Origin of the sequence: Micromonospora sp. WMMC250 (assembly GCF_027460215.1) — a bacterium.
Classification (GTDB): Bacteria; Actinomycetota; Actinomycetes; order Mycobacteriales; family Micromonosporaceae; genus Micromonospora; species Micromonospora taraxaci.
The window spans coordinates 3,668,196-3,723,461 of record NZ_JAPZBJ010000002.1 but is presented as its reverse complement, the minus strand read 5'-3'; the positions used below and the strand labels follow the sequence as shown (position 1 = coordinate 3,723,461).

Below are 55,266 nucleotides of genomic sequence, written 5' to 3'. Positions count from 1 at the left end.
CCAGTTCGGCCTGGTAGTCCCCGACGCGGAACTCGGCGTACGCGAGGCGTCCGTCCGGCCCGGGGCGCGTGAAGTACGCCTCGACGCCGAGGAGGTCCGCGTACCAGGCGGTGGCGGCCTCCACGTCGTCCGCCCAGATGTTGAGTGTGGCAAATCCTCGCAGGCTCATCCGCGATCCTCTCGTCGCTGTCGTCGATGGAGACGTTATCGGCGATTGCGGACGGATCCCTTCCGCAATGCCGTCCGGTTCGACGATGTCGAGCCAGGGGACGGGTGTGGGCAGTGTGTCGCGGCCCTTTTCCGGGTAGTCGCCGCCATTGCCACGACGGATGGCGGGGGACAGTGTGGAGAGCTACCCGGCGGTCGAGAGCCATGGCCTGATCGGTGACCTGCAGACGGCGGCGCTGATCAGCAAGGACGGCATTGTCGACTGGTTCTGCGCGCCCCGCTTCGACTCACCGAGCGTCTTCGGAGCGCTGCTGGACCGCCGGAAGGGCGGCCATTTTCAACTCGCTCCCGACGGCGTCGACTACGCGAGCAAGCAGCTCTACCTGCCCGGTACGCCGATTCTCATCACCCGTTTCCACAGCGCGGACGGTGTGGGTGAGTTGTTGGACTTCATGCCCGTCACAGGTGAACGTGCCACCGACCACCACCGGTTGATCCGACTGGTCCGCATGGTCCGGGGAAGCATGCGGTTCCGCTTCGACTGCCACCCACAATTCAACTACGGGCGCGATCCGTACCAGCTCGAGGTGCACCCCGAGGGCGACGTTTTCCGGAGCCCGACGCTGACCTTCACCCTCGCCGCGTTCAAGAACGTGGAACGGGCGTTCGAGGTGAGGGATGTCCGACGCGACGCGGAGGGGGTGTCCGCGTCGTTCACCCTCAACGAGGGCGACATCGGTGGGGTGTCCCTGGAGACGGCCTGCCCGCACGCGCCCCGGGCGCTCAGCACCGAAGAGGCGTGCGAACTGCTCGCCCAGACCCGCGACTACTGGCGGCGGTGGCTGAGTGGTTCCCGCTACACCGGTCGCTGGCGGGAGATGGTCGACCGGTCGGCGATGACGCTCAAGTTGATGACGTACGCACCGACCGGTGCCCTGGTCGCCGCACCCACGGCGGGGCTGCCGGAGCAGGTCGGCGGGCAGCGGAACTGGGACTACCGCTACACCTGGATCCGCGACGCGTCCTTCTCCGTGCACGCGCTGCTCCGACTGGGCTTCACCGAAGAAGCCCAGAAGTACCTGTACTGGTTGGACGCGCGTATCCGTGAGGCCAACGACGGCGACCAGCCCTTGCAGATCGTGTACCGGATCGACGGCTCGTCGGACCTCGGCGAAGAGGTGCTGGGCCACCTGGAGGGGTACCGCGGCTCGGCCCCGGTGCGGATCGGCAACGGTGCCGCGGACCAACTGCAACTCGACATCTACGGCGAGGCGCTCGTCGCGCTGGACCTCGCGGACCGGCACGGGCTGATCGCGCCGTACGAGGGGTGGCGGAAGACGGCCGGGTTGATGGACTGGCTCTGCGAGCACTGGGACCAACCCGAGGACGGCATCTGGGAGACCCGTTCCGGGCGGGAGGACTTCACCTACGGGCGGGTGCTGTCCTGGGTTGCGCTGGACCGGGCCGTCCGCATCGCCCAGCGCCGGGGGCGTCCCGGCGACATCCTCCGCTGGACCGCCGCGCGGGACGCCATCTACGAGCAGGTCATGACCCGTGGATTCGACCAGGGGCGCGGAGCGTTCGTGCAGCACTACCGTTCCGGCATCCTGGACGCCTCACTCCTGGCGATGCCGGGGCTGAACTTCATCGCGCCGACGGACCCGATGTGGGAGTCGACTTTGCGGGCGATGGACGTCGACCTGGTCTCCGACAGCCTGGTCTACCGCTACGACCCGAAGGCCTCGCCGGACGGCCTCGCCGGCACCGAGGGCACCTTCAACATGTGCACCTTCTGGTACGTGCAGGCGCTGGCCCTGGCCGGTCGGCTCGACGACGCCCGGTTGACCTTCGAGAAGATGCTCACCTACAGCACCCCCCTCGGCCTCTACTCCGAGGAGATCGCGCCGACCGGCGAGCAGATCGGCAACTTCCCACAGGCGTTCAGCCACCTCTCACTGATCAGCACCGCGTCCCACCTGGACGAGCTGCTCAACGATCAGGGCTGACCGGGGCGGTCAAAACAGCGTCAGGGGCTCGACCGGGATCGGCTCGGGCAGCGCGTCGAGCGTGGGCACCTGTGCGCGTACCTCACTGTGAAACTGGCGGGCGAGCGCGGGCGCGTCGGCGTTGTCCGGGGTGTGGACGAACATCGTCGGTGAGCGACCCTCCCGGAGCCACGTGGCGGTCAGGTCGACCCAGCGTTGCCACCCCTCGACAGTGCGCGTCGAGTCGTCGCGGCCGAGGTAGCGGACGATCGGCTGATCGGTCAGCGCCGTCGACCGGCGCGGCACGCGCGGTTTCTTGGTCCAGGCGTCGCGCTCCGCGTCGCTGGTCGGCCGGCTCGCGAAGAAGGCGGTCGTGTCGAAGGGGATCCACTCGGCCGACGCGGCGGTGAGGGTCGCCTCCAGCAGCCGGATCGCGCGGTCGTCGGTGAAGAACGCCGGATGGCGGACCTCCACCGCGTACCGGTGGGATCGGGGGAGTCGAGCCAGGAAGCGTTCCAGGGTCGGCACGTCGGCGGGCGCGAACGAGCCGGGCAACTGGATCCAGAGAGCATGGGTACGCGGGCCGAGCGGCTCGATCGCGTCCAGGAAGGCGCGCATTGGTGCGTCGACGTCGGTGAGTCGACGTTCGTGCGTGACCACCTTCGGAAGCTTGGGGACGAACCGGAATGCGGGTTCGGTCTGCGCGGCCCACGACGTCACGGTGTCCCGGGTCGGGGTCGCGTAGAACGTCGTGTTGCCCTCCACGGCGTCGCACCAGCTGGCGTAGTGCGTCAGTCGTTCCGCGGGTGGCAGCCGGTGGCCCGGCCACGACCGGTGACTCCACATCGCGCACCCCACGTGGAGACGCATGACCGCCCCCTCCCACCGCTGACCGTGCTCGACGCTGCCCACCGTATACGGGCCACCGGGCCGGGGAGACGGTGCTGCCGCTAGGGTCCGGCGTCATGCGTGTGCTGTTCGCCAGTCTTGCGTCAGTCGGCCACACCTATCCGCTGATCCCGCTGGCGGTCGCCGCCCGGGATGCCGGTCACGAGGTGCACTTCGCCGCCGGTGAGGCGGTACACCAGCCGCTCGCCGCCAACGGTCTGCGGCCGTTCCGTCCCGCCGACGCGTTCTACGAGGTGTACGCCGAGGATCTCGAACCGGAGTTGGCGCGACTACGCCCGGACCTGGTGGTGCATGGGTGGGGGTTGCCGGGAGCCGGCGTCGCCGCTCGTCGGGCCGGCATCCCGAGCATCTGGCACGGGTTCGGCCGAATGATCCCCGAGGGCATCGGCCTCGAACTCCCCACCAGGAACCCCGAGGTCGTCGGTCGACCGCACGTCGACATCTGGCCGCCCTCCCTACAGGACGAGACGTTCCTCGTCACGGAACATCGGATCGAGCTGCGCCCGGTCGCCTTCTCCACACCGGCCCCGCTACCCGCAGGGGTGAGCCGTCGGACGTCTCGGCCGTTGATCTACCTGACCCTTGGCACCGCGTTCGGCACCGCCGAACTGCTCCGTACGGCCATCGCCGGTCTGGCAACGGTGGACGCGCAGGTGGTGGTCGCGGCAGGTCGCGTGCCCCCGGAGCAGCTCGGTGAGATTCCCGACCACGTCACCGTGCGTCAGTGGGTGTCGCAGGCGGAACTGTTGCCGCTCGTCGACGCGGTGGTGCACCACGGCGGCAGTGGCACCACCCTCGGTGCGCTCGCTGTCGGCGTACCGCAGTTGATGCTGCCGCAGGGTGCTGACCAGTTCGCCAACGCCGAGGTGCTCAGCGCCGCCGGTCTCGCCCTGCGGCTCCTCCCCGGGGAGGTGGACGCGAGCGCTGTCGCCGAGCAGGCCCGCCGCCTGCTGTCGCGGCACGCCGCGCAGCGCGAGGCGGCCCGGGACGTCGCCGAGGAGATCGCTCACATGCCGTCGCCGACGGCCGTCGCCCGACGACTGCCGGAGTTCGTCGAGTGAGCACGCCCATGCGTCAACTTTGGGTTGACGAAGGGGTTGCGTCAACCTATGGTTGACGTATGACAGAACCTAACCGGATGAGCAACACGGTCAAGCTCGATGACCTGATCCAGGCGATCAAGACGGCGCACACCGACGCCCTGGACCAGCTCACCGATGCGGTCATCGCTGCCGACCACCTCGGTGAGGTCGCCGATCACCTGATCGGTCACTTCGTCGACCAGGCCCGCCGCTCGGGTGCCTCCTGGACTGACATCGGCCGCAGCATGGGCGTCTCCAAGCAGGCCGCCCAGAAGCGCTTCGTGCCGAAGGCCTCCACCGACGCCGCCGCACTCGACCCGAACGCCGGCTTCGGCCGTTTCACCCCCCGGGCCCGCAACGTGGTGATGGCCTCCCAGGAGGAGGCCCGAGCCAGCGGGAACGCCGAGATCGGGCCCGAGCACCTGGTGCTGGGTCTGCTGGCGGAGCCGGAGGCGCTCGCCGCCCGGGTGATGGCTGACCTGGGCGTCACACCCGAGGCGGTGCGGGAGACGGTCGCCGCCGCCCTCCCGCCCCGCGTCGAGCAGGTGCCGGACCTCATCCCGTACGACGCGCGTGGCAAGAAGGCGTTGGAGCTGACCTTCCGGGAGGCGCTGCGCCTCGGGCACAACTACATCGGCACCGAGCACATCCTGCTCGCCCTGCTGGAGCAGGAGGACGGCACCGGCGTGCTGACCAGCCTCGGTCTGGAGAAGGCGGCGGTGGAGGCCGACCTCGCCACCGCCCTCGCCGCCGCGGTCAGCGCCGCGTCGAAGAGTGGCGAGGCCGGTTAGGCGACCGCGATCCGTTTCGAGCCGTCCCGCGAGTGGCGATGCCGCTCCGGGACGGCGCGGTCTTCCCAGCCGTCGCCGCGACCGAGGGCGTCGGCAGCGACTGGTCACTGGAGTTGAGTCCGGAAAGTTGCTTATGCCTTCGCGGGTCCTCGCGCCGGATCGCTCTCGCCTAGCCTCGGGTCATTGCACGCTCATCCACACAGATGTCCAGGCGTGCCAGGAGGGCTGCGGTCGTGTCGAGTGGCCGGCGGAACGTTCACCACCGAGCAGATGTCCGAGTGGTGGGTGTCCTCATGACGTCGGCGGCGCTGGCGGGGCTGACCGCCTGCTCCCCGGCCGAGAAGCCGGTGCTCGCCCTACGCGTGGTCGACGGGCAACCGGCTCTGGTCGTGGCGGAGTGCGCCGCGTTCACGGCAGACCGGATCAGCGTCTACACCGTCGACGTCACGCCGGCTCAGAGCTGGACCATCGACCGCAACGGCGGCGGCGAGGTGACGACCGTGACCTTCTTCGAACTGCCGGCAGGTTGGACGCCCGACGAGCAGACGCTCACCGCTCTCGAACCTGGCACTGAATACTCGGTCGCCGCCTACGGGGGCCGGCACAACGCCGTCCCCGTCCACTTCACGCTGGCCGAGGTGACCGGGCCCGGGCCGGATCGCGTCCTCGTGCACGAGGGGCAGACGCAGCGGAAGGCGGTCACCGAGACCGCCTTCCGCGACAAGGCGAAGAAGGCCTGCTGACGCCGTTGGGTCAGGGGACGTCGGGAAAGCCGTAGCGCAGGGCGTGCTCCGGGTCGGCCGGGTCGATCTGGCGCACGCCCGCGTCGGCGAGGCGCTTGTTGACCTCGTCGAGCTGCTCGCGTACCAGTCGGGCCTCCTCCTCGGTGACCCGACCACGGTGCGGCTTGCCGGCGTGCTCGAGCGTGCCGTAGTCGATCTTCTCGGCGCTCTTGCGGGCCTTGGGCGGCCGGACCCGCTCGGCCGTCTTCAGCAGTTGGGCCATCGGCACGTCGGTGGCCATCGCGTCGAACTCGCTGGCGGTCAACACCACCCGGCGGGGCTCGCCGCCGCCGTGCCGGTCGTGGATCTCGACCACCGCCACGTCCAGGGCGGCGTCGTCGATGTTCTCCACCTCGGTCGGCGTGGCGTCCAACTGCACGGGCCCGGCGACCAGGTCCGGGTGCTCCAGCACCACGACGCGGACCACCTCGTCGTCCTGCTGCAGAACCGTGCCGGTGAAGTCGGAGACGTGGATCGTCTTCTTGCCCATGCGCGGAGCTTCTCCTGTCGTAGGCCGGGATGCCGGACCACAAGAAATTACCCGACAGGTGTGCGAAAGCCGCCGCTGGACCTCCCCGGTGTGTCGCCCGCTCGAGAGGCTCAGAGGCTGCCCTTCGGTGCGACCCACTCGGTGGGCTGGCCGGTCACGGCGCTGATCCGGTCGTAGTCGGCGTCGTAGTGCAGCACTGTCGCGCCGTGCTGTTCTGCGGTCGCTGCGATGATCAGATCGGGTAGCCGGAAGTGGCGGTGCTGACTGTCGGCCGCGAGGACGCGGTGGACCTCCAGGGCTCGGTCCATCGCTGCTGTCGACACATCCATCCAGCGGTGCCCCCGCAGTGCCTGCCAGAGGATTTCGTAACCCTTCGGGTGGGGTGCGTTGTTGAGATATTCGAGGCTGGTCATCTGACAGGCGGCCAGCCGTCCCTCGGCCAACAGTGTCTCGAAGCGCCGCCGAACCGACGGGTGGCGACCCTGTAGGACGTAGACCGAAGTGTCCGCGAGGTAGATCTGCCCCGCCATCAGGCTGCCTCGGTGTCGCGCGCCTGTTCGGCGAGTGAGCCCAGGTCGCGGCCGCCGCCGTGGCGCCAGGCGTCGACAGACCCACTGAAGTCCATCTCCACCTGGTCGAACGCGGCGACGATCTCGCGAGCCTGCCGACGGACGGCGAACGCGTGCAGGGCGGCATTGATGGTGGCCACCTTGGTGTCAGTGCCGAGGACCTCCCGGGCGGCGTCCAACCACTCGTCGTTCACGTCCACGGTGATGCGAGTCATGAAGTGAAATCTACACCAGCTGACACCCTCGTGAGGCACCAGAAATAGTCTTGAATTGGTGCGTCAACGGCGGTTCAGGCGATGCCGGCTGGAGCTGCCGGTCGACATCTTGTTCAGCCCGCACCACGACAGGTCCCCAGCGCCCACCGCTCGGGGGTGGCGGTAGCGCGGCTGGGGCGGGATGCCACCGACGGTCTCCGCCGCCTGCCAGAGTCGCTCGGGGTCCTGCTGGTAGTGGTCGTTCGGCTGCATCGGCATGCGTTCACCGTCCCAAACAAAGGTGACCAGGTATGGAAATAGATATGACGGTCGATTTGTCTGCCTGGTTCCGCTCACCCGCTGTCGGGTCCGGCCCGTACGGTTCGTCCGCCCGACCGCGCTCTCCGGCGTACGGTGATCCACGACGGGCCGGGTGACGGGGGAGGTCTGCATGCTCGACCGGCGACTCCAACTGCACCTGGCCACCTGGCTCGGCCAATGGCCGGCCGGGCCGGGGTTGCACGTGGTGGCCTCGCGCCGACGGGCCCAACCGGCCTGGGACGGTCGACTGCGGCCCGCGCTCGCCGTGGACACCGGGCAGAGCGGTGTCCTCTCCGTCGCGCCGGAGCGGGTGGCGGCGATCCGTTCGCTGATCCGGCGTACACCGGACCGGCTGCTCGCCGCGCTGCCGGAGGCCGTCGGGCTGCCGGACTGGTGCGTGCACGACGGCTTCTTCCGGTGGAGCGTGGCTCCCGCCCCGCTTCCCGACGTGGGGGAGTGGACCGATCCGACGGCTCCCGGGTTGCCGCCCTGGTTGCGGCTCTTCGACCAGCCGGTGCTGGTGGTCCGCGACCCGGACGGCGCCTACCTGGCGGGTGCCGGCATCAAGCGGCACGACGCGTACGGGCACGAGTTGGCCGTCGGCACGGTGCCGGCCGCCCAGGGGCGTGGCCTCGCCCGCCGACTCGTGGCCCAGGCGGCGCGACGGGTCCTCGACGAGGGGGCGGTGCCGACCTATCTGCACGAGCGGGACAACCACGCCTCGGCCCGGGTGGCCGAAGCCGCCGGGTTTCCGGATCGGGGCTGGCGCGCGTACGGGGTCTATCCGCGCTGACCGGCCAGCGGGTCGGTAATGGGCGCGGACCGTGGATCCCGGGCCGGATCCACGGTCCGCAACCTCCCCCCAGGTCCCGGTTCCGGTGCGCCGGTCACGCCGTGCGCGAACCGGAACATGTCGATCACGCTACGTATCGAACAGGCGTGGGGCAAGGTTTGAGGTGTCGGTTCGGAGTGTCGAAAAGCGGACTTGACCTGCGGCTGAGCTGTTCACGCCGTCCCTACCAACGGTGACGTAGCGTGTAGTGCCGAGGTGGGTGTTCCGCTGTCGGGTCAAGCTATCGGGTCAAACCGAGCGCCTCGGCCGCCGCTCGCCCGTTGGCGTGGCTCGCGCCGAAGGTGGTGACGAAGGCACGCACGCCGGTTGGCCGCCACTGTGCCGGCCAACCCATCTCGACCACGGTCACGGCATGCTGGGCGGCCAGTCCGTTGATCAGTTCCGGACCTCCGGGCAGCCGGTGCAGGTGTCGCCCGACCAGCACGACGGGTCGGTTACCGGCCAGCTCACGCAGGCTCGACGGGTCGGCCTCGGTGGCGATCACCCGGAGCTCCTGCACCCCGTCGAGGTGTGGGCCGAGGCCCCACGGGACCCGCCCCTCCGCGATCGTCGACTCGGTGTGCAGGTGCACCACAAGCGGCTGGTCCAGGCCGGTGAGTACGCCGTCGACACGGACGGCGCGGCGGGCTGCCGCGTACCCCAGGTCGGTGTCGTCGGTGGTCGGCGACCCGACGGCGGCCCGCGTCCAGGCGGCGAGTTCGGCGGTCCGGCCGGCGGCCTCCTCGACCCGTGCGGTCGCCAAGCGGCCGTCGCTGAGCGCGTCGACGATCTCGGCGGCCACCAGCTCGACCAGCTCGGCGTCGACAGTGGCGCCGATGCAGAGCAGGTCGGCACCGGCGGCCAGGGCCCGAACGGCGGCCGGACCCACCCCACCGGCGGCCACCGCCGCGCCCTTCATCTCCAGGGCGTCGGTGATGACGACGCCGGTGAAGCCGTACTCGGCGCGGAGCAGATCGACCAGGACGGCTCGGCTGAAGGTGGCCGGGTCGCTGCCGGTCAGTGCCGGAACCCGGATGTGCGCGGTCATCACGGCCCGTGCCCCGGCGGCGACGACCGCGGCGAACGGCGGCAGGTCCCGCTGGCGCAGCAGGCTCAGTGGGGCGTCCACTGTGGGCAGCTCGTGGTGGGAGTCGGTCACTGTGGCGCCGTGCCCGGGGAAGTGTTTGGCGCAGGCGGCCACGCCGGCAGCCTGGAGGCCGGTCACGGCGGCCGCCGAGTGGGCGGCGACCCGCACCGGATCCGCGCCGAAGGACCGCGTGCCGATCACCGGGTTGTCGTCGGCGGTGTTGACGTCCACCGTCGGGGCGAGGTTGACGGTGATGCCGAGCGCGGCCAACTCGGTGCCGATCGACTGGTAGACCCGGCGGGTGAGCGCCACGTCACCGATCGCGCCGAGGGCGGCGTTGCCGGGGTACGGGCTGCCGGTGGCGTGTGCCAGCCGGGTCACGTCGCCGCCCTCCTCGTCGATGGCGATCAGCACGTCCGGCCGTCCCGCGCGCAGCGCGGCGGTGCTCGCCGCCAGCTGTGCGGGGTCGTGCACGTTGGTGCCGAACAGGGTGTGCCCGGCCAGCCCGTCGGCCAGCAGGTCGACCGCCCAGTCCGGCGGTACGGGTCCCGGGTACGCGGCCAGCAACGTGCCCAGCGCCAGCCGGCGCAGTCCTGGATCCAGCCCCACGTGATCTCCCCCTTCGGTGCCCAGCGCGTACGAAACCTCGTACCGGTGGTGGTCTTGGCCCTGCCGGGTCGGCCGAGCGTCCCACCGTCGGGTGACCGTTACGCTACGGCTACCCGTTCGCAGGTCGGTTTACAGTTAGCAAAGTTTACTAAAACTAGAGGACGTGTCATGAGTGCGACCCGGCTACCCGGCACCCCCCGCCTGTTGCGGGCGCTCAACGACCGTGCCGCGCTGGAACTGCTCCTCGAACGCGGTCCGTTGACCAGGGCCCGACTCGGCGAGCTGACCGGGCTGTCGAAGGTCACCGCCTCGCAACTCGTCGAGCGGCTGGAGGAGCGCGGCCTCGTCACGCGGGTCGGCGAGCAGGCCGGCGGGCGGGGGCCGAACGCCCAGCTCTACGCGGTTCGTCCGAGCAGCGCGCACGTGGTCGGGGTCGACGTCGGGCCGGACCGGGTGGTGGCCGCCTGCGCCGACATCACCGGTGCGGTCATCGGTCGGGTGGAGCAGTCGACCCGGGACACCGACGACCCGGTGGGCGTGGTGCACAACGCCGTGGTGCAGGCAGCGAGCAGCGCCCAGGCGCAGCTGAGCAGCGTACGGCGGATCGTGCTCGGCACTCCGGGTCTGGTCGACCCGGGCACCGGCGACATCACCTTCGCCTTCAACCTGCCGCGCTGGCACAGCGGCCTGCTGGCCGCGTTGCGGGAGGACCTGCACACCCCGGTCGTCTTCGAGAACGACGTCAACCTGGCCGCGGTGGCCGAGGCGCAGTCCGGTGCCGCACAGGGTCTGGCGGATTTCGTGCTGGTCTGGGTGGGCGCCGGTGTCGGGCTGGCGATCATGCTGGGCGGGCGGCTGCACCACGGCAGCAGCGGAGCGGCCGGCGAGATCGGCTACCTGCCGGTGCCCGGCGCGCCCATCCCGCGTGATGTCTCCCGGCGTGCCAAGCCGGCCTTCCAGCAGCTCGTCGGCGCGGACTCGGTGCGGGCGGTGGCCGGTGAGCACGGCTACCCGGACGCCGACGCCGCCGAGGCGGTCCTCGCGGCCGTCGCTGCCGGCGCCGAGGGCGGCCCGATGCTCGACGAGTTGGCCCGCCGGCTCGCGATCGGCGTGGCCAGCACCTGTGTGGTGCTCGACCCGCCGCTGGTGGTGCTCGCCGGCGAGGTGGGTCGGGCCGGTGGCACGGCGCTCGCCGACCGGGTGCAGCAGGAGGTGGCGGCGATCACCCTGGTCCGACCTCGGGTGGTGCCGACCGGGCTGACCGAGGAGCCGATCCTGCACGGCGCGCTGCGCACCGCGCTGGACGCTGTGCGCGACGAGGTGTTCGGCTCCACCGTCGGCTGAGCCCGCTGCGGCGGTCATGTGAAGGAATATTTCACCGCGAGCCCGCGGGTTGCAAGCCCTTGCCGGCCCGTCGGGCCGACCCCTGAGGGCCGGCCCGACCGGCCCCGGCTCAGATCAGGTCGCGGCGACGGAACACGGCGAACGCCGCTGCGGTCAGTCCGCCGGTGAGCAGGAGCAGCACCACCAGAGCCGGCCCCCAGGTCAGGACATAGGAGCCGTCGCAGTAGGCCGCGCCCGAGCTACCCGGACAGGTGTCCCAGAAATCCGCCTTGGCGGTGAGCCAGGCCTGGATGTGGCTGGAGAGCATGAACCGGTCCGGCCGTCGAGCGTCGATGATCTCCAGGACCAGGCGGCCGCCCAACTCCCACACCACCAGGTACGCCGCCGCCGCCCCCAACGCCGCCGACGTGTGCCGACCCAGTGTCGCGATGGCGAAGCCCATCGCGGAGGCCAGCAGCACCAGCACCACACCACGGAGGTGCACCGCGCCGAGCGAACGCCAGAACTCACCGCTCAGCCGGCCGGGTAGTCCGGCGGTCTGCCCGATCACCCAGAACGTGGCGAGGTAGGCCACCGACGCGATCAGGGCCAGAACCAGCACCATGCCGAGCAGGGTGCCCAACTTGGTCGCCAGCACCGTCAACCGGCGTGGTCGCCACAGCAGCAGGTTCACCACGCCACCGGAGTTCAGATCGGCGCCGATGTAGGAGGCGCCGACCAGGAACCCGAACAGCACCAGGAACGCGATGAGGAAGTAGAGCAGCGGCAGCGCCTGGTTGGCGAAGCTGAACACCCCCGGCAGGAAGTCCGCGGCGATCGGCAGCCGATCCTGCCGGATCGGGTCGATCTCCGAGCAGTCCTTGGGGAAGTACTGGTCCATGTCGCTCTGCGGAAGCGTGCCGTTCTGTCGCGCCAGGCACTGCTGGTGAGCCAGCTCCAGTCCCTGCCGCGCCTCGGCGGCCTGAGCCCGCGCCGAGGTCATCTCGTCCGCGCTCGGCTTGTGGGAACCCGCCAGGGTGGTCGCCGCCGTGACAGCGAAGGCAAACACCAGCAGGACGACCATGAGCTGCACGAAGCGACGGGCCGACAGCCGCTCCACCTCGGCACGGACCAGGTTCACGCGTCCACTCCCCGATCGATATTGATCACAGCATCGCCCTGATCGGCGTACGACAGCGCCGCGTCGTCGACCTGCCGGGGCACCGACGGATGCTCGTACGCGCCCGTCAACTCCAGGAAGACGCTCTCCAGATCCGGCCGGAGCGGGGTCAGCTCGCCCACCCACAGACCCTGCTCGCCGAGCGTCCGGCTGACCACCGTCGGGTCACTCACCCCGCTCACCACCAGCGCCTCGCCGTCGACGGCCGCCGTCAGCCCGGCCGCGTGCAGCAGCTCGACAGCGCGCTCGGTCTCGGCCACCCGCACCAGGAACTCGTGCCTGTCGTAACCGGCCAGCACCTCGTCCACCCGACCGGCCGCCACCCGACGCCCGTGCGAAATGATCGTGACGTGGTCGCAGATCAGTTGGATCTCGCCAAGGATGTGACTGGACACCAGCACTGTCACCCCGGCCGCCGCCAGTGACCGCATCAGGTCCCGCATCTCCCGGATGCCCGCCGGGTCCAGCCCGTTCGCCGGCTCGTCCAGGATGAGCAACCGTGGGTCCTTCAGCAGCGCGGACGCCACCGCCAGGCGCTGCTTCATGCCCAGCGAGTAGCCCTTCACCCGCTCGTCGCCGCGGTCGCGTAGGCCCACCAGGTCCAGCGCCTCGTCCACCCGCGAGACCGGCACCCCGCCGGCACGCGCCAACAACCGCAGGGTGCGGTAGCCGGTGAAGTTGCCGAAGAACTGCGGACTCTCCACGATGGCGCCGACCTGCCCCGCCACCCGGGGCAGCGACTCCGGCGACGGCGCACCCAGCACCGTCATCCGTCCGCTGTCGGCGCGTACCAGCCCGAGCAGGGCGCGCAGGGTGGTGGTCTTGCCGGATCCGTTCGGGCCCAGGAAGCCGTGGATCTGGCCCTCCTCGACCAGCAGGTCGAACCCGTCCACCGCCACCCGTCGGCCGTTGCGCATGGTGTGGAAGGTCTTGCGCAGACCCTCGATCTCGATGACCGCGCTCATCCGCGCGGCTCCGTACCTCGACGGGGCATGGACGGTCCTTCAGGTTTGGTGATCAATGACACGGCGCTTCACCCTATGGCCGGGGCGCCGCCCGTGGGGGGCGCCGCGTCGCTGCGTGGTTGGATGGAGCGGTGACTGGTGACCTGATCCCCGGCGCCGCCGGCGCCGCGCCTGCCGCCGCCCCCGTCGACCCGGATCTGGTGGTCAGCCTCGACGGCGTGGGCGTACGCCGCTCCGGCACCGCCCTCCTGCAGGACCTGACCTGGCGGGTCGAGCTGGACGAGCGGTGGGTGGTGCTCGGCTCCAACGGGGCCGGCAAGACGACACTTCTCAACCTGGCCGCCGGCCGACTGCACCCCACCACGGGTGTAGCGCACGTGCTCGGCGAACGGATCGGCCGCACCGACGTCAACGAGCTGCGTACCCGCATCGGGCTCACCACCGCCGCGGTCGCCGAGCGACTGCCCGCCGACGAGCGGGTCAGCGACGTGGTGGTGACCGCCGCCTGGTCGGTGGTCGGCCGCTGGCGGGAGAACTACGACCGTGGCGACGAGGCGCGGGCCCGGGCGCTGCTCAGCCAGCTCGGTGTGGGCGGGCTCGCCGAACGCCGCTACGGCACCCTCTCCGAGGGGGAGCGCAAGCGGGTGCAGATCGCCCGTGCCCTGATGACCGACCCGGAGCTGCTACTGCTCGACGAGCCCGCCGCCGGGCTCGACCTGGGTGGCCGGGAGGACCTGGTCGCCCGACTGGCCGAGCTGGCGTACGACCCGGACGCCCCGGCGATGGTGCTGGTCACCCACCACGTCGAGGAGATCCCGCCGGGGTTCACCCACGCGCTGCTGCTGCGCGAGGGTGGCGTGGTCGCCCAGGGCCTGCTCGCCGACACCCTCACCGGGGACAACCTCTCCAAGACCTTCGGCCTGCCGCTGGTGGTGGAGCGCTCCGGCGACCGCTACACCGCTCGGGCGGCCTGAGCGACGGGTCAGGGCGGAGACGACAGTGCCGCAGACCCGGGTCGCCGTGGTGGGCAGCGCCAACATGGACCTGGTCGCGATGGCGCCCGCGTTGCCGAGACTGGGTGAGACCATGCTCGGCACCGACTTCGTGATGGTGCCCGGCGGTAAGGGGGCCAACCAGGCCGTCGCCGCGGCTCGGGCCGGCGCGTCCTGCTCCTTCCTCGGCGCGATCGGCTCGGATGCCTTCGGCGTCACCCTCAAGGCCCGCATCACGGCGGCCGGGGTGGACACCAGTCAACTGCGGGTGGTCTACGGCACCTCCGGCGTGGCGTTGGTGATGGTGAACGCCCAGGGCGAGAACGCCATCCTGGTCACCCCCGGGGCCAACGACGCGCTGGTCGGCCTCACCGCTGACGAGTTGGCCACCGTGAGCGCGGCGGACGTCCTCGTCGCCCAACTGGAGATCCCGGTGTCGACAGTGACGGCCGCGGCGGTGGCCGCCCGCGCCGCCGGCACCCGGGTCATCCTCAACGCAGCCCCGGCACGCGACCTCCCGCCCGAGCTGCTCGCATCGGTGGACCTGCTGGTCGTCAACGAGGGCGAGGCGCGCACGCTCGCCGGTCGAGGTCGGGAAGAGCCCCGGGCGCTGCTCGACCTGACCCCCAGGGCCGTGCTCACTCTCGGTGGCGAGGGTGCCTGGTACGTCGACCGGGACGGCACCGAGGTGCACGTACCGGCGATCCCCGTCGACGTGGTCGACTCCACCGCCGCGGGCGACGCGTTCACCGCCGCGCTGGCCGTCGGCTGGGGCGAGGGACGCGATCTGGTCGACGCGGTGCGCTGGGCGTCTGCTGCCGGCGCTGCCTGCGTACGCAAGCTCGGTGCCTCGGTCGCGCTTCCGCAGCGCGCCGAGATCGACGAGCTGTACGCGCCGGCCTGAACCAGTCCTCGCTACGCCGGCCGGTCCGCGCCGACGCGGAAGGCCCTGCGGTACGCCGACGGTGAGGTCAGCATGATCCGGCCGAAGTGGTGCCGGTACGTGACCGGCGTGTCGAATCCCACCGACCGGGCGACCCGCTCGACCGGGGCGTCCGTCTCCTCCAGCAGGGGCAGGCTGGCCCGGATCCGCTGGTCGATCAGCCAGCGGATCGGGCTGGTCCCGGTGGCCCGGGCGAAGTGCCGCAGGTAGGTGCGGGGCGACATGTGCGCGTTCCCGGCGAGCCGCGCCACTGTCAACGGTTCGGCGAGACGGGCGAGTGCCCAGTCGATGCTGGCGGCGATCCGGTCGTCGTCCGGGTCGACGGGCACCGGCGCCTCGACGAACTGGGCCTGCCCGCCGTCGCGGTGCGGCGGGATCACCAGTCGCCGGGCGACCGCGTTGGCGACCGCCGCGCCGTGGTCACGCCGGACCACGTGGACGCAGAGGTCCAGTCCGGCGGCGCTCCCGGCGCTGGTGAGCAGGTCACCGTCGTCGAGATAGAGCACGTCCGGGTCCACCTCGATCCGCGGGTACCGCCGCGCCAGCAGTTCGGCGTACCGCCAGTGGGTGGTGGCCCGCCGGCCGTCCAGCAACCCGGCGCCGGCCAGCGCGAACGCTCCCGAGCAGATCGACATGATCCGCGCGCCGCTTCGGTGTGCCCGGCGTAGCGCGGTCACCAGCTCCGGCGACGGGTCACCGGTCACGTCCGGGACACCGGGCACGATCACCGTCCGCGCGCCCGCCAGGTCGGCCAGGCCGTACGGGGTGTGCAGGCTGGCGCCGCCGACCACCGGCACCGGTCCCGGTTGCTCCGCGCAGACCACCAGGTCGTACCACTCGACGCCGAACTCGGGCCGGGGCAGCCCGAACACCTCGGTGACGATGCCCGTCTCGAACACCGACATCCCCGGGTACGCGAGCACGGCGACGCGGTGCGCCGCTGACGCCCGTCGGGGTGCCGGGAGCAGGAGCGGGTCGGTGGACGTGGACCCGAGCGGCATGGCGGGATGTTAGCGCAGGACGTCCTATCCGCCACTCGTCCAGGCCCGTCGTACTGGCGAGGATCGGCGCATGACCTTCACCTTCGCCGTTCCGGCGGCCGACCCGGCCACCGCCGCCGCCCACTTCTCCGCCCGCCTCGGCGTCGAGACCGACGTGAGTGACGTGCACGCCGACCTGTCAGCCCGTACCCCCGATCTGGTGGTGGTCGACACCAGGGGTGTGGCGGCCTGGACGCAGGGACATCTCCCCGGTGCGGTGCACCTGCCCACCGCCGAGATCGCGACCCGCGCGGCGGAGGTCGTCCCGGCCGGCTCGGCGGTGGTGACCTACTGCTGGGGGCCGGGCTGCAACGGCGCGACCCGTGCGGCGCTGGAGTTCGCCCGGCTCGGTTACCGGGTCAAGGAGATGCTCGGTGGGTTCGAGTACTGGGCGAGGGAAGGGCTGCCGGTGGTGACGGCGACCGGGTTGACCCGTCGTCCGGTCGACGACCTGACCGCCCCGACCACGACGATCACCTGCGACTGCTGATTCCCTGTCCAGGCGGGCGAGGGATCAGCCGGCGGGCTCGTCGGCGAGCTTCTCTCCGCGTCGGCGCAGCATGCCCAGCCCGGGGATGCCGGCCACGGCGAGCTTGAGGTCCCGGGTCACGTCGAGCAGGTCGTGCAGGTCGGGCCCGACCCGGTCGAGGGTGGCCAGGATCGGCAGGATGTCCGCCGTCAGGTGTTGCTTGAGCTTGGGCAGCTCGTCGATCAGGTGGATCGCGGCGGTGATCTCCTCGTGGCTGAGCTGCTCGACGAACCGCTCGGTCATCGGCGCGGCACGCCGCAGCGCCGGCTCGTACGCCGCCAGCAGTTCGGCAGCGGTGGCGGCGGCCTCCGCCGCGGTGCCCACGGTGACGGCGGCCCGGCCGGCCACCCCCTCGGCGTTGGCGACCACCGTGGCGGCGGTCCGGGCGACGCGGTCGGCGTCGGCGACCACCACGGCGGCGGCGCTGGCCACCTCGGTGGCGGTGTCGATGGCGGTGGTCGCGGCGGCGCTGATCACGGCCACCTCGCGGACGGCTGCCTCGGCGTCGGTGAGCACCTGGTCGGTCCGGTCCAGGGTCGTCTCGATCCGGTCGACCACGCCGTTGATCCGCGCCAGCAGCGCCTCCACCCCGTCCAGCACCGCGAACGCGCGGGTGGGAACGGCGGCGAACGAGGCGGCCGAGCCGAGCGCCTGGTCGAGAGCGGAGCGGGTCAGGCCGACCACGGCGGTCGGGGTGGGGAGGGGAATCGCCATGGGGTCAAGTGTGCGTCGGCCGCACCACAACCGCCCGACGGAGCCGGTCAGCGTGACCGTCGACCGGCTCCGTCGGCGCAGGCCACCCGCAGCGCCCACCAGATCAGCGGCGCCTGCAACGGCACCCGGCCGTACGCGATTGCCCGCTTTGTCGGGCGGCGGTGGCGCCAGTCCACGGCCATCTTCACGTTCGCCGGCAGGACGGCGACGAAGAGTGCGGCGGCGGCCCGACCGCCGGCCCGTCGGGTGGCCGGGTTCGCGACCGCCGCCGCCACCGCAAGCTCCGCCACCCCGCTGGCGTACGTCCAGAACCGCGGCGGTCCGGGCAACGCACGCGGCACGATCGGCTCGTAGACGCCGGGGCGTACCAGATGGGTGACGCCGGCCGCCGCGAGCAGGCCGGCCAGGGCGGCGGCCTCGCCGCGGCGGGTGATCATCGGTGGTCCCCCTGCTGTTCGACGGCGCGCTGCACCGCCCGGTAGATCTGCCCGAACCGTAGCGCGTCCGGGGTCCGCACCAGCAGATCCTCCCGGCCGTGGTGCTGCACCCACAGCTCGTGCACGTGGCTGCCGCGCTCGTAGGAGCGGTCCAGCCAGCCGAGGGGGATCTCCAGGAACGGTGCCAGGGCGAGCGCCCCCACCGCGCAGGCCGCCAGGATGATCAGCGCCAGCTGCCAGTTGCCCCGGTCCTGCGCCGACCAGGCCAGTGACAACACGCAGACCACGGCGACGAGCGGCGGCAGCGAGAGCAGCAGGACCAGGACACCGCGACCCAGCACACGGCCGCGGACGGCGAGGGTCTTCTGCCCCCGTGCGTGCCAGACGAACGTCACGTCGGACAGGGCGATCACGTGACCGCCCGCCCGGATCGACTCGGACGTGACCTGCACCGCGTCGTCCCGGTAATAGAGGGTCATCACTAAGCCTAACCGCCGCCAGGCAAACCTCGCCCAGCTCGGCGACCGGCGCTCGGCCATGGCCCGCCCGCCGCGCTCAGGCCGGACCGGGACAGGACGGGTAACGGAACCAGGCTGGCTAGCGGCGCGTGACGGGGCGGGCCGGCTGGCTGTGCTCGACCGCGCGCTGCACCGCCCGGTAGATCTGCCCGAAGCGCAGCGCGTCGCCGGTGCGCAGCAACCGCACTGGCTGACCGCGCCAGCGGGCCCAGATCTCCAGTTGGCGGCTGCCCCGGGCGTACGAGCGGTCCAGGTGTTCGAAGAGGAAATCGGCGACGGGCCCGACGGCCAAGCCGACCAGCACCGACGCACCGACGATCGCGATCGTCACGGTGGGGGAGCGGTGCAGCCACACGGCCACGCCGATGCCGAGCACCGCCGCGACCAGCGGGCCGGCGAGCGCCGCGCCGATCGCGCCCCGCCCGGCAAGGACCCGCCAGGATCGGGTGCCCCGGCGGTGCCAGATCATGCTGATGTCGGACAGCGCGTAGGTGCGGCCATCGACCCGGACGGTGGTGGAGGTGACCTGCACCGACCTGTCGTCGTAGTACGTCGTCATGGCTGGACTCCCGCCCACGGGGCTGACACCACACTACTTACCCAAACGAGCCGGGTCGTAAGGTTGGCACGCGACTTCGACGAGGAAGTGAGGGCAGCGTGGGCGAGTTCGTTCGGCTGGAGACCACTGACGGCATCGGCACGATCCGGCTGGAGCGGCCGCCGATGAACGCGCTCAACACTCAGGTGCAGGAAGAGTTGCGCGCCGCCGCGACGGCGGCCACCGACGACCCCGAGGTTCGCGCCGTCATCGTGTACGGCGGGGAGAAGGTCTTCGCCGCCGGCGCGGACATCAAGCAGATGGCTGACATGTCCTATGTCGACATGGCGGACCGGGCTGCGAACCTGTCCAGCGCTCTCGGCGCGATCGCACGGATCCCCAAGCCGGTGGTGGCCGCGATCACCGGGTACGCGCTCGGTGGCGGCTGCGAGTTGGCGCTGGCCTGTGACTGGCGGATCGTGGCCGACGACGCCAAGCTCGGCCAGCCGGAGATCAAGCTCGGCATCATCCCGGGCGCCGGCGGCACCCAGCGGCTGGCCCGCCTGGTCGGCCCGGCCCGCGCCAAGGATCTGATCATGACGGGCCGGATGGTCGACGCCGAGGAGGCGCTGCGGATCGGCCTGGCCGACCTGGTGGTGCCGGCCGCCGAGGTCTACGAGGCCGCTGTCGCCTACGTGAAGCCGTACCTGACGGGTCCGGTGCAGGCGCTGCGCGCGGCGAAGCTGGCGGTCGACGGCGGCCTGGACATGGACCTGAACTCGGGTCTGGCCTGGGAGAGTCAGCTCTTCGCGGCACTGTTCGCCACCGACGATCGGCGGGAGGGCATGTCGGCCTTCGTGGAGAAGCGCAAGCCGGACTTCACCGGCCGCTGACACGGCTTAGCCGAGAACGGTTCACATTGTTCCTACCGGCCAGTAGCGTGGGCCCTCGGTCAAGAGGAACGAAGGGGAGCGGCGAATGACGGAGCGGATCGAGGGTCACGGCGGCGAGTTGGCGCTCGCGGCCCTACGCGCGCACGGCGTACGGGAGATGTTCACCCTCTCCGGAGGGCACGTCTTCCCGCTCTACGACGCGGCGTACAAGACCGACTTCCCGATCTACGACGTCCGGCACGAGCAGTCCGCGGTCTTCGCCGCCGAGGCGGTGGCCAAGCTCCAGCGTCGTCCCGGCCTGGCCGTGCTCACCGCCGGGCCGGGTGTCACCAACGGCATCTCCGGCATGACCAGCGCGTTCTTCAACGCCTCACCGGTGTTGGTGCTCGGTGGCCGCGCGCCCGCGTTCCGCTGGGGTTCCGGCAGCCTCCAGGAGATGGACCACCTCCCGCTGGTCGCCCCGGTCACCAAGCACGCCGAGACGGTGTTCAGCACCGACGACATCCCGCGCGCGGTGGGTGCGGCGCTCAACGCCGCGCTCACGCCGCACCGCGGTCCGGCCTTCCTCGATTTCCCGCTCGAAACGGTCTTCTCGGTCGCCGAGGCGGACCTGCCCGCCGCGACCGGCGTCGACCCGATCGCGCCGGACCCGGAGGAGGTCGGCCGCGCCGCCCTGCTCATCGCCGGGGCGCAGCGACCGGTCATCATCGCCGGCTCCGACGTGTACGCGGGCGACGCGGTCGCCGCGCTGCGCGAGGCGGCGGAGGCGTTGCAGGTTCCGGTCTTCACCAACGGCATGGGTCGCGGCTCGCTCCCGCCGGAGCACCCGCTGGCCTTCGCCAAGGCCCGCCGGGCCGCGCTCTCCGGCGCCGACGTGGTCGTGGTGGTGGGCACCCCGCTGGACTTCCGCCTCAGCTTCGGTGACTTCGGCGACGCCAAGGTGGTGCACATCGTCGACGCGCCCAGCCAGCGGGCGACGCACGTGCAGCCGGCCGCGGCTCCGGCCGGTGACCTGCGCCTGATCCTCTCCGCGCTGGCCGACCACGCCGGTGACCGGACCGACCACGCCGACTGGATCGCCGACCTGCGCGTCGCCGAGGACGCGGCGAAGGCACGCGACGCCGCCGAGATGGCCGCCGAGACCGACCCGATCCGTCCGGCGCGGATCTACGGCGAGCTGCGTCGGGTGCTGGCCCCGGACGCGATCACCATCGGCGACGGTGGCGACTTCGTGTCGTACGCCGGGCGGTACCTGGAGCCGTCGCAGCCCGGCACCTGGCTGGACCCGGGCCCGTACGGCTGCCTGGGCACCGGCATGGGTTACGCGATGGGCGCCCGGGTCAGTCACCCGGACCGGCAGATCTGCGTGTTGATGGGCGACGGCGCGGCCGGCTTCTCGCTGATGGACGTCGAGTCGCTGGTCCGCCAGAAACTGCCGGTGGTGATCGTCGTCGGCAACAACGGCATCTGGGGGTTGGAGAAGCACCCGATGCGCGCGATGTACGGGTACGACGTGGCCGCCGACCTTCAGCCGGAGCTGCGCTACGACACGGTGGTCAGCGCGCTCGGCGGTGCGGGGGAGATCGTCGCCAAGGCCGCCGATCTCGGTCCGGCGCTCCAGCGGGCGTTCGACGCCGGAGTGCCGTACCTGGTCAACGTGCTCACCGACCCGACCGACGCGTACCCCCGGTCGTCGAACCTGGCCTGAGTCGCACCCGCCGCCGTCGCTCCCTGAGGGGGCGACGGCGGCGCGCTCACACCTCCGGTCGGTCACCCTCGCGGGGCGGCTCACCGTCGCGGCGACGCAGGTCGTCCTCGCGGCGGCGCAGGTCCTCCTCCCAGCGGCGGAAGAGTTCGTCGTCCTGTTCCTTGGCGCGCTCCTGCACGGAACGCAGGAACTCCGGGTCGTCGTCGGGGGCGACAGTGCGGGGGCGCTGCCGCTCGGGTGAGCCGGTGCCGCCCAGCCAGCCCTTGCGGGCGCCGGAGCCGGCCTCCCGGCCGGCGAGGAACCAGGCGATCGAGCCGATCAGCGGGAAGAACAAGATGATCAGCACCCAGGCGATCCGGGGCAGGGCACGGATCTGGCCCTCCTCGGCGGAGAGACAGCTGATCAGCGCGCAGACCGCGAGGACGATCTGCACCAGGAAGAGGAGTACGCCAAGCCGGGCCATGCACCCATCATGGCTCACCGTTTCCCGTCACCACAGTCCGCGGAGCGCCAGCAGCACTCCCAGTAGTGCGAGGCTCACGGTGCCGAACGCGACCAGGGGTAACGTCCGGCCGCCGGTGCGGGCGGGGCCGGTGCCGGTGGCGCGGGGCCAGCAGAGCAGCAGCAGGGCGCCCCACACCACAACTGTGACGCCGGCGATCAGCGCCCCGACCGGGTCTCCGGTCGACGCCAGCCGCACGGCGAGCGCGGTCACCACCGTCGCCGTGAGCAGGGTGCGCCGCCAGGCCAGCCGGGTCCGTTCCGGTTGCAGCCCCGGGTCGCGTCCGGTGCTCACCGGCCGCCGACGGCCCGGATCAGGACGGCGACGACCAGCAGCACCGCCCCGACGCCGACGGCGATGGCGAGGATGGCGGGAAACCGCGACGCGGGCAGCTCCTCACCGAGCCGGATGGCCCGCTCGGTGCGCGCCCAGTGGTCCACGGCGCGGATCGCGACCACCCCGCCGAGCAGTAGCAGTGTCACCGCGATCACTTCCCGCAGGTGGCTCATCGGCAGGGGTGGCAGGAACTGTGCGGCGGCCAACCCGCCGCCGACCAGCGCCAGCCCGGTTCGCAGCCAGGCGAGGAAGGTTCGCTCGTTGGCCAGGGAGAACCGGTAGTCCGGAGTCTCACCGACCGAGCGCAGCTCCGCCGGGTCGAACCACCGCCTGATCGCCTCCCACACAGTGGGAGAATATCCACTTCCCAGGCCGCTTAGCCTGAGCCGGTGACTGATCTCGACGTAAAGACGCTGCGCGACGCCTACGACAACCAACTCCGCCCGGAGATCCCCGACCCGGTTCCGGCCGGAGTGACTGTGGAGCGGGACGGGCCGCTGGTCCGGATCCTCGGGCTGGATGCCGGCGGGTTCCTCACGTACCGCGACCTGGGCGGGCTGACCGGTGACGCGCTGGACGAGCTGATCGCCCGGCAGGTGCAGTTGTTCCGTGAGCGTGGCCAGTCGGTCGAATGGAAGCTCAACGAGCACGACGAACCGGCCGACCTGGCGGACCGCCTGCGCGCCGCCGGCTTCGTCCCGGAGGACCGCGAGACCGTCGTGGTCGGGCCGGTCGCCCCGCTGGCCGCCGCGCTGCCTGTCGTCCCCGAGGGGGTACGCCTGCGTGAGGTGACCGCCCGGGAGGACCTGGAGCGGATCGCCGCCATGGAGGAGGAGGTCTGGCAGGCGGACCGTTCGCACCTGGTGTGGGGTCTGGCCAAGGAGATCGACGCCGACCCGAATGCGATCGCCGTGGTGGTGGCCGAGGCCGGCGAGACGGTGGTGAGCGCCGGCTGGGTGCGGTTCCCGGCGAACACCGGCTTCGCCACGCTGTGGGGCGGCTCGACGTTGCCGCAGTGGCGGCGCAAGGGCATCTACCGGGGGTTGGTCAACTACCGGGCGCGGCTGGCCGAGCAGCGGGGTCGGACGCTCATGCAGGTGGACTGTTCCGAGGACAGCCGGCCGATCCTCCAGCGACTCGGTCTCGTCCCCGTCACCACCACCACCCCGTACGTCTACACTCCGTGATCATGGAGCAGCGGTTGACGGACGAGGAGCGCCTGACCATCAAGACCGGTGCCTTCGGTGCTGTCTTCCTGGTCTCCAACGCCGACCCGGGGGTGCTGGGGGTGATCCGGGAGAGCATCGCCGCGTCCGGCGCGCTCGCCGACGCCAGCGGGGCGATCAAGGAGGCGCTGACCACCGGCCCGTTGCCGAGGCTTCCACGGGACTCCCAGCTGGAGATCGAGTCGGTGGTGCTGCCGGCGTTGCGTCAGGCGGTGCTGATCCTGCGCGAGAAGTCACCGCCGGACGTGGAGGCGTACCGCTCGGTGGTGCTGGCCGCGGCGGACCGGGTGGCCCGGGCGCACGACGGGGTCGCACCGGCCGAGGCGGCGGCCATCGACCAGATTCGGGTTGCGTTGGCCGAGCCGGCCTGACCGGCCCGGCGTCGGTGAGCTGTGTCACTCTGTGTGCCTCGGGAGCGCAACCTACTGGCAGGTAACATTGCCTCGTGGGAAACCGCACAGCAGCCCGCGGTTGACCTGGCGTCGACCGACGCGCGACGCTGCGCCCCATACCGGGCGAGCGAATCGCAACACCACACAGGAGGGTCGTCGAAGCGCGATGAATATCGTCGTACTCGTCAAGCAGGTGCCTGATTCGGGCGCGGACCGCAACCTGCGCAGTGACGACAACACCGTCGACCGCGGTTCGGCGAACAACGTGATCAACGAGATGGACGAGTACGCCATCGAGGAGGCGCTGAAGATCAAGGAGGCGCACGGCGGCGAGGTCACCATCCTGACCATGGGTCCGGACCGGGCGACCGAGTCGATCCGCAAGGCGCTCTCCATGGGCCCGGACAAGGCCGTGCACGTGTTGGACGAGGCCCTGCACGGCTCCTGTGCGGTCGCCACCTCCAAGGTGCTCGCCGCCGCGCTCGGTCAGCTCAACGCCGACCTGGTGATCTGCGGTGCCGAGTCCACCGACGGTCGGGTCCAGGTCATGCCGCACATGATCGCCGAGCGGCTGGGCGTCGCTGCGCTCACCGGCGCTCGCAAGCTCACCGTCGACGGCGCGACGCTGACCGTCGAGCGGCAGACCGAGGAGGGGTACGAGGTCGTCACCGCCTCCACCCCGGCCGTGGTCTCCGTCTGGGACACGATCAACGAGCCGCGCTACCCCTCCTTCAAGGGCATCATGGCCGCGAAGAAGAAGCCGGTGCAGACGCTCGCGCTGGCCGACCTCGGTGTCGCGCCCGCCGAGGTGGGCTTCGACGGTGCCACGAGTGCCGTGGTCGAGCACACCAAGCGCCCGCCGCGTTCCGGCGGAGCCAAGATCACCGATGAGGGCGAGGGCGGCGTCAAGCTGGTCGAGTTCCTCGCCACCGAGAAGTTCGTGTGAGAGCGGGTCTGGACATGTCTGAGGTTCTCGTCGTCGTCGAAGCCACCAAGGAATTCGGCGTCAAGAAGGTCACCCTGGAGATGCTCACCCTCGCCCGCGAGCTGGGCACCCCGAGCGCCGTGGTGCTCGGTGGCGCCGGCGCCGCCGAGGCGCTGAGCGGCAAGCTGGGCGAGTACGGCGCGGAGAAGATCTACGCCGCCGAGGGTGACGAGATCGACGGCTACCTGGTGGCCCCCAAGGCCACGGTGCTGGCCGAGCTGGTCCAGCGGGTGCAGCCGGCCGCGGTGCTGCTGGCCTCCGCCCAGGAGGGCAAGGAGATCGCCGCCCGCCTCGCCGTCAAGCTGGACAACGGCATCCTGACCGACGTGGTCGGCCTGGACGCCGACGGCACCGCGACGCAGGTCGCCTTCGCCGGCTCCACCATCGTCAAGGCCAAGGTCACCAAGGGCCTGCCGCTGGTCACCGTGCGACCCAACTCGGTCACCCCCGCCCCGGCGGCGGCCACCCCGACGATCGAGCAGCTCACCGTGTCGGTCACCGACACCGACAAGCTGGCGAAGGTCGTCGAGCGGGTCGCCGAGCAGAAGGGCTCCCGTCCCGAGCTGACCGAGGCGGGCGTGGTCGTTTCCGGCGGTCGCGGTGTCGGCAACGCCGACAACTTCAAGCTGGTCGAGGAACTGGCCGACCTGCTCGGCGGTGCCGTGGGCGCGTCCCGCGCGGCCGTCGACTCCGGTTTCTACCCGCACCAGTTCCAGGTGGGCCAGACCGGCAAGACGGTCTCCCCGCAGCTCTACGTCGCGCTCGGCATCTCCGGTGCCATCCAGCACCGGGCCGGCATGCAGACCTCGAAGACCATCGTCGCGGTCAACAAGGACGGCGAGGCGCCGATCTTCGAGCTGGCCGACTTCGGCGTGGTGGGTGACCTGTTCAAGATCGTTCCGCAGGCCGCCGAGGAGATCCGCAAGCGCAAGTGACCCGGAACTACCGGAAGTGGCCGCCCGTTCGCGACGGGCGGCCACTTCCGTAGTGGGGAGCTGATCGGCGGGCCGGGGAGCTGAACCGGCCCACCGATCAGCCCGTCAGGGTGCCCCTCAACAGGCTGTCGCCGGAGTGGCGGGTGTTGTTGTCGTACTGCTCGGCGGAGACGTCGACCACCGAATAACTCGTCAGGTCGACGTTCGGGGGCAGCGGCAGCAGAGCATCCGAACCGCTTCCCAGGGTGCCCACCGAGAACATCTCCATCGTCGTCGGATTGATGAGCCAGACCTCGTAGTACCCAGGGACGCGCGGGAGATTCGCCACATGCAGATGCAGTTGGCCGTCCTGGAGAACACGGGCGTCGCCGGTGGCCGTCGGTGGTGTCGATCCGTACGCCGCCAGCGGCGCGCTCGCCACCACCACCTGCGGCGGAGTGGGCGACGGGTCGTCCGGCCGTAGCACCGAGACGGTGCCCACCACACCGACCGCCGCGGCGGCTGCCGCCGTCACGGCGGTGGCCGCCCAACGGGACCAGCCGGAGCCCCGACGGGACCGGCGCGTCGGATCCAACCTGGTGACCGTCGACCCGGTGTGCGCGTCGTCGGCCCTCTCGGCCGTGCCGCTGTCGGTCTGCGCGGGCACCTGCTGCCGACCGGGCCCGGTCGGCGACGGCCCGGCTTCCGCCGCCCTGACCTGGGCGATGATGCCCTGCCAGACGTGCTCCGGGGGGTCGGGCAGGTCGGTCAGGCCCTGCGTCTCGGTGCCGAGCCCCGCAACCCGTTCCAGGGTCGCCAACTCCGCGCGGCAATGTGCGCAGGTGCCGAGGTGGGTGCTCTCCCCGTTGTCCGCCTCGCTCTCACCGAGCGCCAGAAAGACCAGCCGGTCGTGGTCCAGGTGCTGCACCGTCCACCTCCCATCTGCGTTTCAAGCTCGCCATGCCGCGCCGGATGTGGCTCTTCACGGTGCCCAGCGGCACTCCGGTCACCGTGGCTATCTGCTGGTGTGTCAGGTCGTCGTAGAAGGCCAACTCCAGCATGCGTCGCTGGTCGTCCGGCAGACGGGCCAGCTCGTCGGCGATGACCAGACGGTCCACCACCCGGTCCGGGTCCGGGTCGGTGGACGTCGGCTCGGGCAGTTGCCGGACCGTCTCCACCACGCGGGTCTCGCGGGCCGAGGCGCGCATCCGGTCGATCACCTTGCGTCGGCCGATGCCGAGCAGCCACCCGACCAGGGATCCCTTGGCCGGGTCGAAGGTGTCGCGACCCAGCCAGGCGGCGACGAACGTCGCCTGGGTGACGTCCTCGGCGTCGCTGCGGTTGGCCAGCATGGAGCTGGCCAGGTGGTGCACGGCGCGACCGTACCTGTCGTACGCCTCGCGGAGGGCCACCTCGTCACCCGCGTGGAAGCGGAGGCCGAGGTCGTCCACCGGGGGGTCCGGTTCCTGTAGGGGCGCCGTCATCGGGCGGCTCGCCTTCGATGGGGCATGCCCGACTGTAGCTGCCACAGTCTCTGCCCCACTCTCCCGGTCGAAGTCATCTCACCTGCTCTTCGTCCCAGGGGCGTCGATCGGATGCAGGCGGGACCGAAAAAGAAAAGTGCCTCTCCGGCGCATCCGCCCGTCGAGGAGCCGGCGTAACCCGTTCTGCAAGCCAGGCCTGACGAATCAGCAGTTATCACCAGGAGGCAGACATGCAGCTCTCGTACTTCCGTCGGGTCGCCGCGGGTGGCGCGGTCGCCGCGTTGACGTTCGCCGGTGTCGGCGCGCTCACCGCCACCCCCGCGTACGCCGCCACGTCGAAGGTCTCCGTCGTGCACGGCATCCCGGACACCCCGGTCGACGTCTACGTCAACGGCAAGAAGACGCTGGAGAACTTCAAGCCCGGTGACGTCGCCGGCCCGCTGAACCTGGAGGAGGGCGACTACGACATCGCGCTCACCAAGCCCGGCGAGCCGATCGGCAGCGCGATCCTCAAGGCCGACAACGCGGCGGTGCCCGGCGGGGCCAACATCAGCATCGCGGCGCACCTCGACGCCGCCGGCCAGCCGAAGATCACGCCGTTCGTGAACGACGTCTCGAAGGTCGCCGCAGGCAAGGCCCGGCTGGTCGTCCGGCACACCGCCGCCGCCCCGGCGGTCGACGTACGCGCCGGTGGAACCCCGGTCTTCGAGGGCCTCACCAACCCGAACGAGGCCAAGGGCGACGTCGACGCGGGCAGCGTGAAGGCGGACGTGGTGCTGGCCGGCACCGACACCGTGGCCATCGGCCCGGCCGACCTCAACCTCAAGGAGGGCACCGCGACGGTCGTCTACGCGATCGGCTCCGCCGAGGGCAAGACGCTCGACGTCGTGGCGCAGACCATCACCGGCCTGCACTCCGCTCCCGGCGGCGTGCCGAGCGGTGACGGTGGGCAGGCCGGCACGGGCGTGAACACCTGGTGGTACGTGCTCACCGGTGCCGGCGTACTCCTGCTGCTCGGTGGCGGGGTGCGGATGGCGACCGCGCGGACCGGTCGCAAGTGACGGTGCGCAACCGCGGCGCGCTGGCGGCAGTGGCCGCCGGCGTTGCCGCGCTCACCGTCGCCACCCTGGTGGCGTGCGGCTCGCAGCAGGCCGGGAACGTGGGCGCGGACGAGGCGACAGCCCTCGCCAGCACCCCACCGACCGTGGCCAGCGGCCCGTCGATCCCGGTGACCGCCGGTGAGCTGCCCACCGACGCGGAGATCGTCAGGCCGGTACGGCTGGTGATCCCGGAGATCGGCGTCACCGCCAGGGTCAACGCGGTCGGCATCAACGACCGGACCGGGGAGTTCGAGGTGCCGCCGAGCGTCGACCAGATCGGCTGGTACCGCCACGGTCCCGGCCTGGAGGCGGAGGCCGGATCGGTGGTCGTCGCCGGTCACGTGGACAGCGCCAAGCAGGGCAAGGGTGCGTTCTTCCGGCTGCGGGAGCTGGACCAGGGCGACACGGTGACCGCGACCGGCAGCGACGGCGAGGCGCGGCAGTACCGGGTCGTGGCCCGGGAGGAGTACGACAAGACCAGGATTCCGCTGGACCGGTACTTCGCCCGGGACGGGAAGCCGCGGCTGACGCTGATCACGTGCGGTGGGCCGTTCGACGCCAAGGCCCGCAAGTACCGGGACAACATCGTCGTGACCGCGGTACCCGCCTGACGAGGTCACGCCATGTGCCGGGGTGGGGAGTCCCACCCCGGCACATGGCGTGAAGCCCCTCCGGCATCCGGCCCCCGACGTGTCGGCCGTACGCTGAACGGTGATGGCTTACCTGGATCACGCGGCGACGACTCCGATGCTCGACGAGGCACTGGAGGCGTACGTCGCTACCGCCCGCGAGGTCGGCAACGCGTCCTCCCTGCACGCGTCGGGCCGCCGTGCCCGCCGCCGGGTCGAAGAGTCGCGTGAACGGGTGGCCGCGGTGCTGGGCGCACGGCCCTCCGAGGTGATCTTTACCGGTGGTGGCACCGAAAGTGACAACCTCGCGGTCAAGGGCATCTTCTGGGCCCGCCGGGATGCCGGCGCCGACCGTCGCCGGGTGGTCTCCAGCGCCGTCGAGCACCACGCCGTGCTGGACGCGGTCGACTGGTTGGCGCGGCACGAGGGCGCCGAGGTCGGTCTGCTCCCGGTGGACGCCGTCGGTCGGCTCGACCCGGAGGACCTGCGCGCCGAGTTGTCCGCGCACGCCGACCGGGTGGCAGTGGTCACCGCGATGTGGGCGAACAACGAGGTGGGCACCGTCCAACCGGTCGCCGAGCTGGCCGCCGTCGCCGCCGAACACGGTGTGCCGTTCCACACCGACGCCATCCAGGCGGTCGGTCAGGTGCCCGTCGACTTCGCCGCCAGCGGGGTCGCCGCGCTGACCGTCACCGGGCACAAGCTGGGCGGCCCGGCCGGGGTGGGCGCGCTGCTGCTGGCCCGGGACGTGGCGGCCACGCCGCTGCTGCACGGTGGCGGCCAGGAACGTGACATCCGCTCCGGCACCCTGGACACCGCAGGCATCGTCGCCTTCGCGGTCGCCGTCGAGGCGGCGGTGAAGGGCCAGCAGGAGTACGCGGCCCGGGTGGCCGCACTCCGCGACGACCTGATCGAGCGGGTACGCCGGGCGGTGCCCGAGGTGATCTACAACGGTGACCCGGCCGACCGGCTGCCCGGCAACGCCCACTTCTCCTTCCCGGGCTCCGAGGGCGACGCGCTGCTCCTGCTGCTCGACGCGCAGGGGATCGCCTGCTCGACGGGTTCGGCCTGCTCAGCGGGGGTGGCCCAGCCGTCGCACGTACTCCTGGCGATGGGTGCCGACGACGACCGCGCCCGCTCCTCCCTGCGGTTCTCCCTGGGCCACACGAGCACCCAGGCCGACGTCGACGCCGTCGTCGCGGCCCTCCCGGCAGCTGTCGAGCGGGCCCGCCGAGCAGCAGCCCTCCGCACCCCCCGCTGACCCGGTCCCCGGGGCTTGCCCGGGCTGGTGGATAGGGTTGTCCCGGAAACGGGGAAGGGAGTGGACCGGTGAGGGTTCTGGCGGCGATGTCGGGCGGGGTTGACTCGGCCGTGGCGGCGGCGCGGGCGGTGGCGGCCGGGCACGACGTGACTGGCGTGCACCTGGCGCTGGCCCGCAACCCACAGACCTACCGGACCGGGGCGCGCGGCTGCTGCACCCTGGAGGATTCCCGCGATGCCCGCCGGGCCGCCGACGTGATCGGCATCCCCTTCTACGTGTGGGACATGGCCGACCGCTTCCACGAGGACGTGGTGGACGACTTCGTCGCCGAGTACGCGGCCGGCCGTACGCCGAACCCCTGCCTGCGCTGCAACGAGAAGATCAAGTTTGCGGCGGTGCTGGACCGGGCGGTGGCGCTGGGCTTCGACGCGGTGGTGACCGGGCACCACGCCCGGCTCGGCCCCGACGGGCTCCTGCGGCGCAGTGTCGACGTGGCCAAGGACCAGTCGTACGTGCTGGCCGTGCTCACCCGTGAGCAGCTGGACCGGTCGATCTTCCCGCTGGGCGACTCGACCAAGGCGCAGGTCCGAGCGGAAGCCGCCGAGCGTGGCCTGGCGGTCGCCGACAAGCCCGACTCGCACGACATCTGCTTCATCGCCGACGGCGACACCCGTGGCTTCTTGGCCGGCCGGCTCGGCGAGGCCCCCGGCGACGTGGTCGACGCGAGCACCGGCGCGGTGGTCGGCAGCCACACCGGCGCGTACGCGTACACGGTGGGGCAGCGTCGCGGGCTGCACCTGGACCGGCCCGCCCCGGACGGCCGGCCGCGCTACGTGCTCTCCATCACCCCGAAGACCAACACGGTGACCGTCGGCCCGGCCGAGGCGTTGGAGGTGTCTGAGGTCCGTGCCGTTCGTCCGGTCTGGACCGGCGGCGCGCTTCCGGACTCCCCGGTGGAGTGCGAGGTGCAGTTGCGCGCGCACGGCAGCGTGGTACCCGCCACGGTCGCCCTCGACGGTGACCTGCTGCACGCGGAGCTGCGCCAGCCGGTACGCGGCGTCGCCGCCGGTCAGGCCCTCGTCGCGTACCGGCCGGACCCGGCCGGTGACGTGGTCCTCGGCTCGGCGACCATCACCGGCTGACCGCACGGCCCGGGTGCCAGCGGGATAGCCTTTCGGCCGTGACAGATCAGGCGTGGCCCTGGCCGGCGGGCTCGGCAACCGGGATCGGCTCGTTGCCCGGCATCGATATCGGCGAGGCCCAGAGGGTGGTCCTCGGTGAGCTTCCCGACCTGCCCCACCTGCCCGAGCTACCGGCCCGTGGCCCTGGCGCGGACCTGATCGGCCGCTCCGCCGGCCTGCTGGTCGACCTGCCCGTCGAGGTGTACGCCGGCCGGTGGCGGGTCGCCCCGCGCCCGGGCCGCGACCTGCGCCGGGCCCTCGACCTGATGGAACGCGACCTGGACCAGCTCGCCGAGCAGGCCGAGGAGTACGCCGGGCCGATCAAGGTGCAGGCCGCCGGGCCGCTCACGCTGGCCGCGTCCCTGGAGCTGCCGATCGGCGGCCGTCTGTTGCGCGACGCCGGCGCGGTCCGCGATCTGACCGGTTCCCTCGCCGAAGGGCTGCGCGCGCACGTCGCGGCGGTGGCCCGGCGGCTGCCCCGGGCGTCGGTGCTGCTCCAGGTGGACGAACCGTCGCTGCCGGCCGTGCTGGCCGGACGGGTGCCGACCGAGAGCGGGTTCGGCGCGTACCGGGCGGTCGAGTCGGTGGACGCCGCCGCGCTGCTGCGCACCGTCGTCGAGTCGGTCGGCGTGCCGACGCTCGTGCACTGCTGCGCCCCGGACGTACCGCTGGAGCTGATCCGCTCCACCGGTGCCGTCGCGGTCGCCCTCGACCTGGACCTCGTCACCGACCTGGATCCGCTGGGCGAGGCGATCGACGCCGGCCTCGGGTTGCTGGCCGGGGCCGCTCCGACCCGGCCGCCGTCGGCCGGTCGCGCTCCGACCTCCGCGCAGATCGCCGATCGGGTACGCCAGCTCTGGGACCGCCTCGGCTTTCCCCGCCGGCAGCTCGCTCAGCAGGTGGTGGTCACTCCCGCCTGTGGTCTCGCCGGTGCCACCCCGGAGTACGCGCGGGCGGTGCTCGCGGCCTGTCGGGACGCCGGCCGCAGGCTCGCCGAGGTCTGAGGTTTCCTGTCGTACCCGCTGGGCAGGATGACGGTCATGATTGGACAGCTGCGTACGGTGGTGATCGACTGCCCGGATCCACGGGCGCTGGCGGCGTTCTACGCCGAGCTGCTCGGCGTGCCTCTCGCCGAGGGTGAGATGGACGACGACTGGGTGGTGCTGGGCGGCCCGCCCGGTCACCAGCCGCGTCTCGCCTTCCAACAGGCGCTCAACCTGCGGCCAGCGGCCTGGCCGGACCCGGAGCGCCCTCAGCAGTTCCACCTGGATGTGACGGTGGACGACATCGAGACCGCGGAGAAGGCGGCGCTCGCGCTCGGTGCCCGGCGACTGCCGGGCGAGGGCGACGGTTTCCGGGTGTACGCCGATCCGGCCGGCCACCCGTTCTGTCTCTGCTGGGACTGACCTCGGCACGGCTTGCGGCGGCCGGGCATGATGGCCGCCGTGATCCACACTGCCGCGCTGCGCGCCTCCGGTTCGCTCTACGGCCTCGCCTACGGTGACGCGCTGGGCAAGCCGACCGAGTTCCTGACCGTCGCCGAGATCGAGCACCGCTACGGTCCGGCAGGTCCCCGCGAGCTGTCCGGGGAGCCGGCCCTGGTCACCGACGACACCCAGATGGCGCTCGCGGTCGCCTGGGCGCTGCGCGAAGCGCCGTCGTTGACGCCGGAGGCGGTGGAGCCTCTGCTGCGGCGACGCTTCCTGGCCTGGGCGATCAGCCCGGACAACAACCGCGCCCCGGGCATGACCTGCCTGCGCGCTTGTGCGGAGCTGAGCCGTGGGGTGCGTTGGCAGGAGGCGACGGTGGCCGGGTCGAAGGGCTGCGGGGCCAACATGCGGGTCACCCCGGTCGGCCTGCTCGACGTCGACCTGGACACACTGGCCGGGCTCGCCCAGTTGCAGGCCGGGCTGACCCACGGTCACCCGACGGGGCTGGCCGCCAGCGAGCTGACCGCGTACGCGGTGTTCGCGCTCCGCGCGGGCGCCACACTGCCCGAGGTGCCCGCGCTGCTCATCGAGCGGGCGCGGTCCCAGCGTCTGGTCTACCGGGAGCAGTGGCTGGGTGACCTGTGGCAGCGCCCCGGTTCGCGGTCTCCGGAGGAGTTCATCGCCCAGGGTTGGGACGAGTGCCTCGTCGCGCTGGGTCGACTGGTGGACGCCCTGGGTCGGCCGGACGACGGCGGTGACCCGTGCCGGGCCACCGGAGAGGGCTGGGTCGCCGAGGAGGCGCTGGCCACCGCGCTGCTCTGCGCCGTACGGCACGCCGACGACCCGGTCACCGCCCTGGCCCGGGGCGCGACCACCGCCGGCGACTCCGACTCGATCGCCGCCCTGGCCGGCGCGTTCGTGGGCGCGGCGCTCGGGATGGCCGCCTGGCCGACCGAATGGGCGAACCGCATCGAGTACGCCGACCAGCTCGCCACCCTCGGCGCGACCTGGGACTGACCCGCCGCGTGCCGGGGTCTGACCGGCCGGGTCGCGTGCCAGGCCCGCCTGCCGGCCGGCGCCTGTGATCGACTCGGGTTTCTGGAAGTCGGGGCATCGCGGGGCCGGTGATGGCGCGCTTTTCAGGAACCCGAGTGGATCAGGCCGCCAGGGTCAGGGCAGGCGGCGGGTGGTCAGGCGGTGGGCAGGTGCCGCAGGCTGCGGACCTTCTTCCACAGGTCGCCGTCGCAGCGGCCGGCGTGGTCGGCGAAGGCGGCCGAGCTGAGGCGGATCGGCTCGGTCAGGCTGAGGTAGCTGTCGTGCTCCGCGCCGGGGTCCCAGTCCCGGGTGGGGATCCGCACGTGGTCGTCCCGGTCGCTCTTGTCCTGGCTGGTGATCTTCAGGACGTCGGCGCCCCGGGAGTCGGCACGAAGTACCAGGCAGGGGCGCACCTTCGATCCGGTGCCGTCGGCGTACGGCACGTCGGCCCACCAGATCTCGCCGGGTTCCGGGGCGTCGTGCCGGTCGGAGTCGCGCGGGCGGGGCTTGGCCGGCCGGTCGGTGCTGCGCGGTCGCGGCGGAGCCGGACGTCGACCGCCGGAGCGGTCCGGGGCGGAGCGGTCCGGGCGGGTGCCCGGAGGGCGCGTCGACACCCGGTGCCGCCAACTGTTCCACGCCCAACCGGCGGCAACCGCCAGCAGGATCGCCACCGCCCAGAGCAGCGCCTCGGGCATCCGTACCTCCGCCTCTCGGCGACCCCGAGGGCCGCACCGTCCGGCGATCCTCGCACGCCGTCGTCGGTGCCGCCCGCCGACGACGCCCCGGCGTGCCGTCGCCGGTGCCGCCCGCCGACGACGCCCTGGCGTGCCGTCGTCGGTGCTGCCCGTCGACGACACCGCAGCGGCCCCACAGTCCGCGGCACCCGCCAACCCGGCCAGCACGGAGAGCGGGTGAGGGCGGCGTCGCTTCCGGCGCGGGCGGACGCCGGATTGTCCCACCGGCCCGATACCGTGCCGGAGTAGCGTGATCAGGGAGGTCGCAGGCGTGTCCGAAGGTGGCGGTGTGTCCGAGGAGCAGATCGGTCAGCAGGTCAGCCCGGCTCAGGAGGCGGCGGCCGGGGCGGAGCCCACGCCGCAGGCCCGGGAGCGGCACGCCACGCTCAGCCAGGAGCTGACCGAGCACCAATACCGCTACTACGTGTTGGATTCGCCGACCATCACCGACGCCGAGTTCGACAAGCAGTTGCGCGAGCTGGAGGCACTGGAGGCGGAGTTCCCGGCGCTGCGGACGCCCGACTCGCCGACCCAACGGGTGGGCGGCACGTTCTCCACCGACTTCACCCCGGTCACCCACGCCGAGCGGATGCTGTCGCTCGACAACGCGTTCGCCGACGAGGAGTTGGCGGCGTGGGCCGAGCGGGTCGAGCGGGACGCCGGTGGCGCGGTGCCCTACCTGTGCGAGTTGAAGGTCGACGGGCTGGCGATCAACCTGACCTACGAGAAGGGCCGGCTGGTCCGTGCGGCCACCCGGGGTGACGGCCGCACCGGCGAGGACGTCACCGCCAACGTGCGCAGCATCCGCGACGTGCCGGGCCAGCTCACCGCGTCGGCCGACTTCCCGGACGTGCCCGAGCTGGTGGAGGTCCGGGGCGAGATCTACTTCCCGGTCGCCGCGTTCGCCGACCTCAACGCGGGCCTGGTGGAGCAGGGCAAGGCGCCGTTCGCCAACCCCCGCAACGCCGCCGCCGGCAGCCTTCGGCAGAAGGACCCACGAATCACCGCCTCCCGACCGCTGCGCCTGGTCGTGCACGGCATCGGCGCCCGCCGGGGGTTCCAGCCCACCGCCCAGTCCGAGTCGTACGCGGCGCTGAAGGCGTGGGGGTTGCCGACCAGTGACCGGTGGCGGGTCGTCAGGGATCTGGCCGGCGTGGCGGAATACATCGCCTACTACGCCGAGCACCGGCACGACGTCGAGCACGAGATCGACGGGGTCGTGGTCAAGGTCGACCCGGTGTCCATCCAGGGCCGGCTGGGCTCGACCAGCCGTGCGCCGCGATGGGCGATCGCCTTCAAGTACCCGCCGGAGGAGGTCACCACCAAGCTGCTCGACATCGACGTCAACGTGGGGCGCACCGGTCGGGTCACCCCGTTCGCCGTGCTCGAACCGGTGCGGGTCGCCGGCTCGACCGTCGCGCTGGCCACCCTGCACAACGCCCGGGAGGTCGAACGCAAGGGCGTGTTCATCGGCGACACGGTGGTGCTGCGCAAGGCCGGTGACGTGATTCCCGAGGTGCTCGGCCCGGTCGTCGACCTGCGACCCGCCGACGCCCGGCCGTTCGTCATGCCGACCACCTGCCCGGCGTGCGGCACTCCGCTCGCGCCGGCCAAGGAGGGCGACATCGACATCCGCTGCCCCAACACCCGCAGCTGTCCGGCCCAGCTGCGGGAGCGGGTGTTCCACCTCGCCGGTCGCGGCGCGTTCGACATCGAGGTTCTCGGCTACAAGGGTGCGGCGGCCCTGCTGGACGCGGACGTCATCGCCGACGAGGGCGACCTCTTCCAGCTCGACGCCGAGCAGTTGTCCCGGTCCCCGTTCTTCGTCAACAAGGACGGCACGCTGGGCAGCAACGCGGTCAAGTTGTTGGACAATCTGGCGGTCGCCCGGGAGCGTGACCTGTGGCGGGTGTTGGTGGCGCTCTCCATCCGCCACGTCGGCCCCACCGCCGCGCAGGCGCTCGCCCGGCACTTCCGCTCGATGGAGGCCATCGACGCGGCCAGCGAGGACGAGCTGTCCTCCGTCGACGGGGTCGGGCCGACCATCGCGGCCAGCATCCGCGAGTGGTTCGCCGTGGACTGGCACCGGGAGGTCGTCCGCAAGTGGGCCGAGGCGGGTGTACGGATGGCGGAGGAGGCGGTCGACGAGGGTCCGCGCCCGTTGGAGGGGCTGACGGTGGTGGTGACCGGCACACTGGCCGGCTTCTCCCGGGACCAGGCCGCCGAGGCCGTGCAGAGCCGGGGCGGCAAGCTCAGCGGGTCGGTCTCCAAGAAGACGAGCTTCGTGGTCGTGGGGGACAACCCCGGGTCCAAGGCCGACAAGGCGGCGAGCCTCAAGGTGCCGGTGCTGGACGAGGACGGGTTCCGGCTGCTGCTGGACGCGGGTCCGGACGCCGCGCGGGAGGTCGCCCAGCTCGGCGAGTAATTCCGGCGGCACGGTTGCGGAGACGACTGGCGGCGTATACCAACTTAATTACGACTACGACCGATTCGTGACTGTCATACCGGGAAACCGGGGGCTGAGGGCGTTTCATTGGGTCACGGCGTACCGCAGCGGCACGCCGACGGTCGTCGGGAGGTGTGGTGGAGGCCGCCGATCCACGCAACTCGCTCCCCCCGGGGCGGGCGACGCCGTTCGCCACCTTCGTCGTCGGCATCCTGGTGGTCGCCGCGCTGACCGCCGCCGTACCGCTGGCGACGCTTCCCGCCGAGGTCTCCGGGCTGCCGGTGGCGTTCTGGACGATGGCCGTGCTCGCTGTGGTCTGCGACGCCCGGCCGTTCGTGCCGCCGGGGCGTCGGCAGACCTCGGCGGTGTTCCCGTCCACCTGCTTCACCTTCGCGATCCTGCTCGGCTGGGGCCTCGGGCCCGCCGTGGCGGTTCAGGCGGTCGGGGTGATCGTCTCCGGCTGGCGGATGCGACACGCGGCCTGGCGGACCGCGTTCAACGTCGGCCAGTACGCGTGCGCCCTCGCCGCCGCGTACGGGGTGATCCAGCTCGGCTCGGGCACCATCTTCTCCGGCGGTCGTCTGCACTGGACCGACGTGGCCGCTGTCGGCGGTGCCACGCTGGCGTGGTTCGTCGTCAACTACGGGCTGGTCAGTTGGGCGGTGCGGTTGCGTTTCGGCGACCGGTGGTGGCCGACCCTGCGTCAGGGCCTCGGCTTCGAGTTGCTCTCCACCGGTTCGCTGTTGCTGCTCGCCCCGGTGCTGGTCGCCGCGGCCCGGGTCAGCGCGGCGTTGATCCCACTGGTGCTCGTGCCGTTGTTCGCGGTCTACCGGATGGCCCGGCTGACCGTCGAGCAGCAGCACCTCGCCGCCGCCGACCCGCTGACCGGGCTTCCCAACCGCAAGGCGCTGCTGGCCGAGGTGGCCGAGCAGGTGCACCTGCACGCCGAGCGGACCGCCCGTGGCGAGCCCGACGGTCAACTGGCCCTGCTCCTAATCGACCTGGACCGTTTCAAGAACGTCAACGACGCTCTCGGTCACGCCGTGGGCGACCGGCTCCTGGTCGAGGTCAGCGCCCGGCTCGCCGACGTGCAGCCCCGACCGCAGATGATCGCCCGTCTCGGTGGCGACGAGTTCGCCATCGTGATGACCGGCCTGACCGACGTCGGTCAGGCACGGGAGTTGGCCGACCGGGTGGTCCAGGCGCTGGCCGAGCCGGTGCCACTCGACGGGCTGCCGTTGGACGTCGGCGGTTCGATCGGGATCGCGCTCTTTCCCGAACACGGCGAGGACTTCGCCACGTTGATGCGCCACGCCGACGTGGCGATGTACGACGCCAAGCACCGCAACGACACGGTGGCCGTCTACGCCCCCGAGTCCGACCACAACTCCGCCGAGCGACTCGGTCTCCTCGCCGACCTGCGCCGGGTGCTGGAATCCAGCCCGTCGACGGACGAGCCGTTCGCCGCCGAGCGAGAGGGGCAGGCCACCGAGCCGCTCGCCGCCGAGCGGGAGGGGCAGGCCACCGAGCCGTTCGCCGCCGAGCGGGAGGGTCGGGGGGAGAGGCCCCTCGACGCCGGGCCGGCGGTGCGCGGTTACGGCGACGCGCTGGCCGATCAGGCCGACGGGAACGGCCGGGACGTCGTGTCGAGCGACGCCGAGCGGGTCGACGTACCCCTGGGCGCGAAGGCCGAGGTGCGCGGCGGTGACGGGGCGGCGCTGCCCCTCGGATCCCCGGCCGAGCCCGCACCACTCGCGGAGCCGGCATCGGCGGTCGCCACCGCGCCGCCGGCCGGTCCCCGCTGGTGGGGGCGTCGTCGGCGCAACGACGCCGAGCTGGTGCACGCCGACGAGCTGATCAACCGGATCGCCACCGGCGCCGACCCGATCCGGGGCCGAAGCTCCCGTGCCTCGGTCGCCGGCACCCGCTCGGGTTCGGCCCGGGAGCGACGTGCGGGAGCGGGCAACGGCCGCCGGGCGTCGAACGCGGGCGTGCTGCCCGCGAGGGGCAACGGTGGTTCCTGGCCTCGGCGTGACGCCGGGCCGGGCACGTCGGGGCAGGCGCCCGGATCGACCGGGTGGGCGCACGTGGACGGGGACGCGCCCGACGACGCCGGCGAAATCACGATGTACTACCAGCCGCAGATCGCCATCGCGACGGGCGAGGTGGTCGGCGTCGAGGCCCTGCTGCGGTGGCGGCACCCCCGGCGGGGCATGGTCGACCCGGAGGAGCTCATCCGGGTCGCCGAGCAGAGCGCGGTGATGCGTCTCCTCACCCGTCGGGTCGTCGACGACGTCGTGGAGCAACTCGCCAAGTGGTCGGCGGCCGGCATCGGCCTGCGCGCGGCGCTGAACGTGAGCGTGCGGGACCTGCACACCGGCGAGATCGCCGACCAGATCGCCGACCGGCTGGCCCGCTACCAGGTTCCGGCCGAGCGGTTGCAGGTGGAGATCACCGAAGGTGCCCTGATGGCCGACCCGCGCCGGGTGCTGGCCACCATCTCCCACCTGCACCGAATCGGCGTGGCCATCGCGCTGGACGACTTCGGCACCGGCTACTCCTCCCTGCAACACCTGCGCCGGTTGCCGCTGTCCGAGGTGAAGGTGGACAGGTCGTTCGTCCTCGGCATGGCCGACGACGCCGACGACGCGGCGATCGTCCGGTCGATGATCGAGCTGGCCGGCGCGTTGGGGCTGCGGGTGGTCGCCGAGGGCGTCGAGGACGAGCGGACCTGGCGGATGCTGCACGCCGCCGGCTGCGACGCCGCGCAGGGCTGGTTCTACGCCCGGCCCATGCCGGCCGAGGAACTGGTCACCTGGCTGGCCCGGTACCGGCCGGTGCGCCCGAGCGGGCCCCCGCAGTCGGACACCGGTCGTCGCCCCACCCGCTGACCCGGCTGTCGGGAGGGGGAGTCGGGGACGCGGCACCGGAGCGGAACAATAGACTCGCTCCGGTCACCGCGCGTCACGCTCCACCCGCCGCGCGGCAGGCACACCGCCGACCAGCAGGACATCAGAAGGGGGCACGGATGGCCGCCATCTCCCGCGAGGAGGTCGCGCACCTGGCGCGCCTGTCGCGGCTCGCCGTCACCGAGGAGGAGCTGGACACGTTCGCCGGCCAGCTCGACGTGATCCTCCAGGCAGTCGCCCAGGTCGGCGAGGTCGCCGCCGCGGACATCCCGCCGACCTCGCACTCGGTGCCGCTGACCAACGTCTTCCGCGAGGACGTCGTCACGCCGTGCCTGACCCCTGAGGAGGCGCTCTCGGGCGCCCCCGACGCCGAGGACCAGCGGTTCCGCGTACCGCGGATCCTGAGCGAGGACGTGGCCTCATGAGCGAGCGGCAGCGAGCGAATCATCGGTGCAGCGCCGTGGTGCCTCATGGCGTCGCGGAGCGAAGCGGAGTGACGGCATGAGTGATTTGATCAAGATGACGGCGTCGGAGATCGCGTCCCTGGTCGCCGGGGGCGAGACCTCCGCCGTCGAGGTGACCCAGGCCCACCTGGACCGGATCGCCGCCGTCGACGACCGGGTGCACGCCTTCCTGCACGTCGACTCCGACGGCGCGCTCGCCGCGGCCCGCGCGGTGGACGAGCGCCGGGCAGCCGGCGAGGAGTTGGGCCCGCTCGCGGGTGTGCCGGTCGCGGTGAAGGACGTGCTCGCCACCCGGGGCGTCCCGACCACGGTGGGGTCGAAGATCCTGGAGGGTTGGCGCCCGCCGTACGACGCGACGATCGTGCAGCGTCTGCGTGACGCCGGCACGGTGATGCTCGGCAAGACCAACATGGACGAGTTCGCCATGGGGTCCTCCACCGAATACTCGGCGTACGGCCCGACGCACAACCCGTGGGACCTGACCCGGATCCCGGGCGGCTCGGGTGGTGGCAGCGCTGCCGCGCTGGCCGCGTACGAGGCGCCGCTGGCCATCGGCTCGGACACCGGCGGCTCGATCCGCCAGCCCGGCGCGGTGACCGGCACCGTGGGCGCGAAGCCCACCTACGGCGGCACCTCCCGCTACGGCCTGGTCGCCTTCTCCTCGTCGCTGGACACTCCCGGCCCGTGCGCCCGGAACGTGCTCGACGCGGCCCTGCTGCACCAGGTGATCGGCGGGCACGACCCCCGGGACTCCACCTCGATCCCGCAGCCGGTTCCGGATGTGGTGGCGGCGGCGAAGCTCGGCGCGACGGGTGACCTGACCGGCGTGCGGCTCGGCATCGTCAGCGAGTTCGTCGGCGAGGGCGCCGAGCCGGGTGTGATGACCGCGTTCCGTGAGTCGGTGGACGCGCTGACCAAGATGGGCGCCGAGGTCGTGGAGATCTCCTGCCCGACGTTCGCGTACGCGCTGCCGGCTTACTACCTGATCGCCCCGAGCGAGTGCTCCTCCAACCTGGCCCGGTTCGACGGTGTCCGGTTCGGCCTGCGGGTCGGCGACGACGGCAACCGGTCGCTGGAGGAGGTCATGTCGCTGACCCGGGAGGCCGGCTTCGGCCCGGAGGTCAAGCGCCGCATCATGATCGGCACGTACGCGTTGTCGTCGGGTTACTACGACGCGTACTACGGGCAGGCGCAGAAGGTCCGGACGCTCATCACGCGGGACTTCACCGCCGCGTTCGAGCAGGTCGACGCGTTGATCTCGCCGACCACCCCGTCGGTGGCGTTCCCGATGGGCGCGCGGACCGCCGACCCGTACCAGATGTACCTGGCCGACCTGTACACGATCCCGACCAACCTGTACGGCGGGCCGGGCATCTCGGTGCCCTGCGGGCTCTCCGAGGGGTTGCCGGTCGGACTGCAGGTGATGGCCCCGACCATGGCCGACGACCGGATGTACCGGGTGGCCGCCGCGCTGGAGTCCGCCATCGGCACGTTCACCCCGCCGGCGCTCTGAGGGCGGGCGGGATGCTGACGCGGATCGAGATCGACGGATTCAAGTCTTTCCGTGATTTTTCGTTGGACATCCCGCCCTTCCTCGTGATCATCGGACGGAATGCGGCAGGCAAGTCAAACCTGTTCGACGCCATCCAGTTCCTCGGTCGACTGGCCGGCGACCCGGTCCTCGAAGCCGCTCAACACATGCGTGGCGACATCGTGGACCTCTTTCACAAGCACACCGACGGATCCTCGGTCGAGGTGATGTCGTTCGCCGTCGAAGTGCTGCTGGACAGATCGGTCACCGACGCGTTCGGCGACACGGCCGAAGTCAATCATTCGCGACTTCGCTACGAGTTGACGCTTGAACTCAGGTCGACCGGTCACAGCGGGACGCAGCGGCCGTATGTCGTCAGTGAGGCGGTTCGGAGAATCCGGCGGGCCGACGACACCTGGGTCGCCCGGTTCGACGCCGAGCAGCGTAAGCGGTTGGCGGCCTACCGCACGGGTGCCGATCCGTTGGAGACGGAGCAGGACGAGCAGAACCGGCCTGTCTTCAGCATCAGGCAGCAGGGCAATCAGGGGCGTAAGCGTCGCCTTCCCGCGACGGCTGCCACTGCAACCGTTCTGTCCAGTCTGACCACGGCGACAGACTTCCCGCTGCTGTACGCGCTCAAGCGAGAGATGCAGTCGTGGCGTCTGCTGCACCTGGATCCCAGCGCGTTGCGCGCCCCTGATTCCTACGATGACCCCGACGGCCTCGCCGCTAATGGAGGTCACCTGGCCAACACGCTGCGGCGGTTGGCGGATGAGACCGGCAGTGACGACAGGCCGGAAGGGGCGCTGAACGACCTGTCCGCCGACCTGGCCGCCGTCATCCCGGGTGTCATCCGGGTTCGCCTCGCTGAGGATGAAGCCCGCCGGCAGCGGCAGGTGGAAGTGCTGACCCGGGAGGAATCGCCATTCTCGGCCAGGGTGGCCTCGGACGGCACCCTCCGGGCGATCGCCCTCCTGGCGGCACTGTACGACCCGAGGGGCGCCGGTCTCATCTGTTTCGAAGAGCCTGAGAACGGCATCTTTCCGCAACGGCTGGCGCAGTTCGTCAGGTACCTCCGGAACCTCGTCGAACGGGCCATCGACGCGAGAACCGAGGGCGCTGCTCTGACCCAGCTCATCCTGAGCAGTCACTCGCCGGCGATCCTGCGGGCGTTGGAACCCGCCCAGGCCCGGACGCGAACCGACGCCGTCTTCATGGACGTTGTCAGTCGCGTCCAACGCGGCCAGGCCCGTAGTCGGGTCAGTCGGTGGAGATCGATTGCCGGGGCTCAGCAGCTTACGATCGACGACGCGTTTGATGTCGGAAGCGTGGTGAGCCCGAGGGAGATTGCCGAGTTCGAGGTCATGGCGGAGTTGGACAACTGATGCGTTATCTGACCTCCGCGTTGGTCTCCGAGGGCGTCACCGACGATCAGTTTCTTCCCAGGTTGCTTGCCAGGGCGTTGACCGAGATCTGCTTGACCGAATTTGAGGACGCGGTCGAGGTGGCTGACATCCAGCCGTTACGCGACCGAAAAGGCCCGTGCTCGATCGCTGATGTCGTCGGGCTCGTCGAGCAGAATCCGGCAAGCTTCTCCCTGATCTTCTTTCATCATGATCAGGGCGCCAACGCCGAGCGGACTGCCGCGGAGTGGCTGCGACCGCTGCGTGAGGTGTGGGGGGGAGCGTGCGGAGCAACTGGTAGCAGTGGTTCCGGTGCGCGAGACGGAGGCGTGGCTTCTCGCGGATGGTGACGCACTGCGAAGTGCTCTCGGCGTCAGGTGGACCGATGCCGAGATGGGGCTTCCTGCACAGCCGCGACTGGTGGAGCGAGTGGTCGATCCCAAGAGCGCGCTCAACAGCGTGATGGGCCGGGTGAGCCGCTCAACCACCGACCACTACGGCCAACTTGGCGAGTTGGTCTCGCTGGCTCGTCTACAGGGGGTGCCTGCGTACCAACAGTGGTGGAGTGACACATGCGATGCGCTGGTGCGCTTGGGTTACCGCTCGGCGTAACCTGAGGTCGGGCCGGCGAGGTAGCGGCGGGCCCGCTGGGTGGTGCGCCAGTGCTGGTAGAGCAGCACAGCCCAGGCCAGCGCGCCCAGCCCAGATGTCCAACGGGTGGACGTCCGGTCGGTGCTGACGGCGTTCAGCGTCTGCAACGCCAGGACCACACCGAGGGCCCAGAACACCCACCGTCGACGTACCTGCTGCTCGGCCTCCTTGCGGGCCAGCGCGTCGACCTGCGGGTCGGTGGTCGACCCGTCGCGCAGTGCCGCCTTCACCCGCCGGCGGCTGGCCAGGTCGGCGCCGTCGGACAGCGAAGAGTTCCTCGTCATCCACGCGTTGATCAGGAGGACGACGGCGACGGCCAGCGCCGCGGTCACCAGGAGGAGCAGCAGCCGGATCAGCGGGTCGCCGGCATCCCGTTCTCCGTCGGAGATCAGCAACCCGACGGCGAACGTGGCGGGGACGGTGGCCGTCAACAGCACCACCGCGGCCTTGGTCATCCGGCCTGAGCGCCACCGGGCGTCCATGACCTGTCCGGCCCGCTCATCGTCCGTCGGGTTGCCCGCAGTATTCCTTCTGGTCACCGTCGTCCCCGCCCCGCACGCCGTCGGTTCAGCAGACGCACTGCCACGTACCCGATCGCCACCGCCACCACCCCGGGCAGCGCCACACCGAGTACCAGCGCGGCGGCCGAGTCCGGGTTCCGGTCCTCTCCGGCGGCGAACCAGCTGATCAGGGTGACCACGACGGCCACCGCCCACACCGCGACCACAGCAACGATGACCGGCCGGACCCGCGCCTCTGACGCCTTCCCCGTATTCGTCATCGCCGTTCCCTACCCCGCCGTCGGCGACGCCACGCACCTCTGACGAAACCCGCCCGAGGATTGATCGGACAACCCCATTAGGCTGGACAGGTTCTGTCCGGATCGCGTCTGGAGCGTCTCATGACCACGACACTGCCCGCGTACGACGAGGTCGTCGCGCGCTTCGAACCGGTGATCGGCCTGGAGACCCACGTCGAGCTGGGCACGAACACCAAGATGTGGTGCGGTTGCCCGACCGACTTCGGTGGTGAGCCGAACACCCGGGTCTGCCCGGTGTGCCTGGGCCTGCCCGGTTCGCTGCCGGTGGCCAACAAGGCGGCGATCGAGGCGATCATCCGGATCGGTCTGGCGTTGAACTGCTCGATCGCCGAGTGGTGCCGGTTCGCGCGGAAGAACTACTTCTACCCGGACATGCCGAAGAACTTCCAGATCAGCCAGTACGACGAGCCGATCTGCGTCGACGGTTACCTGGACGTCGAGGTGGGCGGCGAGACGGTGCGGATCGAGATCGAGCGGGTGCACCTGGAGGAGGACACCGGCAAGACGCTGCACGTCGGCGGTGCCACCGGCCGCATCCACGGCGCGACGGAGTCGCTGGTCGACTACAACCGCGCCGGCATTCCGCTGGTCGAGATCGTGACCAAGCCGATCACCGGCACCGGTGCGCTCGCCCCCGAGGTGGCCCGTGCGTACGTCGCCGAGCTGCGCGACGTGATCCGGACCCTCGGTGTCTCGGACGTGCGGATGGAGGAGGGTTCGCTGCGGTGTGACGTGAACACCTCACTCAACCTGCCGGGTGCGGAGTGGGGCACCCGTACCGAGACGAAGAACGTCAACTCGTTGCGGTCGGTGGAGCGGGCGGTCCGCTCGGAGATGCTGCGGCAGGCGTCGGTGCTCGACGCGGGTGGTCGGATCACGCAGGAGACGCGCCACTTCCACGAGGACACCGGTGACACCACCCCGGGTCGCTCGAAGGAGACGGCCACCGACTACCGGTACTTCCCGGAGCCGGACCTGGTGCCGATCGCCCCGGACCCGGCCTGGGTCGCCGAGCTGAAGGCCGCCCTGCCGGAGCTGCCCCGGGTGCACCGGCGTCGGCTCCAGGAGCAGTGGGGCCTCTCCGACCTGGACATGCAGTCGGTGTTGAACGCGGGTGCGGTCGAGCTGATCGAGGCCACCGTGGCCGCCGGCACCACCCCTGCGGCGGCCCGCAAGTGGTGGCTGGGTGAGCTGTCCCGCCGGGCCAACGAGAGCGGCGTGGAGCTGGCCCAGATCGGTGCCACCCCCGCCCAGGTGGCCGAGCTTCAGGGGCTGGTCGACGCCGGCAAGCTCAACGACAAGATGGCCCGTACGGTGCTGGAGGGTGTGGTCGACGGTGAGGGCTCGCCCACCGAGATCATGACCAGCCGGGGCCTGGAGGTCGTGTCGGACACCGGCGCGCTCACCGCCGCCGTGGACGAGGCGATCGCCGCGAACCCGGGCATCGCCGACAAGATCCGCAGCGGCAAGGTCGCGGCGGCCGGCGCGCTGGTCGGTGCGGTCATGAAGACGACCCGGGGCCAGGCCGACGCCGCCGCCGTCCGCACGCTGATCCTGGAGCGCCTCGGCGTCCAGGGCTGAGACCCACCCGGAGTTGGCCGCCGCCGCGATCCGGCGGCGGCTCTTCGTCATCCCCTGCCGACCATGCGGCCACCCCGCACCCCTCGCGAGGGCGTCAACGGCGACGCCTGGATGGAGCCACCGTGACCCAGCACGACCTCGATGTCCTCGACGAGATCCAGCGGCGGGTGCTCTGGCTCGCCACCCGGATCGTGGACGCCGCCAACCACGACCGGGCCACCGGTGACGGTGTGAAGGTGGGCGGCCACCAGGCGTCCAGTGCCTCCCTGGTCACGGCGATGACCGCGCTCTGGTTCGCGCACCTGGACGCCGAGGACCGGGTCGCCGTGAAGCCGCACGCCTCCCCGGTGTTCCACGCCATCCAGTACCTGCTCGGCAACCTGGACCGGTCCTACCTGCCCCGGCTGCGGGCCCGTGGCGGCCTCCAGTCCTACCCGTCGCGCACCAAGGACCCGGACGAGGTGGACTTCTCCACCGGTTCGGTGGGGCTCGGCGCGGCGGCGCCGCTCTTCGCCGCCGCCACCCGGCGGTACGTCGACGCGCACTTCGGGGCCCGCCCGCACTCCCGGTTCGTGGCGCTGATCGGCGACGCCGAGCTGGACGAGGGCAACATCTGGGAGGCGGTCGCCGACCCCGCCACCACCGGGCTGGGCAACGTCATGTGGCTCGTCGACTTCAACCGCCAGTCGCTGGACCGGGTGGTGCCGGGCATCCGGATCAACCAGTGGCGCGGTCAGTTCGAGGCGGCCGGATGGCACGTCGTGGAGGTCAAGTACGGCCGTAAGCTCGCCGAGGCGTACGCCCGGCCGGGTGGCGAGGCGCTGCGCGACTGGATCGACGCGATGCCCAACGAGCAGTACCAGTCGCTGTTCGGGCTGGCCGGCCCGGCCCTGCGCAAGCAGTTCCTGGACGGCGCTCCGGCCGGGATCGCCGAGCTGATCGCCGACATCACCGACGAGGACCTCGGCCCGCTCGTCACCGACCTGGGCGGGCACGACCTTCAGGCGATGCTCGACGCGTACGCCCAGTGCGACGCGGTCACCGACCGGCCCAGCGTCGTGTTCGCGTACACCGTGAAGGGTTGGGGTCTGCCCATCGCCGGCAACCCGCGCAACCATTCCGCGTTGCTCAGCACCGAGCAGGTCGCGACGCTGCGGGCCGCGCAGGGCCTCACCGCCGAGACCGAGTGGGACCGCCTCGACCCGGCGTCACCCGCCGGGATCCGGGCCGGCGCCCGCCGGGAGGCGCTGTCCCGCGCGCCCCGCGAGCGCGCGCTGGGGGTCACCGTCCCGGAGAGCACGGGAGTACGCGCCAACAAGCCGATCTCCACGCAGGAGGTGTTCGGTCGGGTGCTGGTGGACCTGGCCCGGGACCGGGAGGTGGGCCGTTACCTGGTCACCACCGCCCCGGACGTGGCGACCTCCACCAACCTCGCCGGGTTCATCAACAAGACCGGGGTGTTCGCCCCCACCGAGCAGCGTTCCTGGACCGAGGACCGGATGCTGCGCTGGACCGAGAGCCCCGCCGGGCAGCACATCGAGCTGGGCATCTCGGAGATGAACCTGTTCCTGCTGCTGGGCCAGCTCGGCCTGTCCTGGGACCTGTCCGGGCAGCCGCTGCTGCCGGTGGGGACTGTCTACGACCCGTTCGTGTTGCGGGGCCTCGACGCGTTCCTGTACGGCACGTACTCCGGTTCCCGGTTCGTGGTGGCCGGCACCCCGTCCGGCATCACCCTGGCCCCCGAGGGAGGTGCCCACCAGTCCACCATCACCGCGTCGGTCGGCCTGGAGCTGCCCGGAGTGACGTTCCTCGAACCGGCGTACGCGGGCAGCCTCGACTGGTTGCTCTGCGACGCGCTCGGGCAGATCGCCGGTGGTTCGAGCCCGGCGGCGACGGCCGCGCCGACCGAGGACGGGGCGTACTACTTCCGGTTGAGCACCCGCCCGCTGGACCAGGCGCCGTTCGAGGCGGCCCGGGCCCGGCTCGGCGACGCGGTCCTGCGTCGGCAGGTGGTCGCCGGGGCGTACCGGCTGGTCGACGCGCACCAGGCGTACCCGCACCTGGTCGACGCCCCGGTGGTGCAACTGGCCGCCTCCGGCGCGGTGCTGCCCGAGGTGCTGGCCGCCGCGGCGGAACTGGCCGACGAGGGCGTCGCCGCGCACGTGGTGGACGTGACGTCGCTGGACCGGCTCTACCGGGCCTGGCAGCGCACCCTGCGACAGGGTGTGCGGACGGCCACGGTGCCGAGTGTGCCGGGCGCGCTGCGGTCCGCGTTCGCCGACCGGGTGCCGGTGGTGACAGTGCACGACGCGGCGTCGCACGCGATGGCCTGGCTCGGGTCGGCAGTGGGTGCGCCGGCGGTGCCCCTCGGGGTGGACGAGTTCGGCCAGTCCGGCACCGTCGCGGAGCTGTACGAGTTGCACGACCTGCTGCCGGGCAGCATCGTCAACGCGGCGCTGGCCGCCATCGCCCTGCGCTGACCGCCCGCCCTCAACTCGTCGGGGTCGGCGTCGGTGTCGGGGTGCCCGAGGGGGGCGTTCCGGCGGTCGGGTTCTCCACCAGGCGTCGTTCCAGGTTGACCTGGGCCTGCCCGGTGCCGCCGACGGTGATGGTGTCGTACGCCTGGAGCATCTTCTGCTGGTCGAAGTAGAGCACGCTCATCGACAGCGGGGTGGGCTTCTCACCCTCCAGGCCGCGCAGTCCGGCACCGCCGGTCGAGCCCTCCACCATCAGCGTGGTGGGCTGCTGCCCCGGCGCCTGCGGCAGCTTGGACACCTGCCGGGCGTGGGTGTGCCCGGCCAGCACCAGCGGGCAGGTGCCGGAGAGCGGGCCGGCCGATGCCGGGTCGTGCACGAGCGCGATGTTGACCGGTCGCGGTGCGGCGCGGACCGTCGCGGCGAGGTCGATGCCGGCGCCGACGACCTGGTCGGCCACCAGCGGGGTCAGCCCGCTGCCGGCCGGGGAGGTGTTCTTGTCCGGGGTGAAGCGCGGGTCGCCGATGCCGGCGATGGTCAGGCCGGCGACTGTCGTCGTGGAGTTGTCCAACACGATGGCGTTCGACTGCCGGGCCACCGCGGCGGCGGTCTTGTCGGAGTCGTGGTTGCCGCGGATGAAGACGTACGGCTTCTTGAGCAGGCTGATCGAGCCGACGAAGGACGCCTCCGGCTCGCTGCCCCAGTCGGTGATGTCCCCGGTGTCGATCACCACGTCGATGCCGAACTGCTCCACGACGGTGCGGATCAGCTGCCAACCGGTCGGGTTGAGGTGCATGTCGGAGACGTGCAGGACCCGGGTGGTGCCCGGGGCCGGCTCGTACACCGGTAGCGCCGAGACCGTGGTGTAGAGCTGGCTGACGTTGCCGACCAGGCGTTGCAACTGCTCGGCGTACTTGGTGTAGTCGTTGGCGATCCGGCGGGCGTCACCGACGATGGCGGGCGCGTTGACCAGCAGCCCTTCGTAGCGTGGTTCCTCGATCGCCTGGGGGCGCAGGGTGGCCGCCGCCGTGCCGAGGCTGCCGGCGGTGAAGACCAGCGCCAGCCCGCCCGCCCAGGCCGTCCGCCGGGAGTTCCGGAAGATCAACCCGGCCAGGATCAGGGTGACGAGCACCGACGCGCCGAGAGTCCGCAGGCCGAGCCGCATGATGCCGGAGCGGACGTCCTCCACGGCGCTCTGGCTCGCCCGGCTGATGCTGGCGGGGTCGTCGAGCAGCGCTTCGGTGCGGCCCTGGTCGAGTGCGCCGAGCCGCACGGTGAGGTGGGTCGGCCCGTCATGGCTGTCGAGCAGCAACGCCCCGAGCGGTGGGATGTCGACGGTGGTGCCGCCGTCCCGGGCGGGGGAGACGCTGAGGTTGGCGCGGAACGGGCCGATGTCGGTGTCCACCCGACCGCCGGCCAGCACCCCGAGCGCCGCCCCGACCAGGGCGATGGCGAGGACGGCGCCGATCAGCCCGATGCGCCGCAGCGGGCCGGCCAGCGCTGCCCACCGGCCGTTCGGGCGCGGCAGATCGCCGCCGGCAGCCGGGGTGTCCCGGTCGTCGTCGTGTTGCTCGTCGCGTTGCCCGTCCATGCTGAAAGTCTGACCTGCCCGTCGGAAGATCTTGGCAAACCTGAACGGATGGTGACGAACGTCAGCTGCGTCCGCCGTCGCCGCCGGCGAAGACCACCCGCAGGAGTCGGTCGTCGTCGCCGGCCGGGTCACCCCGCCCGTCGTGGTTGGAGGTGCCCACCCAGAGCGACCCGTCCGGTGCGGCGGCCACCGCGCGCAGTCGGCCGTACCGGCTGGTGAGCAGATCGGTGGGCTGGCCGAGCAGCGTACCCGTGTCGGTCAACTCCATCACCCAGAGGCGCTTGCCCCGCAGGCAACCGGCGACCAGCAACTGGTCAGCGGCGGCCAGACCCGAGCAGGACGCGTCCGAGGTCGCCCACTGCGTGATCGGGTCGGTGAAACGCTTGTCACCGGCCCGCCCCTCGACCTCCGGCCAACCGTAGTTGCCGCCCTTGGTGATCTGGTTGATCTCGTCCCACGTGTTCTGGCCGAACTCGACGGCGTACATCCGCTTGGCCGCGTCCCAGGTGAAGCCCTGGACGTTGCGGTGGCCCAGGGACCAGACCGGGGATCCGGGGTACGGGTTGCCGGCGGAGGGTTTGCCGTCCGGTGTGATGCGGAGGATCTTGCCGCCGAGGCTCTTCACGTCCTGCGAGAGGGGTCGTTCGCCCGCGTCGCCCGTGCTGACGTAGAGCTGCCCGTCGGGGCCGAAGCCCAACCCGCCGCCGTTGTGCACATTGGCCTTGGGAATGCCGGTCAGGATCGGGGTGGGCTGACCGCCGAGTTCCAGCCGGGCGACCCGGTTGTCCCGCGCGGACGTGTAGTAGACGAAGACCGACCGGTCCTGGGCGTAGTTCGGGGAGACGGCGATGCCGAGAAGACCGCCCTCGCCGGCCGCCGCCACGTCGGGGATCGTCTGTGCCGGCCGGACCCGAAGCCCGTCCGGCCCGGACTCCGGGCCGACCTGGAGGATCCGACCGTTGTCCCGTTCGGTGACCAGCGCACCACCGTCGGGCAGGAAGGCGATGCCCCACGGCACCCGCAGACCCTTGGCCAGGACTGTCGTCACCGCCTGCCGGGCGGCGGCGCCCGGGCTCGCCGACGCGGACGGCGTCGGCAGGTTGGGTGGCTCGCCGGCCGGGTCGGGCTCCGGCTCGCCGAAGCTGCAACCTGAGGCGAGCAGCAGCGCCGCGCAGGACGCCGCGAGGGTCGCCCGGAGGCGACGGACGCGAGGGTACGGGGGACGGGCTCTCACCCGGCCCAGGGTAGCCCGCCGGACCACCCGGTCGGGCCCGTCACGATCCGACGGGTGCCGGTGACCGGGCCGAAGATCCCCGGTGGACCACTCACCGTGCCCGTACGGCCAACAGCGCGGTGTCGTCCTCACGGCCGTGGACCGAGGCGAGCAGCAGGTCGCACACCTCGTCGAGGGGCAGCGTGTCGGTGCCGGTCAGCCGGCCCACCAGCTCGGCCAGCCCCTCGTCGATGGACCGGTCCCGACGTTCGATCAGCCCGTCGGTGTAGAGCAGCAGGGTGTCGCCGGCGGCCAGGCTGGTCGGCCTGCTGGTCCGCGGCGACGACCGGGCCAGGCCGAGCAGCGGCTCCGGCGCCGCCTCGAGGACCTCCACCGCCCCGCCGGCACGGACCACCAGGGCCGGTGGGTGCCCGGCGTTGGACCAGGTCACCTCGTGGACGCCGGCGACCTGTGGGCAGATCCGGACCAGCGTCGCGGTGGCCGCGATCGGCAGGCGCAGGCCGCGGATCGCGGCGTCCAGGTCACTCATCAGCGTGCCCACACCGTCGGGTCGGCCGAAGGCGTTGCCCCGCACCAGGTTGCGCAGCTGGCCCATCGCCGCCGCCGCCTCGATGTCGTGCCCCGCCACGTCACCGATGGTGGCGATCACGTCGCCGTCGGGCTGGACGAAGGCGTCGTACCAGTCCCCGCCCACCTCCACCTGGTCGGCGGCCGGCTGGTAGCGGGCCGCCAGCTCCAACCGCGGCACGTTCGGCAGGTGGGGCAGCATGCTGTGTTGCAGGACCTCGGCGACGTGCCGCTGCTCGCCGTACATCGAGCTGTTGCCGACGGCCTGGCCGGCACGGCGGCCGATCTCGACAGCGGTGAGCAGGTCTCGGTCGTCGAACTGCTGACGCTCCGCGCTGTTGACGAGGGTGATCGCTCCGAGCACGGTGCCGCCGACGCCCCGGACCGGCACGCTCAGGTAGGAGGCGATGCCGAGACGAGCGGCGATCGACACCATCTCCGGGTTGGTGGTGCCCTTCGCCACGTCGGCCAGGGACGCCGCGCTGCCGAGTTGGGGCTGGCCGGTCCGCAGGACCGACCGGATGATCGACGTCGGGCTCAGCCCGGTGCGCAGCAGCTCACCGAAGCGTTCGACGTCGGCGCTGCGGCCCGGGTCGCGGTGCACCGAGACCACCTCGCGGGGCCGGCCGGTCGGCCCGACCAGGGTGAGCAGGCACCAGTCGGCCAGCGGCGGCACCATGCTGGCGGCGAGCCGGCGCAACGCGGTGCCCACGTCGAGTGTGTCGGCCAGCGTCTCGCTCACCCCCGCCACCAGCTCCAACCGTTCGTGCGCCTGCACGACCCGCCGCTGCGCCTCCCGTGCGCCGTCGAGGGCGATCCGCAGCCGCAGCTCCGACGAGCACGCGGCGGCCAGGTCGGCCAGTGTCCGTAGTTGGGCGCTCGTCCACGCGCGGGGTTTGTTGTCGATGGCGCACAGCGAGCCGAGCACCCGGCCGGAGAGGTCGGTGAGCGGCATCCCGGCGTACGCGACCACACCGAGGTCGTCGATGGCCAGGTTGTCCCGCACACGCGGGTAGAGCTGGGCGTCCGGCAGCACCATCGGCACCTCGATGTCCACGACGTGCTGGCAGAACGAGTGGCTCAGCGGGGTCTGCCGGCGCTGCGACCAGGGCTCCGGCAACCCGACCGCGCCCGGGAAGAACTGCCGGTCGGCGGAGACCAGGGAAACCAGCGCCACCGGTACGTCCAGCAGGTCGCTGACCAGCCGGGCGAACCTGTCGAACGCCTCGTCCGGTACGGCGTCCAGCCCGGTGTCGTGCAGCGCACGCAGACGCGCCGCGTCGCCGAGCGCCGGAGGTGGTGGCACGCGCGAACGCCGGGCGTTGGCGGGGGAGCCGTCGGTCATCGAGCACCTGTCTGCCGGGGAGGACGACGGCCCTCCGACCTTTCGTTATACCTCTTCCCGGCCCGGATCCGACATCGCTGTGCCGAGTCTCGCTCGCCCCGACGGTCCGCGCCAGCCCACGGGTTACCCGATCCCCGCCGCGCCCACACGGGCCGCCGCGTCGGGGACTATCGTCGGCGGACGTGAAGGTATGGATCCCGCACCAGGCCGGCCTGAACCTCATGGGCGAGCTGCCCCCGGACGTGACGGTGGAGGTGTTCGAGCACGCCGACCGGATGCCGTCCGACCCCGCCGACGTCCGCGTCTGGGTGCCACCCTTCCTGGGCGGCTCGGACGGGACGGCGTTGCTGCGGCAGTTGCCCGACGTGGCGGTGGTGCAGCTGCTCTCTGCCGGAGCGGATGCCTGGGCCGGCCGGACGCCGCCGGGTGTCACGCTCTGCGACGCCAGGGGAGTGCACGACCCGTCGACCGCCGAGTGGGTCGTCACGGCGATCCTCGCCCAGTTGCGGGCGTTCCCGGCGTTCGTCCGGGCGCAGGCCGAGCGACGCTGGGCGTACGACGGGAACACCCCCACCGACGAGCTGACCGGCAAGCGGGTGCTCATCGTCGGGGCCGGGTCGATCGGCACCGCGGTGCGGGACCGGCTCGCCCCGTTCGAGGTGAGTTTCACGCTCGTCGCGCGGACCGCCCGCCCGGAGCAGGGGGTGTACGGCGTGGAGGAGCTGCCCCGGCTGCTGCCCGACGCCGACGTGGTGGTGGTGATCGTGCCGCTCACCGACCAGACCCGTGGCCTCATCGACAAGGACTTCCTCGCCGCGATGCCGGACGGGGCTCTGCTGGTCAACGCGGCCCGGGGGCCGGTGGCCCACACCGAGGCGCTCGTCGCCGAGCTGGCCACCGGTCGGATCGCCGCCGCGTTGGACGTCACCGACCCGGAGCCGCTACCCGCCGACTCGCCGCTCTGGGCGATGCCCAACGTGTTGCTCACCCCGCACGTGGCCGGGTCGGTGCGAGGTCTGCTGCCGCGCGCCTACCGACTGGTCGGTGACCAGGTGCGTCGTTTCGCCGCCGGGCAGCCGCTGGTCAACACGGTGGTCGACGGTTACTGACCGGGCGTCTCGGCAGTGGTGTGCGGCAGCGCCTGGCCGGTGGGGGACACCAGCCGGGGCAGGTCCACGCCGCGTACCGCCGGCAGGGTGACCTGCTGGCCGTCGTCGAGCCGGGCGACCGCCCGCCCGCGCTCGTCGGTGACCAGCTCGACGACCTGGTCCCAGGCGATCCGGCGCTGCCCGGCCAACGCCCGTACGCGCAGCCCGTCGGCGTCGGCGTCGGTGCCGGCCCGCCAGGCCCAGACCGCGACGGCGAGCGGCAGGAGCAGCACCGGCAGAAGGTAGGACCGGGCGCTCGCCAGCGGCAGTGCGCCGATGAAGGCGATGACCGCG

At 71.8% G+C, this 55,266-nt stretch carries 57 protein-coding genes (2 of these 57 running past the window's edge); 31 read left to right on the top strand and 26 right to left on the bottom strand.

Annotation, left to right across the window (positions count from 1 at the left end):
* On the bottom strand, positions 1 to 169 hold the beginning of the coding sequence (locus O3438_RS16375; RefSeq protein WP_269680771.1) for a VOC family protein. Its footprint begins 260 nt before the window's first position; only the first 169 of its 429 coding nucleotides appear in the window; its start codon is at positions 167 to 169; its stop codon lies off the left edge, out of view.
* Positions 170 to 344: 175 nt separating this feature from the next.
* Here O3438_RS16375 and O3438_RS16370 point away from each other — a divergent pair, with 175 nt between their 5' ends.
* Positions 345 to 2,174 carry a glycoside hydrolase family 15 protein gene (locus O3438_RS16370; RefSeq protein ID WP_269683662.1) on the top strand — a complete coding sequence of 610 codons (1,830 nt, stop codon included), beginning with the start codon at positions 345 to 347 and terminating at the stop codon, positions 2,172 to 2,174.
* A 9-nt stretch (positions 2,175 to 2,183) separates the two neighbouring features.
* Here O3438_RS16370 and O3438_RS16365 read toward each other — a convergent pair whose 3' ends face one another.
* The gene (locus tag O3438_RS16365; RefSeq protein ID WP_269683661.1) at positions 2,184 to 2,999 is read right to left on the bottom strand and encodes a DUF72 domain-containing protein; all 816 of its coding nucleotides are present in this window, start codon (positions 2,997 to 2,999) and stop codon (positions 2,184 to 2,186) included.
* A 119-nt stretch (positions 3,000 to 3,118) separates the two neighbouring features.
* On the opposite strand from O3438_RS16365, the gene O3438_RS16360 reads away from it, so the two are divergent.
* From O3438_RS16360 to O3438_RS16350, 3 genes are all read left to right on the top strand, one after another.
* Positions 3,119 to 4,123, top strand: a complete 1,005-nt coding sequence (locus O3438_RS16360) for a glycosyltransferase (RefSeq protein WP_269680770.1) — start codon at positions 3,119 to 3,121, stop codon at positions 4,121 to 4,123.
* A 59-nt stretch (positions 4,124 to 4,182) separates the two neighbouring features.
* Positions 4,183 to 4,935: a Clp protease N-terminal domain-containing protein gene (locus tag O3438_RS16355; RefSeq protein WP_269680769.1), complete on the top strand. Its 753-nt coding sequence runs from the start codon at positions 4,183 to 4,185 to the stop codon at positions 4,933 to 4,935.
* 293 nt (positions 4,936 to 5,228) lie between these two features.
* Complete coding sequence (locus tag O3438_RS16350) at positions 5,229 to 5,678, top strand: hypothetical protein (RefSeq protein ID WP_269680768.1); 450 nt, start codon at positions 5,229 to 5,231, stop codon at positions 5,676 to 5,678.
* Positions 5,679 to 5,688: 10 nt separating this feature from the next.
* Here O3438_RS16350 and O3438_RS16345 read toward each other — a convergent pair whose 3' ends face one another.
* From O3438_RS16345 to O3438_RS16330, 4 genes are all read right to left on the bottom strand, one after another.
* Positions 5,689 to 6,207 carry a hypothetical protein gene (locus tag O3438_RS16345; protein ID WP_269680767.1) on the bottom strand — a complete coding sequence of 173 codons (519 nt, stop codon included), beginning with the start codon at positions 6,205 to 6,207 and terminating at the stop codon, positions 5,689 to 5,691.
* A gap of 110 nt (positions 6,208 to 6,317) precedes the next feature.
* A complete protein-coding gene (locus O3438_RS16340; protein WP_269680766.1) occupies positions 6,318 to 6,737 on the bottom strand; it encodes a PIN domain nuclease in 420 nt (139 codons plus the stop codon).
* Complete coding sequence (locus tag O3438_RS16335; RefSeq protein WP_269680765.1) at positions 6,737 to 6,991, bottom strand: type II toxin-antitoxin system VapB family antitoxin; 255 nt, start codon at positions 6,989 to 6,991, stop codon at positions 6,737 to 6,739. Before O3438_RS16335 ends, O3438_RS16340 begins: the two co-directional genes overlap by 1 nt.
* A gap of 63 nt (positions 6,992 to 7,054) precedes the next feature.
* Positions 7,055 to 7,249 carry a DNA repair protein gene (locus tag O3438_RS16330; protein ID WP_269680764.1) on the bottom strand — a complete coding sequence of 65 codons (195 nt, stop codon included), beginning with the start codon at positions 7,247 to 7,249 and terminating at the stop codon, positions 7,055 to 7,057.
* Positions 7,250 to 7,421: 172 nt separating this feature from the next.
* On the opposite strand from O3438_RS16330, the gene O3438_RS16325 reads away from it, so the two are divergent.
* Entirely contained in the window at positions 7,422 to 8,084 is a 663-nt protein-coding gene (locus O3438_RS16325) for a GNAT family N-acetyltransferase (RefSeq protein WP_269680763.1), read from the top strand.
* Between the two features lie 280 nt (positions 8,085 to 8,364).
* On the opposite strand, the gene O3438_RS16320 is transcribed toward O3438_RS16325, so the two are convergent.
* On the bottom strand, positions 8,365 to 9,819 hold the full coding sequence (locus O3438_RS16320) for a glycoside hydrolase family 3 protein (RefSeq protein WP_269680762.1): 1,455 nt from the start codon (positions 9,817 to 9,819) through the stop codon (positions 8,365 to 8,367).
* 168 nt (positions 9,820 to 9,987) lie between these two features.
* On the opposite strand from O3438_RS16320, the gene O3438_RS16315 reads away from it, so the two are divergent.
* The gene (locus tag O3438_RS16315; protein ID WP_269680761.1) at positions 9,988 to 11,163 is read left to right on the top strand and encodes an ROK family transcriptional regulator; all 1,176 of its coding nucleotides are present in this window, start codon (positions 9,988 to 9,990) and stop codon (positions 11,161 to 11,163) included.
* A 109-nt stretch (positions 11,164 to 11,272) separates the two neighbouring features.
* On the opposite strand, the gene O3438_RS16310 is transcribed toward O3438_RS16315, so the two are convergent.
* Both O3438_RS16310 and O3438_RS16305 read right to left on the bottom strand, forming a co-directional pair.
* Complete coding sequence (locus O3438_RS16310; RefSeq protein WP_269680760.1) at positions 11,273 to 12,283, bottom strand: ABC transporter permease subunit; 1,011 nt, start codon at positions 12,281 to 12,283, stop codon at positions 11,273 to 11,275.
* A complete protein-coding gene (locus O3438_RS16305; protein ID WP_269680759.1) occupies positions 12,280 to 13,287 on the bottom strand; it encodes an ABC transporter ATP-binding protein in 1,008 nt (335 codons plus the stop codon). The genes O3438_RS16310 and O3438_RS16305 overlap by 4 nt, the downstream gene beginning before the upstream one ends.
* A 131-nt stretch (positions 13,288 to 13,418) precedes the next feature.
* Here O3438_RS16305 and O3438_RS16300 point away from each other — a divergent pair, with 131 nt between their 5' ends.
* Entirely contained in the window at positions 13,419 to 14,261 is an 843-nt protein-coding gene (locus tag O3438_RS16300; protein WP_269680758.1) for an ABC transporter ATP-binding protein, read from the top strand.
* 25 nt (positions 14,262 to 14,286) lie between these two features.
* Positions 14,287 to 15,183 (top strand): ribokinase, encoded by an 897-nt coding sequence (locus tag O3438_RS16295; RefSeq protein WP_269680757.1) that lies wholly within the window; start codon positions 14,287 to 14,289, stop codon positions 15,181 to 15,183.
* 11 nt (positions 15,184 to 15,194) lie between these two features.
* Here O3438_RS16295 and ftrA read toward each other — a convergent pair whose 3' ends face one another.
* A complete protein-coding gene (gene ftrA / locus O3438_RS16290; RefSeq protein ID WP_269680756.1) occupies positions 15,195 to 16,223 on the bottom strand; it encodes a transcriptional regulator FtrA in 1,029 nt (342 codons plus the stop codon).
* Positions 16,224 to 16,293: 70 nt separating this feature from the next.
* Between ftrA and O3438_RS16285 the strand changes: the two genes are divergently transcribed.
* On the top strand, positions 16,294 to 16,752 hold the full coding sequence (locus O3438_RS16285) for a rhodanese-like domain-containing protein (protein WP_269680755.1): 459 nt from the start codon (positions 16,294 to 16,296) through the stop codon (positions 16,750 to 16,752).
* 24 nt (positions 16,753 to 16,776) lie between these two features.
* Here O3438_RS16285 and O3438_RS16280 read toward each other — a convergent pair whose 3' ends face one another.
* The 4 genes from O3438_RS16280 to O3438_RS16265 form a co-directional block, all read right to left on the bottom strand.
* Positions 16,777 to 17,505 (bottom strand): hypothetical protein, encoded by a 729-nt coding sequence (locus O3438_RS16280; RefSeq protein WP_269680754.1) that lies wholly within the window; start codon positions 17,503 to 17,505, stop codon positions 16,777 to 16,779.
* A gap of 47 nt (positions 17,506 to 17,552) precedes the next feature.
* Positions 17,553 to 17,942, bottom strand: a complete 390-nt coding sequence (locus O3438_RS16275; protein WP_269680753.1) for a hypothetical protein — start codon at positions 17,940 to 17,942, stop codon at positions 17,553 to 17,555.
* The gene (locus O3438_RS16270; RefSeq protein ID WP_088991167.1) at positions 17,939 to 18,421 is read right to left on the bottom strand and encodes a DUF6232 family protein; all 483 of its coding nucleotides are present in this window, start codon (positions 18,419 to 18,421) and stop codon (positions 17,939 to 17,941) included. The genes O3438_RS16275 and O3438_RS16270 overlap by 4 nt, the downstream gene beginning before the upstream one ends.
* A 118-nt stretch (positions 18,422 to 18,539) precedes the next feature.
* Positions 18,540 to 19,019, bottom strand: a complete 480-nt coding sequence (locus tag O3438_RS16265) for a DUF6232 family protein (RefSeq protein WP_145785187.1) — start codon at positions 19,017 to 19,019, stop codon at positions 18,540 to 18,542.
* 98 nt (positions 19,020 to 19,117) lie between these two features.
* On the opposite strand from O3438_RS16265, the gene O3438_RS16260 reads away from it, so the two are divergent.
* Both O3438_RS16260 and O3438_RS16255 read left to right on the top strand, forming a co-directional pair.
* The gene (locus tag O3438_RS16260) at positions 19,118 to 19,891 is read left to right on the top strand and encodes an enoyl-CoA hydratase-related protein (protein WP_269680752.1); all 774 of its coding nucleotides are present in this window, start codon (positions 19,118 to 19,120) and stop codon (positions 19,889 to 19,891) included.
* An 85-nt stretch (positions 19,892 to 19,976) separates the two neighbouring features.
* Complete coding sequence (locus O3438_RS16255) at positions 19,977 to 21,599, top strand: acetolactate synthase (RefSeq protein WP_269680751.1); 1,623 nt, start codon at positions 19,977 to 19,979, stop codon at positions 21,597 to 21,599.
* A 46-nt stretch (positions 21,600 to 21,645) separates the two neighbouring features.
* On the opposite strand, the gene O3438_RS16250 is transcribed toward O3438_RS16255, so the two are convergent.
* The 3 genes from O3438_RS16250 to O3438_RS16240 are packed head-to-tail and all read right to left on the bottom strand — an operon-like array spanning position 21,646 to position 22,784.
* Positions 21,646 to 22,062, bottom strand: coding sequence for a PLD nuclease N-terminal domain-containing protein (locus O3438_RS16250; RefSeq protein WP_269680750.1), 417 nt, complete (start codon positions 22,060 to 22,062; stop codon positions 21,646 to 21,648).
* 27 nt (positions 22,063 to 22,089) lie between these two features.
* Positions 22,090 to 22,395 (bottom strand): DUF202 domain-containing protein, encoded by a 306-nt coding sequence (locus tag O3438_RS16245; RefSeq protein ID WP_269680749.1) that lies wholly within the window; start codon positions 22,393 to 22,395, stop codon positions 22,090 to 22,092.
* Positions 22,392 to 22,784: a YidH family protein gene (locus tag O3438_RS16240; protein WP_269680748.1), complete on the bottom strand. Its 393-nt coding sequence runs from the start codon at positions 22,782 to 22,784 to the stop codon at positions 22,392 to 22,394. The genes O3438_RS16245 and O3438_RS16240 overlap by 4 nt, the downstream gene beginning before the upstream one ends.
* A gap of 42 nt (positions 22,785 to 22,826) precedes the next feature.
* Between O3438_RS16240 and O3438_RS16235 the strand changes: the two genes are divergently transcribed.
* The 4 genes from O3438_RS16235 (at position 22,827) to O3438_RS16220 (ending at position 25,975) form a co-directional block, all read left to right on the top strand.
* A complete protein-coding gene (locus O3438_RS16235; RefSeq protein ID WP_269680747.1) occupies positions 22,827 to 23,624 on the top strand; it encodes a GNAT family N-acetyltransferase in 798 nt (265 codons plus the stop codon).
* Positions 23,621 to 24,034, top strand: a complete 414-nt coding sequence (locus tag O3438_RS16230; protein WP_208745092.1) for a hypothetical protein — start codon at positions 23,621 to 23,623, stop codon at positions 24,032 to 24,034. The genes O3438_RS16235 and O3438_RS16230 overlap by 4 nt, the downstream gene beginning before the upstream one ends.
* 187 nt (positions 24,035 to 24,221) lie before the next feature.
* On the top strand, positions 24,222 to 25,001 hold the full coding sequence (locus tag O3438_RS16225; protein ID WP_269680746.1) for an electron transfer flavoprotein subunit beta/FixA family protein: 780 nt from the start codon (positions 24,222 to 24,224) through the stop codon (positions 24,999 to 25,001).
* Between the two features lie 14 nt (positions 25,002 to 25,015).
* Positions 25,016 to 25,975, top strand: coding sequence for an electron transfer flavoprotein subunit alpha/FixB family protein (locus O3438_RS16220; RefSeq protein WP_269680745.1), 960 nt, complete (start codon positions 25,016 to 25,018; stop codon positions 25,973 to 25,975).
* Positions 25,976 to 26,072: 97 nt separating this feature from the next.
* Here the strand turns inward: O3438_RS16220 and O3438_RS16215 are convergent, their stop codons facing one another.
* Positions 26,073 to 26,882, bottom strand: a complete 810-nt coding sequence (locus tag O3438_RS16215) for an anti-sigma factor (RefSeq protein ID WP_269680744.1) — start codon at positions 26,880 to 26,882, stop codon at positions 26,073 to 26,075.
* Positions 26,836 to 27,438: an RNA polymerase sigma factor gene (locus O3438_RS16210; protein ID WP_269680743.1), complete on the bottom strand. Its 603-nt coding sequence runs from the start codon at positions 27,436 to 27,438 to the stop codon at positions 26,836 to 26,838. The genes O3438_RS16215 and O3438_RS16210 overlap by 47 nt, the downstream gene beginning before the upstream one ends.
* Before the next feature lie 230 nt (positions 27,439 to 27,668).
* Here O3438_RS16210 and O3438_RS16205 point away from each other — a divergent pair, with 230 nt between their 5' ends.
* From O3438_RS16205 to O3438_RS16175, 7 genes are all read left to right on the top strand, one after another.
* Positions 27,669 to 28,499 (top strand): DUF4397 domain-containing protein, encoded by an 831-nt coding sequence (locus O3438_RS16205; RefSeq protein WP_269680742.1) that lies wholly within the window; start codon positions 27,669 to 27,671, stop codon positions 28,497 to 28,499.
* Positions 28,496 to 29,149, top strand: coding sequence for a class F sortase (locus O3438_RS16200; protein WP_269680741.1), 654 nt, complete (start codon positions 28,496 to 28,498; stop codon positions 29,147 to 29,149). The genes O3438_RS16205 and O3438_RS16200 overlap by 4 nt, the downstream gene beginning before the upstream one ends.
* A 103-nt stretch (positions 29,150 to 29,252) precedes the next feature.
* The gene (locus O3438_RS16195) at positions 29,253 to 30,428 is read left to right on the top strand and encodes a cysteine desulfurase family protein (RefSeq protein ID WP_269680740.1); all 1,176 of its coding nucleotides are present in this window, start codon (positions 29,253 to 29,255) and stop codon (positions 30,426 to 30,428) included.
* Positions 30,429 to 30,496: 68 nt separating this feature from the next.
* Complete coding sequence (gene mnmA, locus O3438_RS16190; RefSeq protein ID WP_269680739.1) at positions 30,497 to 31,570, top strand: tRNA 2-thiouridine(34) synthase MnmA; 1,074 nt, start codon at positions 30,497 to 30,499, stop codon at positions 31,568 to 31,570.
* Between the two features lie 38 nt (positions 31,571 to 31,608).
* Positions 31,609 to 32,613 (top strand): methionine synthase, encoded by a 1,005-nt coding sequence (locus tag O3438_RS16185; RefSeq protein WP_269680738.1) that lies wholly within the window; start codon positions 31,609 to 31,611, stop codon positions 32,611 to 32,613.
* Between the two features lie 36 nt (positions 32,614 to 32,649).
* Complete coding sequence (locus O3438_RS16180; protein WP_269680737.1) at positions 32,650 to 33,015, top strand: VOC family protein; 366 nt, start codon at positions 32,650 to 32,652, stop codon at positions 33,013 to 33,015.
* Positions 33,016 to 33,045: 30 nt separating this feature from the next.
* Positions 33,046 to 34,056, top strand: coding sequence for an ADP-ribosylglycohydrolase family protein (locus tag O3438_RS16175; protein ID WP_442929727.1), 1,011 nt, complete (start codon positions 33,046 to 33,048; stop codon positions 34,054 to 34,056).
* 173 nt (positions 34,057 to 34,229) lie between these two features.
* Here O3438_RS16175 and O3438_RS16170 read toward each other — a convergent pair whose 3' ends face one another.
* Positions 34,230 to 34,769: a type II toxin-antitoxin system PemK/MazF family toxin gene (locus O3438_RS16170; protein ID WP_269680735.1), complete on the bottom strand. Its 540-nt coding sequence runs from the start codon at positions 34,767 to 34,769 to the stop codon at positions 34,230 to 34,232.
* A 328-nt stretch (positions 34,770 to 35,097) separates the two neighbouring features.
* Between O3438_RS16170 and ligA the strand changes: the two genes are divergently transcribed.
* The 6 genes from ligA to O3438_RS16140 all read left to right on the top strand — a co-directional run bounded on the left by ligA (position 35,098) and on the right by O3438_RS16140 (position 43,911).
* Complete coding sequence (ligA, locus tag O3438_RS16165; protein ID WP_269680734.1) at positions 35,098 to 37,233, top strand: NAD-dependent DNA ligase LigA; 2,136 nt, start codon at positions 35,098 to 35,100, stop codon at positions 37,231 to 37,233.
* A 158-nt stretch (positions 37,234 to 37,391) separates the two neighbouring features.
* The gene (locus tag O3438_RS16160) at positions 37,392 to 40,145 is read left to right on the top strand and encodes a GGDEF domain-containing phosphodiesterase (protein ID WP_269680733.1); all 2,754 of its coding nucleotides are present in this window, start codon (positions 37,392 to 37,394) and stop codon (positions 40,143 to 40,145) included.
* Between the two features lie 137 nt (positions 40,146 to 40,282).
* Positions 40,283 to 40,588, top strand: coding sequence for an Asp-tRNA(Asn)/Glu-tRNA(Gln) amidotransferase subunit GatC (gene gatC, locus O3438_RS16155; protein ID WP_145785167.1), 306 nt, complete (start codon positions 40,283 to 40,285; stop codon positions 40,586 to 40,588).
* A gap of 76 nt (positions 40,589 to 40,664) precedes the next feature.
* The gene (gatA, locus tag O3438_RS16150) at positions 40,665 to 42,140 is read left to right on the top strand and encodes an Asp-tRNA(Asn)/Glu-tRNA(Gln) amidotransferase subunit GatA (protein WP_269680732.1); all 1,476 of its coding nucleotides are present in this window, start codon (positions 40,665 to 40,667) and stop codon (positions 42,138 to 42,140) included.
* Positions 42,141 to 42,151: 11 nt separating this feature from the next.
* Entirely contained in the window at positions 42,152 to 43,543 is a 1,392-nt protein-coding gene (locus O3438_RS16145; protein WP_269680731.1) for an AAA family ATPase, read from the top strand.
* A complete protein-coding gene (locus tag O3438_RS16140; RefSeq protein WP_269680730.1) occupies positions 43,543 to 43,911 on the top strand; it encodes a hypothetical protein in 369 nt (122 codons plus the stop codon). Before O3438_RS16145 ends, O3438_RS16140 begins: the two co-directional genes overlap by 1 nt.
* Before the next feature lie 246 nt (positions 43,912 to 44,157).
* On the opposite strand, the gene O3438_RS16135 is transcribed toward O3438_RS16140, so the two are convergent.
* Together O3438_RS16135 and O3438_RS16130 are read right to left on the bottom strand one after the other, a co-directional pair.
* Positions 44,158 to 44,751: a hypothetical protein gene (locus O3438_RS16135; protein WP_269680729.1), complete on the bottom strand. Its 594-nt coding sequence runs from the start codon at positions 44,749 to 44,751 to the stop codon at positions 44,158 to 44,160.
* On the bottom strand, positions 44,748 to 44,993 hold the full coding sequence (locus O3438_RS16130; protein WP_269680728.1) for a hypothetical protein: 246 nt from the start codon (positions 44,991 to 44,993) through the stop codon (positions 44,748 to 44,750). Before O3438_RS16130 ends, O3438_RS16135 begins: the two co-directional genes overlap by 4 nt.
* Positions 44,994 to 45,113: 120 nt before the next feature.
* Between O3438_RS16130 and gatB the strand changes: the two genes are divergently transcribed.
* Complete coding sequence (gene gatB, locus O3438_RS16125; protein ID WP_269680727.1) at positions 45,114 to 46,613, top strand: Asp-tRNA(Asn)/Glu-tRNA(Gln) amidotransferase subunit GatB; 1,500 nt, start codon at positions 45,114 to 45,116, stop codon at positions 46,611 to 46,613.
* Between the two features lie 122 nt (positions 46,614 to 46,735).
* Positions 46,736 to 49,093 (top strand): transketolase-like TK C-terminal-containing protein, encoded by a 2,358-nt coding sequence (locus tag O3438_RS16120; protein WP_269680726.1) that lies wholly within the window; start codon positions 46,736 to 46,738, stop codon positions 49,091 to 49,093.
* Between the two features lie 10 nt (positions 49,094 to 49,103).
* Here O3438_RS16120 and O3438_RS16115 read toward each other — a convergent pair whose 3' ends face one another.
* The 3 genes from O3438_RS16115 to O3438_RS16105 all read right to left on the bottom strand — a co-directional run bounded on the left by O3438_RS16115 (position 49,104) and on the right by O3438_RS16105 (position 53,824).
* Positions 49,104 to 50,678, bottom strand: coding sequence for a metallophosphoesterase (locus O3438_RS16115; protein ID WP_269680725.1), 1,575 nt, complete (start codon positions 50,676 to 50,678; stop codon positions 49,104 to 49,106).
* Positions 50,679 to 50,739: 61 nt separating this feature from the next.
* A complete protein-coding gene (locus O3438_RS16110) occupies positions 50,740 to 51,912 on the bottom strand; it encodes a PQQ-dependent sugar dehydrogenase (protein WP_269680724.1) in 1,173 nt (390 codons plus the stop codon).
* Positions 51,913 to 52,003: 91 nt separating this feature from the next.
* Positions 52,004 to 53,824 carry a SpoIIE family protein phosphatase gene (locus O3438_RS16105; RefSeq protein WP_269680723.1) on the bottom strand — a complete coding sequence of 607 codons (1,821 nt, stop codon included), beginning with the start codon at positions 53,822 to 53,824 and terminating at the stop codon, positions 52,004 to 52,006.
* 182 nt (positions 53,825 to 54,006) lie between these two features.
* Here O3438_RS16105 and O3438_RS16100 point away from each other — a divergent pair, with 182 nt between their 5' ends.
* Positions 54,007 to 54,933, top strand: coding sequence for a 2-hydroxyacid dehydrogenase (locus O3438_RS16100; protein WP_269680722.1), 927 nt, complete (start codon positions 54,007 to 54,009; stop codon positions 54,931 to 54,933).
* Here O3438_RS16100 and O3438_RS16095 read toward each other — a convergent pair.
* Positions 54,927 to 55,266 carry the 3' portion of a PH domain-containing protein gene (locus O3438_RS16095; protein WP_269680721.1) on the bottom strand. Its footprint extends 53 nt past the window's final position, so 340 of the gene's 393 nt are visible here — the last part of the coding sequence; the start codon falls outside the window, past its right edge; its stop codon occupies positions 54,927 to 54,929. The two genes, O3438_RS16100 and O3438_RS16095, sit on opposite strands and share 7 nt — an antisense overlap.

Excerpts from the sequence above, each read along its gene's own strand:
- O3438_RS16365 (WP_269683661.1), bottom strand. The coding sequence starts at position 2,999 with ATGTGGAGTCACCGGTCGTGGCCGGGCCACCGGCTGCCACCCGCGGAA.
- O3438_RS16360 (WP_269680770.1), top strand. The coding sequence starts at position 3,119 with ATGCGTGTGCTGTTCGCCAGTCTTGCGTCAGTCGGCCACACCTATCCG.
- O3438_RS16355 (WP_269680769.1), top strand. The coding sequence starts at position 4,183 with ATGACAGAACCTAACCGGATGAGCAACACGGTCAAGCTCGATGACCTG.
- O3438_RS16350 (WP_269680768.1), top strand. The coding sequence starts at position 5,229 with ATGACGTCGGCGGCGCTGGCGGGGCTGACCGCCTGCTCCCCGGCCGAG.
- O3438_RS16345 (WP_269680767.1), bottom strand. The coding sequence starts at position 6,207 with ATGGGCAAGAAGACGATCCACGTCTCCGACTTCACCGGCACGGTTCTG.
- O3438_RS16340 (WP_269680766.1), bottom strand. The coding sequence starts at position 6,737 with ATGGCGGGGCAGATCTACCTCGCGGACACTTCGGTCTACGTCCTACAG.
- O3438_RS16335 (WP_269680765.1), bottom strand. The coding sequence starts at position 6,991 with ATGACTCGCATCACCGTGGACGTGAACGACGAGTGGTTGGACGCCGCC.
- O3438_RS16330 (WP_269680764.1), bottom strand. The coding sequence starts at position 7,249 with ATGCCGATGCAGCCGAACGACCACTACCAGCAGGACCCCGAGCGACTC.
- O3438_RS16325 (WP_269680763.1), top strand. The coding sequence starts at position 7,422 with ATGCTCGACCGGCGACTCCAACTGCACCTGGCCACCTGGCTCGGCCAA.
- O3438_RS16315 (WP_269680761.1), top strand. The coding sequence starts at position 9,988 with ATGAGTGCGACCCGGCTACCCGGCACCCCCCGCCTGTTGCGGGCGCTC.
- O3438_RS16305 (WP_269680759.1), bottom strand. The coding sequence starts at position 13,287 with ATGAGCGCGGTCATCGAGATCGAGGGTCTGCGCAAGACCTTCCACACC.
- ftrA (WP_269680756.1), bottom strand. The coding sequence starts at position 16,223 with ATGCCGCTCGGGTCCACGTCCACCGACCCGCTCCTGCTCCCGGCACCC.
- O3438_RS16285 (WP_269680755.1), top strand. The coding sequence starts at position 16,294 with ATGACCTTCACCTTCGCCGTTCCGGCGGCCGACCCGGCCACCGCCGCC.
- O3438_RS16280 (WP_269680754.1), bottom strand. The coding sequence starts at position 17,505 with ATGGCGATTCCCCTCCCCACCCCGACCGCCGTGGTCGGCCTGACCCGC.
- O3438_RS16275 (WP_269680753.1), bottom strand. The coding sequence starts at position 17,942 with ATGATCACCCGCCGCGGCGAGGCCGCCGCCCTGGCCGGCCTGCTCGCG.
- O3438_RS16270 (WP_088991167.1), bottom strand. The coding sequence starts at position 18,421 with ATGACCCTCTATTACCGGGACGACGCGGTGCAGGTCACGTCCGAGTCG.
- O3438_RS16265 (WP_145785187.1), bottom strand. The coding sequence starts at position 19,019 with ATGACGACGTACTACGACGACAGGTCGGTGCAGGTCACCTCCACCACC.
- O3438_RS16255 (WP_269680751.1), top strand. The coding sequence starts at position 19,977 with ATGACGGAGCGGATCGAGGGTCACGGCGGCGAGTTGGCGCTCGCGGCC.
- O3438_RS16250 (WP_269680750.1), bottom strand. The coding sequence starts at position 22,062 with ATGGCCCGGCTTGGCGTACTCCTCTTCCTGGTGCAGATCGTCCTCGCG.
- O3438_RS16225 (WP_269680746.1), top strand. The coding sequence starts at position 24,222 with ATGAATATCGTCGTACTCGTCAAGCAGGTGCCTGATTCGGGCGCGGAC.
- O3438_RS16220 (WP_269680745.1), top strand. The coding sequence starts at position 25,016 with ATGTCTGAGGTTCTCGTCGTCGTCGAAGCCACCAAGGAATTCGGCGTC.
- O3438_RS16210 (WP_269680743.1), bottom strand. The coding sequence starts at position 27,438 with ATGACGGCGCCCCTACAGGAACCGGACCCCCCGGTGGACGACCTCGGC.
- O3438_RS16205 (WP_269680742.1), top strand. The coding sequence starts at position 27,669 with ATGCAGCTCTCGTACTTCCGTCGGGTCGCCGCGGGTGGCGCGGTCGCC.
- O3438_RS16195 (WP_269680740.1), top strand. The coding sequence starts at position 29,253 with ATGGCTTACCTGGATCACGCGGCGACGACTCCGATGCTCGACGAGGCA.
- O3438_RS16180 (WP_269680737.1), top strand. The coding sequence starts at position 32,650 with ATGATTGGACAGCTGCGTACGGTGGTGATCGACTGCCCGGATCCACGG.
- O3438_RS16175 (WP_442929727.1), top strand. The coding sequence starts at position 33,046 with ATGGCCGCCGTGATCCACACTGCCGCGCTGCGCGCCTCCGGTTCGCTC.
- O3438_RS16170 (WP_269680735.1), bottom strand. The coding sequence starts at position 34,769 with ATGCCCGAGGCGCTGCTCTGGGCGGTGGCGATCCTGCTGGCGGTTGCC.
- gatC (WP_145785167.1), top strand. The coding sequence starts at position 40,283 with ATGGCCGCCATCTCCCGCGAGGAGGTCGCGCACCTGGCGCGCCTGTCG.
- gatA (WP_269680732.1), top strand. The coding sequence starts at position 40,665 with ATGAGTGATTTGATCAAGATGACGGCGTCGGAGATCGCGTCCCTGGTC.
- O3438_RS16145 (WP_269680731.1), top strand. The coding sequence starts at position 42,152 with ATGCTGACGCGGATCGAGATCGACGGATTCAAGTCTTTCCGTGATTTT.
- O3438_RS16140 (WP_269680730.1), top strand. The coding sequence starts at position 43,543 with ATGCGTTATCTGACCTCCGCGTTGGTCTCCGAGGGCGTCACCGACGAT.
- O3438_RS16130 (WP_269680728.1), bottom strand. The coding sequence starts at position 44,993 with ATGACGAATACGGGGAAGGCGTCAGAGGCGCGGGTCCGGCCGGTCATC.
- gatB (WP_269680727.1), top strand. The coding sequence starts at position 45,114 with ATGACCACGACACTGCCCGCGTACGACGAGGTCGTCGCGCGCTTCGAA.
- O3438_RS16115 (WP_269680725.1), bottom strand. The coding sequence starts at position 50,678 with ATGGACGGGCAACGCGACGAGCAACACGACGACGACCGGGACACCCCG.
- O3438_RS16105 (WP_269680723.1), bottom strand. The coding sequence starts at position 53,824 with ATGACCGACGGCTCCCCCGCCAACGCCCGGCGTTCGCGCGTGCCACCA.